Below are 57482 nucleotides of genomic sequence, written 5' to 3' on the forward strand. Positions count from 1 at the left end.
GAGAATATCCGTTTTGATTATTTTGGAGGATAATTAAAGAATTAATGCAATTTTCAAGAAACCGTTTCAATTTATTTTGAAACGGTTTTTTTTATGTTATTAAATTTCTTAAAGAGTTGTTAAATATATATTATGTGTTATTTTTGATACAATAAAATAAATTATTAAGCCCCAGAACATGAAAAATTTTACACTTTCGCTAGTATTCTTATTGACTCTAAATTTAGGATATGGCCAGTCTAATCAAAACCCTATTTTAAAAAAAGCAAATAATTCAAAAATACAAAGTACTTCTACTGGTCTTTTAGTTTTTGATGATGCCAATAAATACATTTCCCAAAATCCAGAAATGCTACTTCGGGAAGTTTACGGACTGCCACCAGCAATAACATTTCAGCTAATTGGAGAAGAGAGTGATGATTTAGGTTTTTTTCATCAGAAATATCAAGAATATTTCAATGGAATTAAAGTGGAATTTGGCATAGTGGTTCTTCATAGTCAACAAGGGAAAGTTGTTTCTTTAAGTCAGGAATATTATCCAGTTAAAGAAGTAAATGCTTCACCAGGTCTAACTAAAGCTTCGGCTTTTCAAAAAGCTGTTTCACATATTGGTGCCCAGCAGTATTTATGGGAAAATACTGGGATGGCGAAAGTGATGGACGACTATAAAAAGCCCGAAGGAGAATTGGTAATTCTTCCGGTTTTTTCAAATGAAATTACTTCTGAAAATAATGTGGAGAGCTACAGATTGGCATATAAATTTGATATTTATGCTACTCGACCAATAAGTCGTGGAAATATATATATAGATGCAAATACAGGTGAGGCACTTTTTTATGATGCAATTATAAAGCATGCTGACAATAAAGGTTTTGAAGGGATGGTTCACGCAACTGCCGAAACAGAGGAAATATTTTGTCAGCGAGTTGAAAATGAAGATTTCACCATGTTAGCAATCGGAACTGCAGCTACCCGATATAGTGGCAACCAAAGCATAACAACAAGAAGTATTTCAGGGTCATATAGGCTAAGAGACAATACCAGAGGTGATGGTATCAATACTTTCAATAGTACGAGACAGCCACTATATTACTATACAGATTTTACAGATTCAGATAATAATTGGACCGCTGGAGAATTTAATAACACAAATAAGGACAACGCAGCTCTTGATGCCCATTGGGGAGCAGAAGAAACTTATGATTATTGGTATAATGTCCACGGAAGAAATAGTTATGATAACGCTGGAGCATCTATAAATAGCTGGGTACATTTTGATGATGTTGCTGGAGGAGCTGGTTATAATAATGCTTTTTGGAATGGTAGTGTAATGACCTATGGTGATGGTTCTTGTGGGGCTACTGAGGGGTGTGGTGGTTTTGATGCATTAACATCCATTGATGTTGCAGCACACGAAATAGGCCATGCAGTAACAACACATACCGCTAATTTGGCATATCAAAGAGAGTCTGGTGCATTAAATGAAGCTTTTTCGGATATATGGGGTGCATCTGTAGAACATTACGCTAAAGGAAATGGAAGTGATACGAACCCAGCTGCGAAAATATGGTTGATTGGTGATGAAATAGACAGAAGAACAGGTTCTGCGGCACTGCGATCTATGAGCAATCCGAACTCACAAGGCCAACCAGACACATATGGTGGAACTTATTGGATAAACCCTAATTGTGGAACACCTACTAATGGCAATGACTATTGTGGAGTACATACAAATAGCGGAGTATTAAACTTCTGGTTTTATCTTACAGTTGTAGGTGGTAGTGGAACGAATGATAATGGGAATTCATACAATGTTACAGGCATTGGAATGAATAAAGCTCAATTAATTACTTATAGAACTATAAAAAATTATTTGTCAGCAAACTCAACTTTTGCCAATACTAGAACAGCTTCAATTCAAGCTGCTACAGATTTATATGGAGCTTGCTCCTTAGAGACTCAAGCAGTAACAAATGCTTGGCGTGCAGTTGGTGTGGGAGCCGCATTTGCAGGTTCTTGCACTCCATCTATTAGTTATTTAAGTGTAACTGATAGCACTTTAGAAGCAACCGATTGCGGTTATACAGATGTTTCAGTGCCATTAATCATTGGTTTGGCACCTTCACAAAACGCAACAGTTACCTTTTCAGTTGCAGGAGGAACGGCGATGAATAATGTAGATTATGAAATATTGACTCCTACAGTTACATTTCCTTCAGGCTCAACAACAAAGCAAAATTTAATATTAAGGATTTATAATGATGGATTTAATGAAACAAATGAAACTGCAATTATTGATTTTGCAGTAAATGCAAATGGAGGAAATGCAACAGCAAATCCTGCCGCAAATTCTTTAACTTTTACAATCATTAATGATGACAATGCTCCAGTACTTTCACAAAATATAACTTTACTTGATGAAGATTTTGAATTAGGTGGTTGGGGAGGTCTTTTAGATGGTGATGGTGATGGACATGTCTGGGTTGCTGGTATAAGTGGTCCGGTTTATACCGGTATTACTGGAAGCTATCCAGCTTCAGAAACAAATTTAACATTTTTAGGAAGTGGTAGTGGAAAAGCAAATGCAAATAATTATTTTATTAGCCCTAAAATAAGTATTCCAGCTGGGACTACAAATACTCAGTTTTCGTTTGGGATTGGGGGTTACAATACTATAGAACATTATGCTGTTTATTGGACAACCAATATAGATACCGCTGCAGATATTAATGCAGGAATAAATCTTGAAGACCGAAATACACTCTCTAATGCGGGACAAATTAGAACAATAAACAATACATCGCTTGCGGGTCAAACAGGTTATTTCGTTGTGAGACACTATAACTCTTCAGCAAACAATGGTTTGTTATTTTTTGACAATGTTTCAATTACGGCAACTGTTTCTACTTCAATTCAAACATCCGTAAACACGGGAACTACAAATGACCTAATTGATTTAGGCGGAGCGGGTACAGTTTATACATCAGATGCAACCACTGGAAATGTAATGCTTAATATAACTAACAATAATTCCTTTGATTATGGTTGTACGGACACATCTGTTTCACGTGCTGGAACGGGTGCTCAATCCTATAATGGCAGTACTGCACCGAATCTTGTTATGGATAAAAACTTCAGAATAGGGGTTGATAATGCAACAACTTCTGGAAGTACAACCATTAAATTTTATTTTACTCTTGCTGAAATAGCAGGTTGGGAATCTGCAACAGGTTTGTCAAGAACTGAGTTAGTAGCCTATAGAACAAATGGTGATGAGACATCGGTACTTACTATTGGTGCGTTTGGCACTAATATTACATTGACAGGAAATTTCACTGGCCTTGATGGCGATTACCTCTTTGGTCCCGTCGAAGCTTTTTCAGACTGCCCAGGTTCTACAATTTATTCATCCTCAGGATGGAGTAATGGCTTACCTTCTTCAAATATGATGGCAATTATTGATGAAGATTATAATACTTCAACAGCTAATATTGATGCTTGCAGTTTAATAGTAAATTCTGGAAAAACCCTTACCGTACCAGATGGAACATACATAAAAGTTGAAAGGGATATTACCGTTAATGGAACTCTTTTTGTAGCTAACGAAGGCAGCGTAGTTCAAGTAGATGACGCTGCGACAGTAACAAACAACGGAAGCATTACGGTACGTAAGATTACTCCATTCTTGGAACCCAAATACTTTATGGTGATGGGAAGCCCTATGACAGCCGAAAGCCGTACTGGTGTTTATGGAAATGCCATACAGGTGCGCCACCATTTAACCAACTTGTTTAATCCAGACCTAGACGTTGCTGCTTTTGATCCATTAGCTGAAAATTTTGCTGATGAAGAAGGGGATAATTGGGTGTTCCATACTGGAGTCGTAAATCCTGGAGAAGGTTATTTGGTACTTCCGCAGGCAACTTTAGCGGACAGCGGAAATTATACGCTTGATTATACCTTGGGAACATTGAATAATGGTGAAGTAGATTTTAATGTGCTTTACAATGGTGATCAGAACTCAAGTCCAAATATTGTTGGTAACCCATACGCTTCGGCAATTGATGCTGAGTTATTTATGGATGATGTTGATAATACTATGATTAATGCGGTTTATTTCTGGGAGCATCTTACGGCGGCTAGTTCAAGTTATCCGGGTTATAAGACTAAGAATTATGATATGGGGGATATTTCCATGTTTAATGGTTCTGGAGGTGTGCCTGCTGCCAATGACGGTCCAGGAGGAACAACCGAGCCTAATGGTTATATTTCTTCGGGGCAGGGATTTGGTTTTAAAGCTACAGCAGCTGGTACTGCAAAATTCAAAAACTATATGCGGGTTGTTGATAATAACAATACCTATAGAAGACCGGCAGCTCCAAAGGAACGTATGTGGCTAAATGTTTTCAATGAAACTTATGGGCTTAACAGCACAATGTTGATTTCTTTTTCTGAAGAATCCGTAGATGGATATGACGCCAAATTTGATGCAAAAAGATTGGCTACACCAGTAAGTTTGTATTCTAAATTAATTTCTGGCGAAGAACTTGCCATTCAAGGAAGAAGTGCTTTTAATGCTGATCAGGAAATTCCATTGGGCTTCGTTAGTCAAATAGAGGAAAATCAGGAATTCAAGATTTCCATAAGCAAACAAGACGGGACTATTTGGCCGGACGTTCAGGTTTATTTAGTTGATAAAGCTGAAAATGTAATTCACAACCTTACTAATTCCGATTATATTTTCAAAAGCAAGGAAGGTGCGCAGAATGAACGTTTCGTATTACTTTTCAAAAGCACCGTTTTGGGCGTTTCAGAAACCCAATTGCAAAACATCAGTCTAATACCAAACCCAACTACTGGAAATATTACAATTATTTCACCAAAAGTAGTTGTAAATTCTGTTGAGGTTTTTGACATTCGCGGAAGAAAATTGATGAGTGTTGATTATAATAGCAACCAGTATTCCTTAGATATATCCAGCTTGCAATCGGCTACTTATTTTGTTAAGATCCATACAGAGGAAGGGATTTTAACCAAACGAATTATTAAGAATTAATTGCTTTCAAAAGCTATTTTTAAAAACCGTCTTTGTTATTTCAAAGACGGTTTTTTTATGATTCTATAATTAAAAGAATAAATTCAAAAACCGTAATTTTGAAGTCAATTATGGGCGAAAAACTTACCAAACAAGAACTTCACAACCTTGCTATGAACATCGTTGGGAAACAGCTTGAAGCTGAAGGCTATGAATTTTTGGGTGTCAATTCAAAATTGAAAAGAGACCCGCAATTTGTGGCTTTGAAAGATAAAATCCTTCATTTTGTAATCGTTCGGGCAATTTCTTTTCCGCAGGATGCTAATGCTTACGATCCTCTTTTTATGCAAACCATTAAAGAGCATGCCGCAAAATTTGATGCAAAAACCTATTACGCAGGGGTAGGTCTTGGCCACGGAAGTGATTATGGACAACCGGTTTTAAAAGATGAGGATTATACCATGGTTTATAAAGGATTACAGGAAATATTATGAGGAAACTATTTTTAATACCCGTATTGCTGCTTTTCGTTTTTTGTGAAAAGAAAGAACCACGCCCCATTTTTTTACAGGGTGATGCTTTTGGAACAACCTATAACATTCAATTTTATTCCGAAAAAGATATAGATTTTAAAAAAGGGCTGGACTCTGTTATTGCTGCGGTAAACCATTCCGTGAGCACTTATATTCCCGATAGTGATATTTCAAAAGTAAACAAGGGCGATTCCACCGTTGTGGTTGATTCTATTTTCCGTGAGGTTTTTGAAATTTCTGATGAAGTGAACAAAAAAACAAACGGCTATTTTGACCCAACAATCGGTGTATTGCGCAATGCATACGGTTTTGGTGATGTAAAACCGCTAAAACAAATTGACAGTACAACTTTGGATTCCTTGATGGAATATGTAGGTTTTCAAAAAGTGAAAATCAAAAGTGACGGAACTATTTCCAAAGAATATCCGCAGATTTATTTCGATTTTAACGCGGTGGCAAAAGGCTTCGGAATTGATTGCCTTGGGCGTTATTTGGAGTCAAAAGGGGTAACCGATTATTTGATTGAACTTGGTGGAGAAATTCTTACGAAAGGGGAGAATATTGAAAAAAACCAAGAGTGGGTTGTGGGTATTGAAGCTGTAGATTCAGCGTTGGAAGATCGAACTTTTGAGGCGACTGTTAGGTTAAAAAATGTTGGGATGGCTTCCTCGGGCAATTACCGAAAATTCAGAATTGATTCCCTTAGTGGAAAAAAATTCGTCCATACATTGAATCCATTGACAGGCTCTGCAGAAATGAGCGATGTTACAAGTGCTACGGTTATTGCGCCCACCTGCGGTGTGGCAGATGCGTATGCAACTTCGTTTATGGCCTTGGGCTTGGAAAAATCAAAAGAATTGCTGAAAAATCTTCCAAATGTGGAAGCGTATCTAACCTTTAATGATTCATTGAATAACCATCAAGTTTTTATGACGGATGGCTTTAAAAACCGTTTAGGAAATTAGTTTTTTGCAAACAGGAATTAATTCCCCTTTTGGCAATCTGTATTTTTCAACTTCTTCCGAAGAAAGCACTTTTGTGTAATCTACAGCTTCCACTTTAAAACCGATACTTTCAAGTTTCGTGAAATAATCCATTCCGTAAACCCGAACGTGATCATATTGCCCAAATATTTTTGCACGTTCTTTCTGGTCGGTAATACTATTGTCTTCAAAAGTTTTTTCTAAATCAGCTTTATACGGAACTTGAAGAATCGCCGTGCCACCCGGTGCCAAAACGCGGTAAATTTCCTGCATCGCTTTGGTATCATTTGGAATATGCTCTAAAACGTGATTACAGATTACAAAATCGAATTCATTATTTTGAAATGGTAAATCGCAGATATCTGCTTTCACATCTGCAATTGGCGAATTCAGATCGGTTGTGGTATAATCCAGATTTTTCATTTTTCTAAATTTCTTATAAAACGCCTGCTCGGGTGCGAAATGGAGCACTTTTAAATTTTCAGTGAAGAAACCTGTTTCGTTTTTCAAATAAAGCCAAAACAATCTGTGCCGTTCCAACGAAAGCGTACCGGGCGAAAGCACATTTTCACGAACAATTTCATAGCCATAAGGAAGAAATTTTCGATACGATTTTCCATCAATCGGGTCAGTGTATTTATTTCCTTTCAGAAAAAAGGCAAGTATTGGCCGGCCTATAATACTCAGTCTAATGAGAAGCGGTCGAGGAATTGTATTTAGGATTTTTTTGAACAAATACGGAAGATTTTATAGTACGAATTCGTTTGCTCGGAATTCTTTTTCCTCATCGCTATCAATTCCCAACGCTTCATAAACATAAGCAAAGGTGGAAAGCAATTCGGGTTTTCCGTTAACCAAAGCAATGTTATGTTCAAAATGTGCGCTGGGTTGTGCGTCTTGCGTTACAATAGTCCAACCATCTTTTAACTGTTTTACTTTATGGGTTCCCATATTTATCATCGGTTCCAAAGCAATGGTCATACCTTCAATGAATTTCTTTCCGCGACCGCGACGACCGTAATTTGGCATTTCCGGCTCTTCGTGCATTTTTCGCCCCAAACCGTGGCCAACCAGTTCGCGAACCACCCCATAGCCATGTGCTTCACAATAATTTTGAATGGCGAAACCTACATCGCCCACGCGGTTGCCAGCTTTAAACTCGCGAATCCCTACGTAAAGGGATTCTTTGGTAATATTCAACAGTTTTTTTATTTCTGGAGCAACTTCGCCCACTTCAAAAGTATAAGCGTGGTCGCCATAAAACCCGTTTTTAATGGCGCCGCAATCTATGGCCACTATATCGCCTTCCTTCAAAGGAATATTTGTGGGAAGACCGTGGACAACTGCTTCATTTACACTTGTAAGAAGTGTTGAAGGACAGTCGTACAAACCCAAAAAACCCGGAATAGCGTCTTGGCTGCGAATATAATCTTCCGCCATTTTATTGAGCTTATTGGTTGTCATCCCTGGTTTTACTTCCTTTGCAAGCATTCCCAAAGTACGGGATACCACCAAAGCGCTTTCGCGCATCAATTCAATTTCTTCTTTTGTTTTTTGAATTATCATAGTACTATTTTAAAAAGGAAAACAATCCTTTTTTTTGTGTTTTAGGTTTTGCGGGCTTAGGTTCGCCAATAAGTTGCTGATAAATTTCACCCCAACTTTTTAATCCGCCAATATTGCGATCGTCAATAAAAATATCTGCGTGAATTTTTCTGCTGTATGAACTGTCAAATTCTTCTTCGGGAAAGCTTCTGTTTACAGCATAGAAAACGATTCCATTTTCTTCGCAGAATTTCACCGCATCTTCTAAAGCACGGCCTTTTCTGTAAGTCCATAAAATAAGTCTATGTCCTTCGTCCTGAAGTTTTTTAAGTGTTTCAAAAGCAAAAATAATGGGACGGCCAATGCTAGGGTATTCATCCTCAACGATGGTTCCATCAAAATCTACTGCAATTGTTAGGGTCTCTCTGATCATTTTCAAATTTCAAACCGCAAAATTACAAAGAATTATACCGATGCTAAAGTTTTATTCGGCGTAAGCGTGTTTGTATTCCTTTCCGCTTAAAATGGCGAACATATCCTTTTCAAGACTTTCAATGGGGTATTCCACGATTCGGCCCAATTCCTTATCGTTTTTGTAGAAAATTATGGTTGGAACATTCGTAATATTTTTCCCTTCCTCGAAACCTTGCGGGGTAGTTTTTTCCTCAGAAACGGTTACCAAAGTGAGTTTTGATTCGTCAAAACCTGTTTCGTCAATAATTTTATAGAAATGCGGCGTTTCGCGTTGGCTGTCTTCACACCAAGTTCCCATAAAAACAGTGATTGTTATATCTTTTAAAAGTGGTTTTAATTTTTCAACGGTTTCAGAATCTACTTCATAATTAGCATAGCCCGTATTAAACCAATCTTTAAAAGCGTCCATTTGAAAACCGTTTCGGTTGGCTTTTCCCAAAAGCATCACGGAATCTTCATAGGGAACGGTATCATTTACTTTTTCTTTGTTGTTTTCTGAAATCATTTCCTTCGAAGTGTTTTTATCTACTTTGCTTTTTTCTTTGGAAGAATTGCAGGCAATTACAAGTGTTGCCGAAAGTATTATAAATAGTTTTTTCATAGAGTTCAAATTAGGGAATGTTGGGTCATTATTTCGGGTTTTTCAATTCCCATAATATCGAGGATAGTCGGGGCTATATCACCCAAAATACCATTTTTAACTGCTTTTATGTCGTCGTCCACAATTATAATTGGAACTGGGTTAGTAGTATGTGCCGTGTTTGGCGAACCGTCGGGGTTTCGCATGGTTTCGCTGTTGCCATGGTCCGCGATTATTATTGTTGCGTAATGGCTTTCCAATGCTTTTTCAACAATTGCTTTTGCACATTTGTCAACCGTTTCGCAAGCTTTTACTGCAGCTTCAAATACGCCGGTGTGGCCAACCATATCTGGGTTTGCAAAATTTAAACAGATGAAATCTGCCGTTTCGTTTTCAATTTCCGGCAAAATCATATCGCGAAGATCGTAAGCGCTCATTTCGGGTTTCAGATCATATGTTGCAACTTTTGGCGAAGGACAAAGAATACGTTTTTCGCCTTCAAAAGGAATTTCCCTTCCTCCGGAAAAGAAGAAGGTTACGTGCGGATATTTCTCGGTTTCAGCGATTCTTATTTGCTTTTTTCCGTTCAGCTCCAATACTTCGCCTAAAGTATCGTGCAGATTTTCTTTATTGTAAACCACGTGAATATTCCCAAAGGAATCGTCATAATTGGTAAGCGTCACGAAATACAATGGAAGCGTTTTCATTCCAAAAGTTTCGTGATCTTTTTGGGTTAAAACTTCGGTAAGTTGCCTGCCGCGATCAGTTCTAAAGTTGAAGAAAATAACAACGTCATCCTTTTCAATCGTTGTAACGGGTTTTCCTTCGGAAGTTGTCATCACAATCGGTTCGATGAATTCGTCGGTAATTCCTTCGGCATAACTTTTTTCTATACTTTTTACAGCATCAATTGAAGCCGTCCCTTTTCCGAAGACCAACAAATCATAGGTTTTTTTAACACGTTCCCAACGTTTGTCACGGTCCATTGCATAATAACGCCCAATAATTGAAGCCAATTTTCCGCCTGTTTTTGCCAAATGATTTTCCAGTTCTTCAATAAAACTTTTTCCCGAATGTGGATCCACATCGCGGCCGTCGGTGAAAGCGTGTACAAAAACATTTTCTAAACCATAATTGTGGGTTGCCGTAAGCAAACCTTTTAAATGGTCAATGTGGGAATGTACGCCCCCGTTGGAAACAAGACCCAAAAAATGTAATTTTTTGTTGTGATTTTTGGCGTATTCAAATGCTTTTTTAAGTTCGGGTTCTTGGCTCAGCGTACCGTTTTCAACAGCCATATTTATTTTGGCGAGATCTTGATAAACAATTCTTCCCGCGCCAAGATTCATGTGGCCTACTTCGCTGTTGCCCATTTGGCCAACCGGAAGACCAACATTCATTCCGTCTGTAAGCAATTGGGCGTGTGGATATTTTTTATAAAGCGAATCTATAAAAGGTGTATCTGCTTGGGCGACGGCAGAAACGGAAGCGTTTTGCGTAACTCCCCAGCCATCGAGGATCATTAAAAGGACTTTTTTATTCATTGTGCAAAGATAAGTCGATAAGTTGATGAGTCGATGTGTTTATCGGTTTAGAGCATTTTTTTATCTTTAATTTAAGAAAGCAACTTCGGATTGATATCCAAAATATTCTCTTTCACATATTTTGAAACGAAGGCTTCGGAAAAATGTTCGTTGCCCAAAATCTTTTCTTCGGAAAGCATTTTTTTTACATCAATCTTTTCTTTGTAAGCTTTCAACATTGGGATGGAAACTGGGGCATAACTGAAATGCCACGGCTCATATTTAAAACCTTTACGGATGCCATTGTCTGTGTAAACTTCATAAAAATCAAATTTTGTAGCATTTTCATTAAGCCAAGTTTTCAATTTGCAGAATGGACCGGTTCCGTGAAAATTTTCTGGCATCAATACATTTGAAGGTCTCGGTGCGTTGGCGTCAATAATATCGATATCCGTTCCCCAATGGTGGCGCGAAGTCCCTGGAATGGTAGAATATTCTTTTATTTTTTGGATTGCTTTGTCGGGTGAAAGTCCTTCGGAAGTAAATTTTTTGTACTTCCCTTCAAAAATTTCTTTCTGCCGCTGAAAGCTTCTATAGGCAGAAACCACTTCAATATTTATGTTTTCCTTAGCGGCCGCGGCTTTCATTTTCAGGAATGCTTCCTTTGCGGTCTTGTGCATTTTGGAAGTGTAGCTATCGCCCACAATATCTGGGTTGCCTTTTCCAATCAATTGGTTTCGTGTAAATTCTTCTGAAAAATTATTGAAAGAAAATTGTGGAAAAATAGCCAAACTTATTCCTGCAAGGCCTGAAATTTTAATAAATTCGTTGCGCTTCATTGTATGAATTAGTGAAGTTTTAAAATTACCATTATTTTGAAAGATAACGCCATTTCCATAAGTATTATTGAAAAGAATGACATTTTCAGTATTGTTCCGCTTTTGCAAAAGCTGGGAAATTTTTCGGTTTCCGAACCATTAATAAAAGAACGTTTGCAGGAAATGGTGGAGCAGAACTATGAATGTCTCGGCGTTTTTGATGCTGGAAAATTAATTGGCGTTTGCGGACTTTGGTTCCAAACACGCCATTATGCCGGAAGAAGCATGGAGGTGGATCACGTTATTATTGACGATGCATACCGAAGCCACGGGATTGGTAAAATTTTAATGGAATACGTTTACGAATACGCCCGAAAAAAATCCTGCAACTGGGTTGAATTAAATACGTATGTCCATAATTTTCCGTCACATAAATTTTATTACAACCAAGGGTTTGTGGCGAAAGGGTATCATTTTGTGAAAGAGCTCATTTAATTCTGAATTCTGAATTCTGAATTTAGAATTGTGCCGCTTTCAACTTCATACGGTGCTTTTCCCTGCTCAAAAACGCGTGCTTTTAATTCGCCTTTTAAAATAATTTCTTCGTCTTTTACACGTAGCCAGCTGCCTTCACGTAAACCAATTACTGGAATATTGTTTTGCGTGTGAAATTCCGCAATACGGGTTTCGCGGGTTTCACCCATGTGTTTGCTGTTTGGTTCTGGATCCAGATAATGCGGGTTTAGGTTGAAGGGAATTACGCCCAAAGTTTTAAAAGAAGGCGGATAAACAATGGGCATGTCGTTTGTGGTCTGCATAGAAAGGCCACAAATATTGCTGCCGGCACTAGTTCCTAAATATGGCAATCCGTTAAAAATTGCCTCGCGAAGCGGTTGCATCAACTCTAAACGGTAGAGGGCACTTACCAAAACAAAAGTATTTCCGCCGCCCGTAAATGCGCCTTTTGCGTTTTTTAAAGCTTCAATAGGATTGTCAAAAGTGTGCAATCCAATTAGCTTTTTGCCAATTTTAGTAAATGTTTTTGCGGCCTTTTCGGTATATTCATCGTGGCTGATACCACCGGGACGGGCGTAGGGGATAAAGATTACTTCTTCAGTGTCTTTAAAAAGCTCAGTCATTTCGTCCGTAAGATAATCGAGATATTCACCGCCATAAACGGTGCTGGTGCTTGCTATGAGTAGGTTTTTCATTTTAAGTGTTTTTCAGAATTGTAAATTTAACTATTGATAACGTAAACTTTAAGTTTTCACTAACAAAACAAAGCCGTATTTTTAGTGAATGGCAAAAAGACTACTCTTCCTTTTATTTATTATTGCTTCCCCCACGATTTTTGCGCAGGATATTGAGCGCACCAAAGTGGCTGGAAAAATACATGTGCCAACGGGCGATGATGCCGAGGGCATTAATGTTTACAACGTTTCCTCACAAAAAGGAACTATCACGGATGCTGATGGTTCTTTCGAAATTGAGATAGCAGAAAACGACCGCGTTCAGATAACCGCGTTACAATATCAATCCTTTACCGTAATAATTGATAAGGGAATTGTGGAACGGAAAAAGATAAATATTTTTATGAATCCGTCCATCAATCAATTGGATGAAGTGGTGGTTCGGCCCTATGACCTTTCTGGCAACATAAATGTGGACGTAAAAAAAATTCAAACATTTACAGTTTCAAATGATTGGGATCTTGGGTACGAAAATCTTGAATACGGCTATCATTTTGAACAGGATCTTCAAACCGCGATTTCCGGTAATGCCGCTGAAGAAGCGCTTCACGGAAATAGTTTGAAAAATGGGGCAAATATTTTGGGGCTCTTGGCGGGTGCCGTCAGTTTGCTACTTCCCAAAAAAGACAAAACCACTCCAGCCGAAAAGTTGGAATCTGGAAATGCTTTAAACAATAATCTTCAACAACGTTTCAGCAGAAATTTTATAGCCTCCACTTTTGGGATTCCCGAGGAAAAAGCAATAGATTTTCTCTATTTTGCACAAGAAAATGGATGGGATCAACGCTTGCTAAAACCCCAAAACGAAATGGAATTGATGGAGTTTCTTTTCCAAAAAAGCAAAGAATACAAAGAGCGCAGTGAGTAATAAAACTTTTTATACCGTCCTGCTTTGCTTTTTTTCAACGTTGCAATTTCTGGCCCAGCAAAAATCATTGCAGGGCAAAATTACCAACAATACCGACATTGAAGGCATTCACGTACTGAATACTTTTTCTCGCTACAATACCATTACCAATGAAAATGGTCACTTTTCAATAGGGGTAAAACCACAGGACACGCTTCTTTTTTCCTCCATAAAATATATGCCCGAAAAAGTAGTGGTTACTGATGCTATTTTTGAAAAAGGAGTAATTACCGTAAAGCTTACTGAAATTGTAAACGAATTGGATGAAGTATTTTTGGAACCCAACCTTTCCGGCAATATTGCGGCAGATCTTAAAAAAATAAAGACGGAAAAACCCATCAATTTTGATGATGTAGGGATTCCAGGTTTTAAAGGCGAGCCCGAGGAAAAGATTGTGCCGCTATATTTTGTGGTCACCCCTGTAAGTGTAGATATTGAGGCACTTTATAAATATATTTCAGGATATTACAAAGAGCTAAAAATACGCCGCCGTTGGGAGATTGAAAACAATGCCGTTGCCCAAATGCTTAATTATTACACGCTTTCCTTTTTTACTACAACCTATGGCATTCCCGAAAATAGAGTATATGATTTTCTATTATTTTGTGCAGAAACCACCCAAATTGAAAGTGATTTCAAAAAAGAAAAATATGGAAATGTGCTTTTGGTTTTAGATGAAAAAGCAAAAATTTATGCCGAACGACTTTCCGAAGAAAATAAAAAGTAATATTTGTAACATAATAAAACAGTAAACGTCTAATGTTCCATTAGCCTCTTTTTTAAAAATGAAGATTTTCCGAATTTTTGCTTTATTTATGGTCTTTCCTTTGATCTCGGCCACTCCTGCCCATAAATTTTATGTTAGTATCACTAAGATAGAATACGTTAAAGAAAAAAGTTCACTTCAAATTATCACCAAAATTTTTATTGACGATATTGAAGATGCGCTACAACAGCGGTATAATCCATCAATTTCATTGGACACAAAAAAAGAAACAGCAGCGGCAGATGAAGATTTAAAAAAATACATCCTTCAAAAAATAAATATTAAAGTGAACGGCAAAGCTGTGTCCTTAAATTATATAGGCAAAGAATACGATACAGATATGGTCGTTGCTTATATGGAGGTCACGGATGTAAAGGAATTGAAAACGATTACAATTGAAAATAAAATCTTGTTGGATGTTTTCTCTGAACAGCAAAACATAATACACCTTAAAACCCCAAATAGCCGCAAAAGTTTGATACTTGACAAAGATGAACCCAGCGGCCAACTAAATTTCTAAACCCATAAATTTTATAATGAAAATAGCAAACTCCCTATTTCTTGCAGTACTTTTCCTTTTTTCCGGAATCGTTGCGGCGCAGGAAGAAACAGACGCACAAACACGCGAACCCGGCCATTATAACACCAACCGTTTTAAGCAACTTTACGAAGAATTTTCAACACCAAATATGTTTCGAACTGCTAGCGGTGCGCCAGGGCCAAATTATTATCAGCAACAAGCGGACTATGTGATGGACATAGAACTTGACGATAAAAACAAAAAACTTACGGGGACTGAAACCATTACCTATTCAAATAATTCTCCCGATAAATTGGAATTTCTGTGGGTTCAGTTAGACCAAAATAAAAGGGCAAAAGATTCAAAATCGCCTTTAATTGAACCTTCCGATGCACAGCCAGCAAATATGGCGGGTAGCTTTATTCAAAATTATATGGGGAATGAATTTGATGGCGGTTTCAATATTTTGGAAGTGAAAGACGCCAAAGGCAATCCGCTTAAATACACCATAAACCAAACGATGATGCGCGTGGATATGCCGAAGAATTTAATGCCCGGTGAAAAATTCGTCTTTTCAATCAAATGGTGGTATAATATTAACGACCACGTTGTAGATCGCGCCCGAAGTGGTTACGAAACCTTTGAGGACGGAAACCGAGGTTATGTAATTGCACAGTTTTACCCACGAATGGCGGTTTATAACGATGTGGAAGGATGGCAGAACAGCCAGTTTTGGGGAAGGGATGAGTTTGCTTTGCCTTTCGGAAATTTTGAAGTGAACATTACTGTTCCAGCAGACCACATTTTAGACGGCACCGGAGAGCTTCAAAATAGAAAGGAAATTTTCACCAAAGAAATGATGAGCCGTTATGAAGCCGCGCAAAAATCATTTGACAAACCTGTTTTAATTGTAACCCAAGCCGAAGCGGAAGCCGCTTCTAAAAACTTTTCGACCGCAAAAAGAACATGGAAATTTAAAGCCGAAAATGTACGCGATTATGCTTTCGCAACTTCCCGAAAATATATTTGGGATATGATGGCCGTGAAAATGGGAAGCGGTCACGTTATGGCTGTTTCATTATATCCTCCAGAATCAAATCCTCTTTGGGAAGATTGGTCCACTAAAGCAGTTGCTAGTACTTTGACTTCCTATTCGCGAATGACTTTTGATTATCCGTACTCCAAAGCGATCTCAGTAAGCGCTAAAAATCAAGGAATGGAATATCCAATGATTTGCTGGAACCACGGTCGTCCAGACAAGGATGGAACTGTTAGTGAACGCACAAAATTCGGAATGATCAGTGTGATTATTCACGAAGTGGGCCACAACTATTTCCCGATGATTGTAAACAGCGACGAACGCCAATGGACGTGGATGGACGAGGGGCTAAACACCTTTGTGCAGTATGTGGCTGAACAGGATTTTGGCGAAACCCATCCAGATGCAATCGCGCCAAACAAGCAGTATCCATCCCGTCGTGGGCCTGCAAGAAATATTGTGGATTATATGGCCGGTGACCAAAGTCAATTGGCGCCAATTATGACCAAAGGTTTAAATACCTATAATTTTGGTGCCAATGCCTATTCAAAACCAGCAACAGCATTGAATATTCTTCGTGAAACCATAATGGGCCGTGAACTTTTTGATTTTTCTTTTAAAACCTATGCAAATCGCTGGATGTTCAAACACCCAACGCCTGAGGATTTTTTCAGAACAATGGAAGATGCTTCTGCGGTTGATTTGGATTGGTATTGGAGAGAGTGGTTTTACACTACGGACTATGTTGATATTGGTGTGAAGGACGTTAAAAAATTCTATATTACTTCAAAAATGAATAATGAAGTGAAACAAATGATGGCCGCACGTGGCATTTCAGAAAGCGATTTACCGCCTATGGTCTATTTGGTGGAAGAAGACAGCGAAGATTTTGAAGAAAGTATGCGAAACTCAAAACTGGAAGATGTGACCACCTTGAATGAATATATAATGGACAATATTCCTGTTGAAGAAAGAGCGAAGTTGAAGCATCCAAAATATTTTTACAAAGTAACTTTTGAAAAGCCGGGAGGCATTCCAATGCCGATTATTACGCAATATACTTACAGCGACGGCACGACCGAAAGAATTACATATCCTGCTGAAATATGGCGAAAAAATGATGAATCGGTGGGAAAGGTTATCGCTTCAGAAAAGGAAATTACCAAAATAGAAGTAGATCCAGATGAGGAAACCGCAGATATTGACACTTCCAACAATAGTTGGCCGAAACGAAAAAAACTTGGGGCTTTTGATAAATTCAAAAACAAAACGAACCCAGATTAATTTATAATTATTTCAGAAGAGCCCTTCCTCAAATTTTATTGAAGAAGGGTTTTTTCGTTAAACCTAGATTTCAGAAAAACTCATAACTCATACCCCAAAACTCATAACTCGTTAGTATATTTGCAGCATGATTTCACAGGCAATTTTTTTATTCATCAGCGGTGCCGAAATAGGTTTTATCCTTTTTATCGTGCTTTTGGTTTTTGGCGCAGACAAAGTGCCCGAAATTGCACGCGGAATGGGGAAAGCAATGCGACAAATTAAAGATGCCACAAACGACATTAAATCTGAAATTACAAAAGGCGCCGAAAAACAAGGGATTGATATAGACATCACCAAAGATGTTCAAAAACAAATTGACCAAGTAAAGGACGAGGTTGATGAGGTTACGGGCCCTATAAAAAGGAAATTCTAAATCACTCTTGAAATAGTTAACCCATCCCGAATGGGCAGCAGCACAGTTTCCAGTTTTGGGTTTTCATTCAACAATTTGTTATACTGCAGCAATGCTTTGGTATCTTCGTCATCGTCTTTCAAATCTTCAACCACTTTTCCGCTCCATAAAACGTTATCACTTAAAATTACCGAACCTTTTTTTAGCTTCGGAAGAATGATTTCGAGATAATTTGGATAGTTATTTTTATCGGCATCAATAAAAACCAAATCGAAGGTTTTTTCCAACTTCGGAATAATTTCCAAAGCATTTCCCAAATGCTGAAAAATCTGTTTCCCGAAAGGAGATTCATCAAAATATTTTCTTTGGAAATCGAAGAGTTCTTCATTGATGTCTATTGTGTGAATTTCCCCATTTTGCTGCATTCCTTCCGCCAAACAAAGAGCAGAATAGCCTGTATAAGTTCCGATTTCAAGAATATTTTTCGGCTGAATTAATTTTGAAAGCATACTCAAAACGCGGCCTTGCAAATGCCCACTTAACATGCGTGGCGCAATCACTTTCTGCCAGGTTTCGCGATTTAACTTTTGAAGCAATTCCGGTTCGGGTTGTGAATGTTTTTCAACGTAATCATTTAACTTTTCAGGAAGAAAATCCATTTTGAAATTTTTAGTGAATGCCGCCCATCATTTTCTTAATAATTGGCGAAATGAGTATTGCAAATATACCTACAATCACGCTAATTACCCCAAAACTTGCATACACGGATACATAAGAAAACAACTGTTGAAATGAATCGCTGTTTTGCGAAGCAATCTGTGGCGTTAATCCAGTGATGTATTCTGTAATATTTCCGAAGAATCCTTCGGAAAAAATATTGGTGCTTCCGTCAGAAACTGTAGTTAGTTTTGCAATTTTTCCTGCAAAAAAATGTCCGTAAAAATTCGCTGAAAACCAAACGCCCATTATGAAAGCCACATATTTTAAAGGCGAAAGCTCCGTCATTTTTGAAAGTCCGATGGGAGAGAGGAACAGTTCCCCAACCGTCAAAACCATATAACCGATTACCAAATAAATCATCGAGGTTTTTGCAAAATCATCAACACTGTGTGCCGAAAGGGCAAAAACGATAAAACCGAGACCGAGAAATAATAATCCAAGCCCGAACTTTACGGCAGAATTAGGATTTATTTTTCTTCGGCTTAAAAAAGTCCAAAGCATTGAAAATGGGATAGCAAAAAGAATTATAAAGCCCGCATTAATACTGTTGGTGCCAGCGGCGTCCATTCCCACTAAGTTCACATTTCTATCTGCAAAAAGTGTCAGCGAACTTCCGGCCTGTTCAAAAATGGCGGCAAAAAGAGTGTATAAAATGGTGAAGTAAACCGCCACGAGCAATCGTTTTCTTTCCTTTGAAGTCACTTTTGTAAGAATATACCCAATGTAAAAAACCAAAAATGCGGAAACAATCCACACCAAATACCCTTCAAATTCATTAAAACGGACAAGCGTCGCAAAAATCCCAACCGAAGCGATGGAAGCCAAAACAATCCATTTCCCGCGATTTAATCCGAATTTTTTCCGCTCGTAAAGCTGTTGATTTGGCACATGGCCCTTATTTCCGAAGACATTATTTTTCAACCCGCTTTTAAAAACCAGAAGTCCGGTAACCATTCCAATTCCCGCCAAAACAAAGCCGTAATGCCAACCGTATGTAATGGCAAACCAAGCACACAAAAGAGGCGCGATTGCTGCGCCCAAATTTATTCCGAGATAAAAAATAGTAAAACCTGAATCGCGACGCGCATCGCCTTGGGCGTATAATTCTCCCACAAAGGAAGAAATATTAGGTTTAAAAAAACCATTTCCAACGATTATCAATCCCAGCGAACCATAAAAGAAAATGGGCATTTCAATGGAAAGAAAAAAGTGTCCAAAAATCATCAAGATCCCACCGAGGATAATTGCTTTTCGGTAACCCAAAATTTTATCGGCCAAAATCCCGCCAATCATCGGTGTTACGTAAACCAAAGACATATAAGCCGCATAAACCCCGAAAGCCATATCGTCATCATACAACAAATGTTTTGTCATATAAAGAACAAGCAAAGCGCGCATTCCGTAAAAGGAAAAGCGCTCCCACAATTCTGCGAAAAATAGATAAAGAAGACCTTTTGGATGGCCGAAAAGTTGTGGTTGTTCTGTTTCGGAGATTACATTGCCCATAACTGAAAATTTAAGTTTGGACGAATGTAGAACGGATTGTAAATGGAAACGTTCGCGGTTTCAAATTATACCAAAAAATAGTGGAATGTGATTAATTGTGAATGCGGTTACAATGAGTTACAAAAACGCCTTATAGTCTTTGTTTTCGGCGCTTTCAGAGAATTCCTCTAGCAGTCTTTTGTCGATGGAAATGTTGTTCGGAACAATCCGCAAACGGTATTTGCTTTCGCCAATAAAGGTAAAAAGGTCGCGACGGTCGAGTTTTTGCGAATCGTCCAATTGAAGAATATCGTTGATATTTTCAATGATTCGGGTGAGGTAGGTTTGGTTTTTTATCTCGCCGCCCAGATTTACGGGAATGGTTTGCGAATCGCCTTCAGCAAATTTTCTTCTAATAGCAAATTTCAGAAGATTTTTATATTGAGTCGTTTTTGAACCAAAATCGATGGTTTGGTCGTAAATGTTTTTTGTTGGAATGTTCAATTTTACCAAACTCCAATCCAAAAAATGGATTGTAATTTCATTCGGTTTTGGTGTGCTTGCAAGCCGAATTACCCAAGTTGTCGCCAACACCAAAAAGATAGAAATCAAAGAAGTTTTCGCAATTATTTTGATGAAATTATTGCTGAAATCATTTCCGAAGGTTAGGAAAACTTCAGAAATCTGGGAAACGAAAATCAAAACTATCACCAAAATCGAAATGACGCCAATCACTTTCAAACCTCTATAAGCAAAGGTTCTATAGAACGAAACTCCCAATAAATAACACAAAAAAGCGGAGAGCAATAAATCTGGAATTCCACTAATTCTTATATTTCTGACAACATTTCCTTCCCCTAAAACAAAAGGCAGAATGAAGGTGAGAATCGAGGTTAAAACAATAACCGCAATAATTTTTTTGATGTTTTTTTTGTTGTGATAAATAAAACCAGGCGCATAATAAAAGTAAAAAAGCGCGAGCAACAAAAACATATTGTTTACGATGGAAAATAGGTTTACGGCAATATTGTAACCCTGGGTTTGTGTGTAGTTGAAAACGGTTCCGCCATAAATCCAGCAGCCGGAAAGCACCCAAACAAACATGGCGCAACTTAAATAAAGCAAACCTTTATCAACCCTTTTTTGGGAATCGTCTTCTTCCAAAAGTTGGCTGAATCTGTTGCGTATATTATACCAAAGCGCAAGCAACAAAACCCCGCCAAGAAAGGCGATACAAATGTGTGAAAGAATATAGAATTTAGCTACTTCCGTCATCTTCGCCGAGAATTCTGTTCACTAATTTTTCTTTTGCTTTTTCGTCATCACCGCACAGCCATTGGATTACGTTTTCGTCCCAAATGGCATCGCATTGTTCTGGAGTCAATATGTGACGGTCAACCGCCAAATCCAGAATTTTTCCAGGATAGGAAGATTGCACAGCGCTTTCCATTTCTCCCAATGGATATGGATCATCCAAGCCCATAAGCACTTGTTTGTAGCCTTGATTTTTTACCAATAATTCCAAACCTCCTGTATCGTGAAGTAGAGTATCGAAGAAAATATTTTTGTGCCCAACCGATTTCCGTGGATGCGTTTTTCCTTTAAAAAGATCGGGACGGCCGTCAAAACCTTGTATCCTTCGCCCCAGATTTATTTGTGCCAACTGGCCGCCGTGCGCAAAGCAGGTTCGCATTCCGGGATATTTATCTGCGTAACCGTTCAAAGTCAAGAAATGGTATGCATCTGCACATTGGGCAAGCATCCAAATAAGGTGAAAACGCCACGAAGTATTTTCAAGTTTTATGAATTTTTCACCGTCGTAAGGATGGATTTCAACTGCAAGATTATATTTTGAAGCGAGTTCAAAAATAGGTTCGTTTTCTTCGTCAAAAATGCAACGCCAAGTTCCAATTGTATCCATATAATGCGTGGGCAAACACAAAAGCTGAAGCCCTAAAGTTTCCACACAACGTTCAATTTCCCAAAGTGCGCCACGAACAAAACCGGGATGTACCACAAAACCGCAGGTAAATTTTGAAGGATGGTTATGTTGAATTTTTGCGTTGAAATCATTCTGAAAACGCAATGCCTGCTTCATTTCTTCCACACGTAAACCGTTTCCGTAGAGTTGGGAAAGATTTAAAACCACGGCGTGATCTATTTTGAAACGCTCCATCCATTCCAGTTTTTCATTCAGAAAAAAACTGGAATCGGTAACCGGACGGCTCCAATCTTTTTGAAGCATAAATTTTCGGTCCTTATCTACCCAAAAAATTCCCTTATCCTGCATAAACTGTGGAATTTCCTCGGGATAAGGAAGCAAATGTGAATGGCCGTTAATGCGAAGTTTTCGTCTCATATGAAAATTTAAGGAATGCTAAAGTTACAAACTTTTGGTGCGTCCGCCATCTACGGGAAGATTTATTCCGTTGATGTAGCTGGCGGCTTCACTGGCGAGGAAAGCCACGGCATTTGCAATTTCACCTGGTTGTGCAAAACGTCTTGCGGGAACAAGACTTTTCATAAACTCGCTGGCTTCTTTTTCGGTTTTATTCATGCGTTTTGCAGCATTTCCAACAATGTCATCCAATCTGTCTGTAGCTGTAAAACCTGGCAAAACATTGTTCACCGTTATCCCGAATTGGCCCAACTCATTCGCCAAAGTTTTACTCCAACTAGCAACGGCACCACGAATTGTATTACTCACGCCCAGCCCATCGATAGGTTGTTTTACCGAAGTGGAAATTATATTGATAATCCTTCCATAATCGGCTTCTTTCATTCCGGGAACAACGGCTTGGGCCAAAATCTGGTTACAAACCACGTGCATTGAAAAGGCTTTTTCAAATTCGTCAGTTCCTGCGGAAAAGATTGGACCGCCTTTTGGACCACCCGTATTATTAACTAAAATGTGAAATATTTTGTTGGAAACAGCAACTTCCACTTTGTCTTTCAATTGTTGCGGATTCGTAAAATCTGCTACAAAATAGTTGTGCTTTTGGCCTTTTTCAAAAGGAAGTTCTATCAATGTTTCTTTCAATTTTGCTTCATCACGTGCAACCAAAGTTACGGTCGCCCCAAGTTTTGCCAATTGAATAGCGGTTGCTTTTCCAATGCCAGCGGTGCTTCCGCACACTAGGGCGTTTTTATCTGTTAAGTCTAAATTCATAGTCAATATTCAATGTTCAATTCTTAATTCTCAATTCTCAATTTTTTTATTCCTCATCCCTCATACCTAATACAAACATTCTTCGCCTCCGTAAAAAATCGAAGTGCTTCAAAACCGCCTTCGCGACCCACGCCACTGTCTTTCATTCCGCCGAAAGGCGTACGTAAATCACGGTTTAGCCAAGTGTTTACCCAAACAATGCCCGCTTCAATTTCTTTTGAAATGCGCATCGTGCGGTTCAAATCTGAAGTCCAAAGTGTTGATGACAAACCGTATTTCACGGAGTTAGCCATTTGTAAAGCTTCTTCCTCAGTTTCAAAAGGCATTAATGTAACCACGGGACCGAAGATTTCTTCTTGGTTTACGCGGCATTGGTCATCAAATACCTCGATAACTGTTGGTTCTAAATAATAGCCGTTTTCAAAACCTTTTACGCTTACTCTGTTTCCACCGCAAAGAATTTTTCCACCTTCTTTTTCAGCGATTTTTATATACGATTCCACTTTTTCCAAATGTGGTTTGGAAACCAAAGCGCCCAAATTGGTTTCGGCATCAAAGGGATTCCCGATTTTGAGTTGTTTTACTTTTTCAACAAAATCCTTTTTGAATTTTTCGTAAATCGGTTTTTCAACAAAAATCCTGCTTCCGCAAAGGCAAATTTGGCCTTGGTTTGCGAAGGAGGAACGCACTGTTACTTCCAGCATTTTTTCATAATTGCAATCGGCAAAGATGAGGTTTGGGTTTTTTCCACCGAGTTCCAAAGAAAGTTTTTTGAACATTGGCGCTGCGGTTCGGGCAATGTGTTCACCGGTTTTGGTTCCACCTGTAAACGAAATTGCTTTGATATTTTTATGCTCTACAATCGCTTGCCCTGCGGAAGGTCCCGTGCCGTGAACAATATTTAAAACTCCTTTTGGCAAACCAGCTTCTGTGCAAATTTCGCCTAAAAGAAAAGCCGTCATTGGTGTAACCTCGCTGGGTTTTGCGACTAGTGTATTTCCCGCGGCAATTGCGGGCGCAATTTTCCAAGTGAATAAGTAAAGCGGAAGGTTCCACGGCGAAATACAGCCCACAACGCCAAGCGGCTGGCGCAAAGTAAAATTCATCGTATTTAACCCTACACTCTCGTGGGCTTCACTTGAAAATTGGGTGATTGCATTTCCAAAAAATCGAAAGTTTGCAGAGGCTCTGGGAATATCAACTGCCAAAGCCAAACTCAATGGTTTCCCGTTATCCTTTGCCTCGGCTTCCGCCAATTCAACTAGTTTTTCTTCAATTAAATCGGCGATTTTTAGAAGAATTTTGCTGCGCTCGTCAATGGTTGTGTTGCTCCATTTTGGAAATGCTGCTTTTGCGGCTTGATATGCGTTTTCAATATCTTCCGAATTTGAATTGGCGATTTGGGAATACACTTCGCCATTGGAAGGATTGTAATTATCCAACCATTTTTTGGAAAGCGGTTCTACGTATTCGCCGTTTATGTAGTTTAGGATTTTCAATATTTCTATTCTTAATTCATAATTAGAGGCGTCAATTCGGTCTTCAATTTTTCATATTCTGCTAAAGTTATTACTTCTAAATCCAATAATTCTTTAGCCTCTTTCAATTTTGCAATCGCTTGTTCTCTAGTTATCTTAATGTTCGTATTTTTAATTTCGCCAAGTTCCAGAGCAATATCATAATCTATTAAAACAGGCAACAAACCATATCCTTTGAAATGCGCATAGAGTTTATATCCACTACTCTTATTTCCATATGTTTTTAATTTATCCACTATCACTTTTTTATCAGACAAAGTGTTTGATACTCTTTGGCCGCCTTGTGAAATATAAGTGAAGCCTAAATCAGAAGTTGGAATTCCAACAGTCAATGTATCTCCAACTTTTAAAGTATCTCCTGTTCTTGTTAGATAGATTTTGTATTCGGATTTTTTAGTCAATTTTCCATATTCAGCCGTTTGGGAATAACCGAGTGAAGTGCTGAAAATTAATAAAAATGTAAGTATTCTCATTTTTATAGTGGTTTATAAGCCATCGCCTTAATCTCAACAACTAAATAAGGATGCGGCAATTGATGCACAGCAACGGTAGTACGAGTTGGTCCCGTTTCCTTATTAAAATATTCAGCGTACACTTGATTATAACCCGCAAAGTCATTCATATTTACCAAAAAGCTTGTTACATCCACAACATCTGCCATAGTTGCCCCTTCCGTGGCTAAATAATCTTTTATGTTTTCAAGTACGGCGCGGGTTTGTTCTTTTATATCAAAATGCATCGTGCCCATTTCGTCAATTTTATGAACGCCGGCAAAGGTATTGTCCGGCAGACGCGAACTTGTTCCGCTTATAAATATAAAATCGCCCACGCGTTTTACATGTGGATATGCGCCGCGCGGCGTTGCTTTTCCTTCTACTAATCTGCTTTTGTTACTCATTCTATTACTTTTTTGTCACACTGAGCGCAGTCGAAGTGTTTTTAAGTTACAATTTCAATCGGGCTTCGACTGCGCTCAGCCTGACATTTTGTTTATTTTAAATTTCCGGCCACTTCATCATCGTGAAGAATGGCTTCGGTTTCTTTTTTTACCAGTTCCAGTTTTTCTTTTAGCGACATTTCGTCTTTTATTTTTCCGTCGTCCAAAAGATTTAAAATCGCTTTGTCCTGAGCTCTCCCGCGTTTTAATGCTTCGGAATAGGTAATTGATTCCTTAAAGGTAACCAAAGAATATTTGCTGTAATATTCTTCGGGGAATTCGGCTTCAAAAGCGGTTTCCAGCTTTCTTTTTCTTTGGAAAATTTCCATTGCGGTATGTTCTTTCATTTCGTGGAAATTATCCACCGCCAAATCTGCAATTGCGTCCGTGTCTTTTTTCCGAAGCGCTTCGTATTCTTTAAAAAAGTTATTCCAATTTATATTTTCTTCGAAAGTATATTTCTCAAGAATTTCATCAAAAACCACAACATCTTCAAACGAAGCGTTCATTCCCTGTCCGTAAAATGGAACGATTGCGTGTGCGGCATCGCCTAGCAAAAGTACCTTTCCAAAACTATTCCAAGGCGAACATTTTACGGTTCCCAAAGGCCCGGTTGGGTTTCCGAAAAACTCTTCGGAAAGGTTTGGAATCATTTCCACCACATCGGGAAATTCTTTGTTGAAATATTCGTGCACCATTTCTGGCGAAGTCAAATTTGCGAAACAGTAATCGCTGTTTTCATACGGCAGAAATAACGTAACGGTAAAGCTTCCATCGAGATTTGGAAGCGCAATCAGCATATCTTCGCCACGCGGCCAAATGTGCAAGGCGTTTTTATAGGTTCTATATCCGTTATTTTCGGCAGCTGGAATTTCAAGCTCTTTGTAGCCGTGGCTAAGCCATTGCTGCGAAAAACTGAACAGAAATTTATGACTGTCAAACATATTTTTTCTGACTGCGGAACCTGCGCCATCAGTACCGAAAATAGCATCGGCTGAAATAGTGATTTCTTCTTTTGAATTATAATTCCTGAAAGTAGCCGAAGCATTTTCCAAATCAACATCTTCACACGCGTGGTTGAAAATGAGTTGCACATTCGGCATTTTTTCGGCTTCGTCGAGTAAAAGCATATTCAATCCGGGACGCGAAATAGAGTTGATGTATTCATCTTTTCTACCGCTATAAGGACTCAAAAAAGTGTTTCCCGCTTTATCGTGGATCATCCGCCCGTTCATTGGGATGCAGAGTTTTTTGGCTTCTTCCTCAACACCTGCAAGACGCAAACCACGTAACCCACGATCACTCAAAGCTAAGTTTATGGAACGTCCGGCATCTTGGGTTACTTTGCGCAAATCGGGACGTTTTTCTACTAAGGTTACTTCAAAACCACGCTGAGCCATTCGCAGTGCGAGAAGGCTTCCGCAGAGGCCGGCGCCGATGATTAATATATTTTGTTTACTCATTTTCATTTGTCCGGTCGAGCCTTTCGTCTGCGCTCAAGGCAGGCTAAAGCCGATACTTTTTTATTAATGATTTTTTAATAGACCCCTCGACTGCGCTCGGGGGGACATAACAATTACTTTAAAACTTCCTTTAATTTTTCCGAGAACTTAAAAACATCCTCAAAACTATTATAAAGTGGGGCAGGGGCAACGCGGATTACATCCGGCTCGCGCCAATCACTTATCACGCCGGCTTCGGTCAATTTTGTGTGTAAATTTTTATCTGCATTTTTCACTTGAATTGAAAGTTGGCATCCGCGTTCTTCGGGATTTCTTGGAGTGATTACATTGATGGATTCGTTTTTCATTTCATCCAATAGAAACTCTAAAAAGCCAGTAAGTTTTTCAGATTTTTTGCGAATATTTTCAAAACCTGCTTCCGCGAAAGTGTCCAAAGACGCACGAATGGCCGCCATCGATAAAATTGGAGGATTGCTTAGTTGCCAACCTTCTGCGCCGGGCAAGGCGTCAAATTCGTGCCGCATATTGAAACGCGTTTTTTTGTTGTGACCCCACCAACCCGCAAAACGGTTTAGGTTTTCATTGTTTGCGTGGCGTTCGTGCACAAAGCAGCCCCCGAGACTTCCCGGGCCACTGTTTAAATATTTATAGGTACACCACACAGCGAAATCGGCTCCCGTTTCGTGCAAACTTGGTTGAATGTTTCCAGCGCCGTGCGCCAAATCGAAACCAACCAAGCAGTTGTATTTGTGTCCGAGTTCTGTAATTTTTTTCAAGGGAAAAGATTGCCCCGTGTAATAATTGGTGCTACCAATCATCAGCAAAGCGATTTCGTTTCCTTGATTTTTCATAATTTCCTCTAAATCCTCAAAACGGCAAAGTTCCTCGCCTTTTCTGGGTTTCCAAAGAATTAAACCATCTTTTGGATCAATTCCGTGAAACTTGAGTTGACTTTCAACCGCATATTTATCGCTTGGAAAAGCATCGCTTTCTACTACTATTTTATATTTTGTCTCGGTGGGTTGGAAAAATGAAACCATCATCAAGTGAAGATTGGTTGTCAATGTATTCATTACAACCACTTCCGAAGGTTTTGCGCCAACGATTTTTGCCATGTTTTCGGTCAAAAATTCGTGATAGGGCAGCCAAGGGTGTTTGCCTTCCACGTGACCTTCAACGCCAAGATTTGCCCAATCTGTCAATTCTTCTTTTATATATTCTGAAGTGATTTTTGGCTGCAAACCAAGGGAATTTCCGCAGAGATAGATCAGTTCTTCGCCATTATCATTTTTTGGAATGTGAAATTTATTTCTGAAAGAAGCCAAAGAATCTTCGGCATCTTGCTGTTTTGCGTATTCTAATGAGTTTTGGAACATTCGGGTGAGTTAAATTTTTTCGCCTTTTCACAAAAATAGGAATTAATATTCGTTTAATTTGTAGCATAATATCCAAACTTCTATCCTTCGGCAGTCTCAAAATGACAAAACCGAAGTTTATAATTTTTTTATCGATGTTTCGAAAGCTACTTTTAATGTTTTTCTTATTACTGTCCGGGGCAATATTTTCGCAATCTATTGCGCGCCAATGGAATGAAGAAGTGTTGAACGGAATTAGAAACGATTATGCACGTCCAACAATTCACGCTAGAAACCTGTTTCATTCCTCAGTAATTATTTATGATATGTGGGCGGCTTTTAATGATCAGGCTGACACTTATTTCCTCGGGAAAACAGTAGATAGTTTTACTTGTGAATTTGATGGATTTGAAACCGAAGAATCTATTGCGGAAGCACAGCGAAAAGCAATAAGTTATGGGGTTTATAGATTGATGCAGGAACGTTTTTCCAATTCCCCTGAAGCTCTGGAGATTATGGAATCTATTGATAATTTAATGGATAATCTGGGCTTTGATAAGAATTATACTGATACCAATTACCATAACGGAAACCCTGCCGCTTTGGGAAATTATATGGCTCAAAAAATCATTGAATTTGGATTACAGGATGGTTCCAATGAGGCCAATAATTACGCCAACCAGTTTTACGAACCTTTGAATGAGCCACTGAATATGGATATTTCGGGAAACCCTGATTTGCAATTTCCAAATAATTGGCAGCCATTAAAAATTGAGGCCTACGTGGATCAAAGTGGGCATAACATCCCCGGCGGGCAGCCGCCTTTTTTAAGCCCGGAGTGGGGAAGGGTTGCTCCTTTTTCTTTAAAAGAGGAAGATAGGACTATTTTTAGTGTTCCGGGTTATGATTTTTGGGTGTACCACGACCCAGGACCACCTTGCTATATTCAAGATGGTTTGGGGGAAGAAGATGCCTATAAGTGGAATTTTTCTTTAGTTTCTGCTTGGGGTGCCCACCTTAGTCCTGCAGATAGTGTGAAAGTTGATATTTCTCCTAGAAGCAAGGGCAATTTGAGTATGGATTTATACCCACAAACACTTCAGGAGTATAAAGATTTTTACAATTTTGAAGAGGGTGGCGATCCAAGTCAGGGCAGAGAAATGAATGCTGTTACGGGACAACCTTACCAACCCCAGATTGTTTATAGAGGCGATTATACAAGAGCCTTGGCTGAATTTTGGGCAGATGGTCCCAACAGCGAAACTCCTCCCGGACATTGGTTTGTTCTTTTAAATTATGTTAGCGACAATCCAGCAACAGTAAAAAAGTTTAAAGGTTCTGGCCGAATTTTATCAGATTTGGAATGGGACGCTAAAAGCTATTTTATTTTGGGTGGCACTATGCACGATGTGGCTGTGAGTGCATGGGGAATTAAGGGTTATTATGATTTTATAAGACCCGTGAGTGCCATCCGATATATGGGTGAAAAAGGGCAGTCCAGCGACCCCAATCAACCAAGTTATGATCCACATGGATTGCCAATCATTCCAGGTAGAATTGAATTGATAAAAGAAGGAGATTCATTAGCGGGAGCTTTCAACGAAAATTTGGGCAAAATGAAACTTTACACTTGGCGAGGGCCTGAAAATATAGTGAATCCAAATATTGACGAAGCAGGAGTGGGGTGGATACTTTCTTCGGAATGGTGGCCATATCAACGACCGTCTTTTGTAACGCCGCCTTTTGCAGGCTATGTTTCTGGGCATTCTACATTTTCGCGTGCTGCGGCCGAAGTTATGACGATGCTCACCGGAAGTGAATATTTCCCCGGGGGAATGGGAACTTTTGATATTGAAAAAAATGAATTTTTAGTCTTTGAAGAAGGGCCCAGCAAAAGTTTTCAATTGCAGTGGGCTACTTATAGAGATGCTTCGGACCAATGCAGTCTTTCGCGGATTTGGGGAGGAATACACGTTCCTGTGGATGATATTCCCGGTAGAATTATTGGAAAAGAAATAGGGCTGGAAGCATTTTCTTTTGCTGAAAAATATTTCACGGGCGAAATTGCCAATAATGGAGTGGTTTTTCCAAATCCTGCAAACGAAACTATTACTGTGCTTTACAGAACCGATAAAAATTACGAAGCTGTTATTTTTGACGTTTTGGGGAGAAAAGTACTTTCTTCCTTCACAAATTTCAATTCAAATACTGAGTTTGAGATGAACGTTTCAAATTTAAAGCCTGGTTTGTATTTCTTCAGTTTGCGGGATGGAAAGAAAAAAATCTGGACGCAAAAATTGCTGAAAAATTAGTTGCCCAATTAATTTTTCACAGAAATATTCGTGAAATATAACTTGAAATTTCCTGTGCTATCCTTGTGTGTTTTTGCAATTTCAAGCCCGTTGAAATTTTCGTAATCCTCCCAAGTTGTACTCATGGAAACAGCTTCAGAATTGCCTTGTCTGAAATTCCATTCTTTGATTTTATAATTCTTATCGTAGAAAAAATCATATGCATCGCCCGGAGTATATCCACCTACATTACCATAAACAATGGTCAATTGATTTAAAGTGTCTTTTGAAATTGGCGCCAAAACCTTTTCCTTTTCGGAAAAAGTGGTTCCTTCATCCCACGCAATTTGGAAAGGGGCCAAAAGCCAGTATTTATCGTTAATAAATTTAGCGTCAGTTTGCATGGTTAGGCTGTCCATGGATGAGCGGTTGTGATTTATTGTGATGCCTTCTGAAGAAATTAAGGAAACGTCATCTGTTTTTGGTTTCCAAATCCACGAACGCTCAAAATGGTTTTCACCGCGATCTGCATTAAAAGTGAAGGCAATTTCACTCACGTCCTTCCAGTTTTTAAAGCCGTTTGCATCTGCTATCTTTTCGGCGGTGCTTAAATTTTCTTCTGAAATAACCTGCTTTTCTTCGTTTTTCCCCGAGGAATTTTTAGTGTTGTTGCAGGAAATTAGGGCAAATGAAATGAAAACTAGAGAGATGGACTTTTTCATAATAAAATTAGTTTGTGTAAAAATAGGCAAACCCTGGTTGCTTTCATATTTTTCGTAAATTTAAAGTATGGGAAAGACAAAAGAATATAGCAATGGCGAAGTCACGGTTGTTTGGAAACCGGAGCTTTGCATACATTCTGCGAAATGTGTACACAGTTTGCCAGAAGTTTTTAAACCGAAAGAAAGACCTTGGATCCAAACTGAAAATTCGCAAACCCAGAATATAATTGATGCGGTAAGCAATTGCCCCAGCGGAGCGTTAAGCTATTTTATGAACAATGCTGAAACCAAAAATAGTGATTCCGAAAAAATTTCTAAAAGTATAAAAGTAGAAGTTGTTGAAAACGGACCATTAATGGTTCACGGCTTAATAAATTTATCCCATCCAGATGGGCGAACGGAAGAAAAATCAAAGATTACTGCCTTTTGCCGTTGTGGTGAAAGCGTTAACAAGCCTTTCTGTGATGGATCACACAAACAACATATATGGAAGTAAAAATTAAAGAAAATAAAGAAAAAAAGCGCTTTGAAGCTGAAGTTGAAAACAAATTGGCTTTAATAGAATATATCCGCGCAGAAGATAAAATGTATTTAACACATACGGAAGTTCCTTCTGAATTGGAGGGTAAAGGAATTGCGTCATCTATGGCAAAGCAAGTTTTGCAACAAATAAAAGACGAGAATTTAAAATTAGTTCCGCTTTGTCCGTTTATAGCCAGTTATGTAAAAAGACATCCCGAGTGGAAGGAAATTTTGGCGGAAGGTTATAAAGTATAAAAGCCCTTTAAAATTTTAAAGGGCTTTTAATTAATGGAATGAAGAATCATAATCTTCGACCGGTGGCCAAACGCCAAAGTATTCCGATAATTGCGAGTACTAATAAAATATGGATAAAGGCTCCCAATGAAAAATAAAAATATCCAAAAAGCCATCCTATTATTAAGATTACTACGATTAACCAAATTAAATCTCTCATAATTGTTTGTTTTTTGTTAGTGATTTAAAACTACAATAAAATTTACGTTGTGGTAAATATTTAACCGATGTTTAACTGAAACCATAAAAAATATCACAAAAAATTATTTTATTATCTTTTAAAACTATATTTCATAAATATTTCTTTAATGAGTATTAATAAAGCATTTGAAACAAATAGAAATACCTGGAATCAAAAAGTTACAGTACACGCGGAAAGTGATTTTTATGGAGTAGCTGAATTTAAAAAAGGAAAATGCTCTTTAAATAAATATGAAATCACGGCGCTGAAAAATGTTTCTGAAAAAAGTGTTCTGCATTTGCAGTGTCATTTTGGTCAAGACACATTGAGTTTGGCGAGAATGGGAGCTAAATGTACGGGAATCGATATTTCTGATGAAGGAATTAAACTTGCAGAAAAATTGAACACTGAGTTGAACCTCGATGCAAATTTTGTTTGCTGCAATGTTTTGGACACTTCAAAACATATATCAGAAAAGTTTGATATAGTCTTTACAAGCTATGGCACCATAGGTTGGCTGCCAGATTTAAAACCTTGGGCGAAAATGATTTCGGAGAGGCTGAAGCCGGGTGGGTTCTTTTATATTGTAGAATTCCATCCCATTTGCTGGATGTTTGATTATACAGTTTCACCGCCTGTGATGAAGTATGGATATCATCAAAAAGGAACAATTTATGAGGAATATGAAGGAACCTATGCCGATAAAAATTCAAAGATGATAAGCAAGGAATACGGATGGAACCACAGTTTGGGTGAAGTGATTACTTCACTTTCAAAAGCTGGACTTCAAATAGAATATTTAAATGAACACGATGCTTCCCCTTATGATATTTTTCCGGGGTTGACTAAAAATGATGAAGGGATGTTCGAGCTTGCAACTAAAATGTATCCATTAATTTTTGAAGTAAAGGCAACAAAAAAAGCCTAACAGGTTTCGGAAACTTATTAGGCTATTCTAAAAGAAAATCTTTTAATTAATGACTTTCCGATTTTTTTAAAAGCTCAGGGAATTTCTCCTTAAACTTATTTATGCGAGGAATGGAAACATTTTGGATGTAAGGATTTTCAGGGTGATTTCTTTCATAATTTTGATGATAATTTTCTGCATCCCAAAATTTTTGAAAAGGCAAAACCTGTGCTGCAACTTTATCGCCATTCAGTTGCTTGTTCAGCGCAGCTATTTTTTCATCAATTATTTTCTTTTCTTCCTCATTTTGATAAAACACAATAGAGCGATAGGAACCGCCGTGATCTGGGCCTTGGCCATTTACTTGTGTTATGTTTTGGGAACCAAAATATACATCCACCAATTGACTGAAGCTTACAACTTCGGGGTCATAAATAACTTCAACCGCTTCTGCGTGGTTGCCGTGGTTTTCGTAAGTGGGATTTTTTAATGTTCCGCCGCTATAGCCTGAAATTGCTTCTTTCACGCCGTTTACACTTTCATAAACAGCTTCAACACACCAAAAGCATCCGCTTGCAAAATACGCCCGTTTTAAGCCATTTTCTGACTCCGTTTGAATTGGAGCCTGCTCTTTTTGGGCCAAGGTCTCAGCCTTTTTGTTATTCTCATTTGAAGGTTTGCAAGCGCCTTGCATAGTGAATAGAAAAAGGCTTGCAACTAAAACTGTGAATTTTTTCATATTGAAATGTTTTATGCAATAGGTCTTACTTTATTTTAAAACCTTTCATTCAAAGTACAAAAAAAGCCCTCACTATATGTGAAGGCTTTGTTATAATTGACGTTGGTTGCTTATTTAAGTTTGGTGAACATTGCCTCCATCTTTTCTTTTTCCTCATTGGCAAGATCTGGATCTACCAGAATACGGCCACTGTGCTCATCAGTAATTATTTTTTTACGACCGGCAATTTCCATTTGCACCTGTGGTGGAATGGTAAAGAATGATCCACCCGATGCACCACGTTCAACAGCAACAACGGCTAAACCGTTTTTTACATTACTGCGAATTCTTTTATATGCTTTTATAAGGCGCGCTTCAATTTGACCCTCAAAATTTTCAGATTCCTTTATTAAGGTTTGCTCTTCTTTTTCAGTTTCTTTCAGAATTTCGTCAAGCTCACTTTGTTTGTGTTTCAAATGCTCTGAACGCTCATTAAAACGTGCTTTGGTTTCTTCAATAACCTGCGTTTTTTGCTCTATTTGTGCACGGAATTCTTTAATGTTTTTTTCAGCAAGTTGGATTTCAAGTTCCTGAAATTCAACTTCCTTGCTTAAGGAGTTGTATTCACGGTTATTGCGAACATTGTCCTGTTGTGCAGAATATTTTTTTATGAGTGTTTTAGACTCTTCAATATTATTCTTTTTTTCCTTGATTTGGTCTTCAATTACTTCAAGATCGGCTTTCAGTTTTTCCAAACGGGTGTTCATTCCAGCCACTTCGTCTTCAAGATCTTCAACTTCTAGTGGAAGTTCACCACGAACACTTCTTATTTCATCAATTCTGGAATCAATAAGCTGTAGGTCATACAAGGCTCTTAACTTCTCTTCAACAGTAACTTCGGTTTTTGTTGCCATAAATTATAAATAGCTAATAGGATTGGTATTTGTTTGTGATAAAAGGACTGCAAAATTAGTAATTTTTTTCTTAAGGAAAGAATGTAAAAGGTCTTTTGTGTACTGTTCGCTTTCATAATGACCAATATCTGCCAAAAGTATAGTGTTTTCGGCCTTAAAGAAGTCGTGATATTTAAAATCTGCTGAGATAAAAGCATCGGCGCCAGCTTTTTTTGCTGCATCAATGGCAAAACTTCCGCTTCCGCCGAGTAAAGCAACTTTTTTAATTTGTTTTTTTAGCAATGTTGAATGGCGAACGCAATCTGTATTCATTGTTTTTTTCAGAAATTTTAAAAATTCCTTTTCATCCATCGCTTTTTCAAATTCACCAACCATTCCCATGCCCAAATGTTGATTTTGGTTTTCAAGTGTGGTTATTTCATAAGCAATTTCTTCGTACGGATGTGATTCAAAAAGTGCTTTTAAAATCCTGTTTTGAAGGTGTTTCGCAAACGTGATTCCAATTTGTATTTCCTCTTCAAAATGAATTTCTCCTTTTGTGCCAATCGTAGGATTTGAAGCTTCATTTCCTTTAAAACTTCCTTTACCTTCAATGTTGAAACTGCAATTTTCGTAATTGCCGATGTTTCCAGCGCCAACTGAGAATAAAGCATTTCTAACTATTTCAGCATCTTTTGAAGGAACAAAAGTGATCAGTTTTTTTATGCTTTCATTTTGGGGAATCAATACCGAACGGTTTTTCAATCCAAGTTTTTCACAAATCATTGCATTTACTCCATTCCAGGAATTATCGAGTGCCGTGTGGTTTGAAAAAATAGCTATATCGTGTTTTATTGCTTTTTGAACCACCCGTTCCACATAGGTTTTTCCGGTAATTTTTTTCAATCCCGAAAAAATTATTGGGTGAAAACTCACTATAAGGTTGCATTTTTTTTCAATTGCTTCGTCTACCACACTTTCCAAAGTATCCAGCGTAACCAAAATTCCTGAAACGTTCGTATTTGCATCACCAACAAGTAATCCCGTGTTGTCAAAATTTTCGGAATAGGAGAGTGGTGCGAGCTCTTCCAGCAATGAAATGACTTCTTTGACCTTCATTTTTTACATTTTCAGTAAAGATAACAGTTTGTGGAATTTTTACGGACTTCTATTTTTATTTTAAAGTAATCGCAGTTTTCTGCGGAATTAGTACTTTCGTTAAATGAATTTTCTACGGAAGTTATTATTTCCTTTTTCACTGTTGTACGGTGGCATTACTGCACTTCGGAATTTTCTTTACAACAAAGGATTGCTTAAAAGTAAATCGTATAATTTGCCTATAATATGCGTTGGAAACCTTTCCACGGGCGGAACCGGAAAATCGCCAATGATTGAATTTTTGGTTTCTTTTTTGAAAAACAATCACAAAATTGCTGTTTTAAGTCGAGGCTATAAACGTAAAACAACGGGTTTTCGTGAAGTTTTAAAAACGAGTATGGTGGAAGAAGTGGGCGATGAGCCGCTTCAGTTTAAGCAGAAATTCCCCGAAGTTACAGTAGCCGTTTGCGAAGACCGACAAACGGGTATTGAAAAACTTCAAAAAACGGCAGAAGTGATTTTGCTCGATGATGCTTTTCAACATAGAAAAGTAAAGGCTTCGCTGAATATTTTACTGACTTCTTTTGATAAATTGTACAGTAACGATTGCATGCTTCCCGCAGGAAATCTTCGCGAGCCAAAGTTTGGTGCAAAACGGGCAGATATAATTGTAGTTACGAAATGCCCTGAAAATATTGAAAATTCAAAAATGCAAGCAATAAAACGAAGACTGAAGCCAAAACCGCATCAAGAAATTTATTTTTCGAAAATTGGGTACAGTGCCAACATTAAAAATGCTTCTGAACTGAAGCCACTTGATTATTTAAAAGACAGAGAATTCCTTTTGGTTACTGGTATTGCAAACCCACAACCGTTTGTTGATTTTTTAAAAAGTAAAGGTTTGAAATTTCAAGAAAAATCTTTTTCAGACCACCATAATTTTACAATCTCTGAAATTGCAGAACTTAAAAAACATCCTTTGATACTTACCACGGAAAAGGATTTTATGCGATTGCAAGGGCTTGCAAAGGAAACGGAAATCTACTTTTTACCCATCCAAACAATAATTTTGAATGATGCGGAAGTTGCCTTCAAAAAGAGGATTGAAATGGAAATGGTGAAATAATTATTTTACCAAGTAATCGTTGCTGCGAAGAACCCTGTTTATCTTTTCGAAGAAATCTTCAGCATTGAAGGGTTTGGGTATAAATTCATTGAAGCCAGCTTTGTAAAAATCTTCTAAATTTTCCTCAATAGTTATAGCCGTTAGCGCAATAATTGGAACTGTTTTGTTGAACTCACGAATCTTTTTGGTGGCCTCAATTCCGCTTATACCGGGCATATGAATATCCATTAGCACTACATCAAATTCTCCTTCTTTCGCAAATTTTATGGCATCCATTCCATTGTCTACAACGGTACACACCATTTTCTTTTTCTCAAGAATCTTTTTGGTAATCATCTGGTTAATCTTGTTGTCCTCAACAATCATTACCGATTTGTTCTCAAAAATATCGTTTTCAAAAACTACTTCAAGGTCGTTTACAGGCGTTACATTATTTTCCGTTTCGGAAATATCATAACCTATATTAAACCAAAATTTGGAGCCTTCACCTAGTTTACTTTCCAAAAATATTTTACTTCCCATCAATTCCAAAAGGTTTTTAACGATGGAAAGACCCAGCCCAGTACCACCGTATTTTCGGTTGATTTGAAGTGAACCTTGCGAGAAAGATTCAAAAATTGTATTTTGTTTTTTCTTTGAAATACCATCTCCAGTATCTTCAACCTCAAAATGGACAACAACCTTTTTTGCGTTTTTTTCAGCATTATGTACACGCACCCAAATATCACCGTTTTCAGTAAATTTTATTGAATTACTAATTAAGTTAATAAGAATCTGTGAAATTTTAAGGGAGTCGCCCAATACTTCATTGGGCAACGTGGGGTCATAGTCGTAATGTATATTGTTGTTCTTTGCTTCTGCGGATTTTTTTAGTGCAATCAAAACCCCATCAATTCGTTTTTTCAAATTAAACGGTGCCTTTTCAATTTCCACTTTATTGGCTTCCAATTTATTGAGATCCAATATATTGTTGATTAGTGAAAGTAAATATTCCCCAGAAAATTTAAGCGAGTTGAGATGTTCTTTTTGTTCAGGTTTTGGGTCTTCTTCCAATAGCAAATGGGTTAGCCCAGTAACCGTGTACATTGGCGTTCGAAGCTCGTGCGTAATTGTTGAAAGAAATTGGGCCTTGGCCTGCGAAGCTTTTTCAGCATTTTCCTTTGCTTCCTGCAGTTCTGTGTTTTTGTCCTGCAATAGCTCATTGGCCTTCGCTCTTAAATTATTGTTTTTATAAAGCGAAAGTGTCAATAATGAAAGAATAAGAATTAGCGCAATGCTAAGCCATCCCGTAAGTTTTCCAAAAAAGAGCGATTTCTCCTGTTTGCTCAAATCGTCCTGCTGGCTTGCTATAATTTCGTTTAGATCGCCAATAGCAGATTCTGCCTGGATTCCTTTCTCAATAGCTCTTAAGTGAATTTGCTTAAGCGAATCTTTCTGACCCAAATAATATTTAAGCTCTTCTTCTGCTTGCGTTCCCTTTTTTTGTGCAATTAAAATTTGGGAATTGATTCTATGGTTTTCAACCAAAAGCTTTGAAAATCCCTGAGAATGAGCAATTCCAGACACATTGTTTAAAATTTCCGTAGCTTCTTTAAGTGGGTTTGCATACGTTGCAGGGTCAACAAGTGAAAGTGCATCTGCCAAATTGCTGTAAGCGTTAGCTTCCTGATAAATAAGCCCCTGATCCTTAAAACTTTGAGCGGCAGGTTTTAAATTTTCAATAGCTTTAGTGTAATTGCCAAGCTGAAGTTGTAATAAACCTCTTGCGTAAAGCACATTTGCTTTACTTTTTTCCTCATTAAGTTTGGTGTAAATGGAATCAGCTTTGTTCAAATAAATTTCGGCATCAGCGGATTGCCCTTTTGAAATTTGGATTATTGCATATACGTTATAGGCTTTCGCCAGTTTGTAGTCGTTTTTGTAAATCTCTCCATTTGCAATAGCCTTTTTTGCCTCTTCGGAAGCTTTTTCAAAATATTCAAGATTGTAATAAAGTTCTGCTACACTTAAGTCAACATCGGGTTTGTAGCTTCGGTATTTGGGGAGCATTGCCAGTTTGTTGGCATCGTTAAGGTTTTTAACGGCTTCCATAAAATCTTCAGTTTCCAACGCTTTTGAAGCGTTATACTGCAATTGTTTTATGGTAACAATTGTATCCTTTATTTGTATTGAGAATGATTTAACTGAAACCAGCAAACACAAAATCAGGGGCAAGAAAATCTTGTATTTTAATATAGGTAGGTGCATCGGTTAGTTTAAAAGGGCAATAAATATAGTTATTTCACGGAAATTCTGTCAATTAAATCAATAATTCTGGACGAATAACCAATTTCATTGTCATACCATCCAATAATTTTCACCATTTTTCCTATTACTGAAGTCATGCCGGCGTCAAAAATACAAGAGTGCGTATTGCCCACAATATCTATGGAAACGATGGGGTCTTCTGTATATTCCAGTATTCCTTTTAACGAATTTTCAGATGCTTTTTTGAATGCGTCATTAATTTCTTGGATTGAAACTTCCTTTGTAACATTTACTGTTATATCTGTTAGAGAGCCATCCGGCACGGGTACACGAATTCCACAACCCCCAATGGCATCAGCCAAATCTGGAAAGATCTTTGTCAAAGCTTTTGCAGCTCCAGTAGTTGTTGGTACAATAGATTGTCCAGCAGCACGCGCCCGCCGAAGGTCTCTGTGCGGCTGATCGTGCAAACTTTGGTCTGTTGTGTATGAATGTACTGTTGTGATATAAGCCTGTTCAATCCCGCAAAGCTCATTTATTATTTTCAGCATGGGCGCTGCATTATTCGTTGTGCAGGAAGCGTTGGAAATAATGTTGTCTTCAGGTTTTATAATTGAATCATTCACCCCAAGAACCACAGTTTTTATATCATCATCAAGCGGGGGAACTGAAAGAATAACTTTGCCAGCTCCATTCTTCAAATGGTTTTCGAGCTGTTTTCGACTTTTAAATTTGCCGGTACTTTCAACAACCACATCTACTTTTCCCCAACGGATGTCTTCAATATTTTTTTCCGAAGAAAATTTCACACTTTTTCCACCAACTGTAATTTCGTTTTTGGAATGCGAAATTTCTTCCTTTAATACACCGTGAATACTGTCGTATTTAAGAAGATGGCATAACGTTTTCGTGTCGGCCAAATCATTTACAATTACTACTTCAATGGAAGGATGGTTGAGCAATAACCTGAAAAAATTTCGGCCAATACGGCCAAAACCATTAATGCCGACAGTTATCTTTTTTCCCATTTCTGAAATAATTTTTAGGTAAGATGTTTTTGTGCTTTGTATGATGAACGCACCAAAGCGCCACTTTCCACATGACGGAAACCCATTTCCAAGCCTACGGTTTTATATTTTTTGAACTGTTCTGGAGTAATGAATTCCTTAACGGGAAGATGTTTTTTGGAGGGTTGCAGATATTGGCCAATGGTCAAAATATCCAAGCCAACGCTTCTTAAATCTTCCATCGTTTGCAAAACTTCTTCTTCTTTTTCGCCCAAACCGAGCATTATTCCACTTTTGGTTCGTGGCATTTCTGATTGTTTCAAATAATTCAAAACCTCAAGACTGCGTTCGTATTTTGCTTGTATGCGCACTTCGCGCGTCAACCGTTTCACGGTTTCCATATTGTGCGAAATAACTTCGGGTTTTACGGCAATAATTCTATCAATATTCCGTGTGTTTCCCTGAAAATCTGGAATTAAGGTTTCCAAAGTAGTTTCAGGATTCATCCTGCGAATTGCCTTTACGGTTTCGGCCCAAATGATGGAACCCATATCCTTTAAATCATCACGGTCCACAGAAGTTACAACCGCGTGTTTAATGTTCATTATTTTTATGGAGCGCGCTACTTTTTCGGGCTCGTCCCAATCCACGGTTTCTGGCCGACCGGTTTTTACGCCGCAAAAGCCGCAGGAACGGGTGCAGATGTTTCCCAAAATCATAAATGTTGCCGTACCTTCACCCCAACATTCGCCCATATTGGGGCAACTGCCAGAGGTACAGATTGTGTTCAGTTTGTATTTTTCAACCAAGCCGCGCAGTTCGGTATATTTTTTCCCGGTGGGAAGTTTAACGCGAATCCATTTCGGCTTTGGTTCGGGCTTGTGGAGTTCCAAGGTTTCTGTGCTCATAAGGGAAACAAAAGTACGAAAAAAAGCCCCCTAACCCCCAAAGGGGAAACTCCATTTTTTTTAAAATTTGGGATTTGGAATTTGATTTTTTGGAATTTGTATTCTCTACTCTTTCTGCGTTATTATTTCAGCCAATAGTTTTCTGGCGCGCAACAGCCGCACTTTTACATTGTTCAAAGGTTCCTCTAGCGTCTCGGAAATTTCATTATAGCTCATTTCCTGAAAATAACGAAGGTTTATCACTTCCTGGTAATGAGGCTTTAACTGTTTAATATATTGTAGCAATTCTGAAAGATTTTGCTCTGTTATCAGCTTGTCCTCGGGTGTGGGCGAGTGGTCTATTATTTTTTGAACTTGTTCGTTGGTAGCATCTGTAGTATTAGAATAGATGGAAGCGTTCTTTTTTCGGGTTTTGTCTATTTGAATGTTTTTTGAAATGGCAACGAGCCAAGTGGAAAAAGTGTAGTTTTCATCAAAGGTTTCAATTTTATCAAATGCCTTTGCAAAGGCTTCAATTGTGATGTCTTCCGCTTCAAGTTCGTTTCGGACTCTTTTTAATTGAAATCCGTAAACCTCATTCCAATAATAATCCAGCAAAAACTTAAAAGCGTCCTGCTTTCCTTTTTTTGCCTTTTGAATCTGTTGCGCTATTTCTTCCGAAGTTATTTCCATCGCGAGTTTTTTTCGCTGCTGTTGGAAATAAAGATACTTAATTGTGTGAAGATTAAAAACAATTCATAAAAAGGAATAAACGGCAACAAATCTGCTTCCTTCAGTTTTTTTGCGGCATTTCCAATAATTATATACTGAAATAGAATTCTTATAAAAATGATACCGAATCCGAAAATCCAGAAATCTGTAAATAAAATTATTGGGGCGAGCAGCCAAAATAGAAAATTGAATATAAAATAAGCCCCTAAAAGTATGCGGTGTTTGGGCTTATAAAGCTTGGCGGTGGAATAATGTCTCTTTTTTTGAATGAGCCATTTTTTTTTCTTTTTCTTCGGAAGTGAATATGTAAATGCTTCCGGTTCCACACAAATGGCAACGTTTTCTGAAGTTGCGGCTTCATTCACAAAAAGATCGTCATCGCCCGAAGGAATTTTTATATGGCTCATAAAGCCATTGTTTTCATAATAAAGATTGCTGGTGTAAGCCAAATTGCGACCTACCCCCATATAGGGATTCCCGCTTTTTGCGTATGAAAAATACTGGAGGGCCGTCATCAAAGTTTCGAAACGGATGATTTTATTTAGGAATCCCGGCTGTTTTTCATAGGCACCATACCCTAAGACCAATTGTTTTTTATCGGAAAAATTTGAGGCCATCGTGGCCAGCCAATCCTCTGAAGCTGGGTAACAATCGGCATCTGTAAAGATTAGTCGGGTGTTTTTGGCGCGCTTAATTCCCAGTGTGAGCGCGTATTTTTTGTTTGCCCAAAAGGCTTCGTTGTTTTTTACGTTCACAATCTGTATGCGCGGGTCGTTCGCTGCAAACGTTTCCATTACTTCCAAGGTTTCATCAACAGAAGCGTCATTAATAAGAATAATTTCAAAGTTATGATAACGCTGTTTTTGCCAAAGCGGAATGTGATTCTGAAGGTTTTCAGCTTCATTTTTTGCACAGACAATCAGGGAAACGGGATATTTTTCCGAAGTTCTTTTTTCCGAAGGTTTTAAAAAGGAAAATTTAGAAAAGAGAATGTAATAAGCACAGTTAATCAACGCGACCGCGCCGAAAACGTAAAGTAGCACCATAAGCAATTACGATTGTTAAGTGAAGATTTTAGGTTTGCTATTTGGAATTTGGAGCTTCCGAATTGGAAATTTCACCGCTACAGGTATCAAACTGGTCTGGAGTTTTTCCGCAGAAACCGCAAGCTTGGCCTTCTTTATTAAGAAAAGGACTTTGGCTAGCGCAGGTTCCAGCAAATTTTCCATCTTTTTTTGCCCAAAGTTTTATGGCGATTCCAGCTACGGCAAGTAATAGTAAAGCCAGTGTTATCAGTAAAAGTTTCATCTGTATAATTTAAAGTGCAAAAATACAATCTTTCTTGCGGTTGTGCTCAGATTTTAAGTATTTTTAGCCCCTATTTTAAAATTTTTTATGATGCAAAAACCATTCACTTTTTTAATGATTTCAATCTTCGCAATAATGGCCGTTTCCTGTAAAAATGAAACACAGAATTCCAAAATAATGGAAACAGAAAGCGCTGTTGTTGATACTGTTCAGAAACCACCTGTGCAGCGAGCTCCGAAAAAGGAATTGACGCCTGAGGATAAGGCAATGTTGAAAAGTGTAATGGCCCGCGTTATGAACGAGCCGAATTTGAAGAAATATGCCAGTTATTTGGTAACGGCTGAAATGGCTACAATGCTTTCAGAAGATAAAGGCCCATTTACAATTTTTGGGCCTTCAACCGCCGCTTTGGAATCTTTTTCCGCCGAGAAAAAAAAGTTTTATTCTATGCCGGATAATAAACCGAAATTGGAGGAATTGTTGAAATCATACATAGTTGAAGGAAAGATGGATAAAGAAACTTTGCTGCAGACCATCAATAAAAATGGGAAAGCGAAATTGAAAACCCTTGCCGGGACTACTTTAACCGCAACAAAATCTGGCGAAGAAATTATCATTTCCGATGGAAAAGGAGCAAATGCAAAAGTGGTAAAAGGAAGCATTGAAAGCTCAAACGGAGCGGTTTATGTACTTGACGGCTTGCTGAAAAGCTAATTAAAAGACATTTACTTCCGGTTCAATATAAATTCCGGTCATTTCTTTTACTTTTTTTTGGATATCCATTGCGAGTTGCCAGATTTCCTTTCCGGTGGCGTTTCCGTAATTTACCAACACCAAGGCTTGATTTTTGTGAACGCCTGCGTCTCCAAAACGTTGGCCTTTAAAACCTGCTTTTTCAATTAGCCAGCCTGCGGGAATTTTAAATTCCGTAGGGGAAACTTCGTAGAAAGGAGCTTCGGGAAAATTTCTTCTGAATTCCTGAAAAGTTTCCGAACCCACAACAGGATTTTTAAAAAAACTGCCACTGTTTCCCAATACTTTCGGGTCGGGCAGTTTGGATTGGCGAATGGCGATCACTGCTTCGGAAATGTCTTTAATTGTTGGGATTTCAATATTTCTTTCAGATAAATTCTTTTGGATATCGCCGTAGGAAACACTTGTTTTATGATTCTTTTTTGTCAATTTAAAGGTTACACTTGTAATGATGTATTTTCCTTTCGCCTCATTTTTGAAGATGGAATTTCGGTACTCAAAAACGCATTCTTCTTTTGTGAATTCCCGTTCTTTGAATGTTTCAATTTCAACCGTATTGCAGCTTTCAAAAGTATCTTTCAGCTCTACGCCATAAGCACCAATGTTTTGGATGGGTGCCGTACCAACGTTTCCGGGAATTAGAGAAAGGTTTTCCAAACCTCCAAAATCCTTTTCGATACAATATTTAACAAACTCGTGCCAGTTTTCGCCAGCCATTGCTTTTACAAAAACTTCGGTTTCGGTTTCTTTCAGGATTTCAATTCCCTTTAAATTTATGTGAAGTACAAAAGCGTCCAAATCGCCCGTCAACAGCATATTACTGCCTCCACCAAGAATAAAAAGTTCTTCGGAAGGTTTTTTGGAAAGAGCCTGTTTCAGTTCATCAATAGTTTCAACCGAAACAAAAAAGCGTGCATTGCTGGCTATGCCAAAAGTATTGTAGTTTCTAAGCGATTTGTTTTCTTCAATCCGCATCAATCCTTATATTTTTGAAGCGCAAGTTTCAAGATTTCTACTGCGCGAACAAGGCTGTCTTTTTTCAAAACGTAAGCAATGCGTACTTGGTTCAACCCAACGCCGGGACTTGAATAAAAACCTGCAGCGGGAGCCACCATAATGGTTTCGCCATTGTCGTCAAATTCTTCCAAAAGCCATTGTGCAAAGGCATCACTATTTTTAACGGGAAGTTGCACGATACAATAAAAAGCTCCTTTTGGTTCACCCACTTGTACGCCGGGAATGGCTTTTAATGCTGTGACCAAAGTGTTTCTTCTATCCTGATATTCCGTGATTACTTCATCAAAATAACTTTGGGGGGTTTGTAGCGCAGCTTCACTCGCAATCTGAGCAAACGTTGGAGGGCTCAAACGTGCTTGGGCAAACTTTAAAGCGGTGGCGATAACCTGTTTGTTTTTTGAAACCAAACAACCAATGCGTGCACCACACATGCTGTATCTTTTTGAAACCGAATCGATAATGATTCCGTTTTCGGCCATGCTTGGTTCCTCGAGAATTGAATAATGTTTGTAGCCGTCATAGGTAAATTCACGGTACACTTCATCAGAAACCAAAAACAAATCGTGCTTCTTTACAATTTCCGCCAACGTTTGGATTTCTTCTTTTGAATAAAGATAACCCGTTGGATTTCCGGGGTTGCAGATAAGTATTGCTTTGGTTTTTGGAGTAATTAGTTTTTCAAATTCTGAAATTGGCGGCAATGCAAAATTGTCTTCAATTTTTGAAATAACGGGAACAATCTTAACACCGGAAGCCGTTGCAAAACCATTGTAGTTTGCATAAAATGGTTCTGGAATAATTATTTCATCATCAACATCAGCAATACTTCCCATTGCAAAAAGTAACGCCTCGCTTCCGCCGGTGGTTACTATAATATCATTCGCCTCCGCGGGAATGTTGTTTTTTTTGTAGTAACCTGCAATTTTTTCACGGTATTCCTGTGAACCCTCAGAACGAGTGTATGCAAGTATTTCCAAGTGGTGGTGCGCCACGGCATCCATTGCAATTTCTGGAGATTTGATATCGGGCTGACCAATGTTTAAGTGATAAACGGTTTTGTTTGCTTTATAGGCTTTTTCGGCGTAGGGAACTAGTTTACGGATGGGTGATTCCGGCATGTTTTTCCCTTTGTGTGAAACTGAAGGCATAATGAATTTGTTTGTGGCAAAGTTGCAAAATATATTTTATAATTCCACTTTGATGATAACAACATTCAGCTTTTTTTTATACCTTCAATTCAATTCAAAATAATTCCAAAAACTTTGCGAAAACAACTGTTTTTTTGTTTGCTTTTTTGTTTTTCGGTTTCCCTAATTGCTCAGTCTGGTTTTTTATTACAGAATACTAAAAAAAGGGATCGAATACCTTTTCGGTTAGTGAACAATTTACCAATAGTTGAAGTGGAAATCAACGGCACACCACTTTCTTTTATTTTGGATACTGGCGTGAAATCTACCATTCTTTTTAGCTTGGAAGAGGCAGATAGCCTTCAGCTTCGCAACACTTCGCCTGTGTTGCTTCAAGGATTGGGTTCTGGAGGTTCTGTGGAAGCCTTGAAGAGCTTGGATAATAGAATTAAAATTGGAGATGCTGTAGATAGAGATCATACAATTTTTATAATTTTTGATAGCACCCTTAACTTTTCACCAAGAATGGGCATTCCGGTCCATGGAATTTTGGGGAATGAATTTTTTCAGAATTTTATAGTCAAGATTAATTACACTTCAAAAGTTATAACCATTTACGATCCTGTAAAATATCCTTTAAAGGAATGTAAAAAATGTGAGGATTTACCTTTGAATTTTGTAGGCAGCAAGCCTTATATTTCTTTACAGGTTGCTTCAGAAAATACTCAAGACGAAGTAAAACTATTAGTAGATTCAGGCTCCAGTGATGTAATGTGGCTTTTTGGCGACAGGGATTTTATATCAGAATCTCCAAAAAATTACTTTGAAGATTTCTTAGGTCTTGGTCTTAGTGGGAATATTTATGGAAAACGGGCAAGAATTCCGGAGCTTATTATTGGTGATTTTCATTTAAAGGAAGTGAATACCTCCTTCCCAGAAGAAGATGCAATAATGAAGGCACGATATTATGAAGATCGGGATGGTAGCATTGGTGGTGGTTTTTTAAGCAGGTTCACCGTTACGTTTGATTATAGAAACAAAAAAATTCGGCTTAAAAAAAACCATAATTTTAATAATCCATTTAACTATAATATGAGTGGTCTGACCCTTGAGCACGAGGGGGTGGAGCTTGTAAAGGAGGAAAGACGGGCAAATGTAAATTCAAACCGTGGAAATCAGAATGAAAGCTTGACCATGAATAGCATTTCCATAACCACCGAACTTCATTTTTCATTGGTTCCAAAATTTGTGGTGGCTGATGTGCGCGAAGGTTCTCCAGCTGCATTGGCTGGAGTTGAAAAAGGGGATGAAGTAATTTCCATCAATGGGAAACCTTGTTATGAATACAAACTTTATGAATTGATTGAAATGTTTTCAACGGATGAGGGAAAAAGAATTTCAATGGAATTAAAACGTGGCCCCTATTTCAATAAGGTGAAATTTTTTCTGAAAAGTGTATTTTAAAAAAAAACGGCTGAAAGCATTTGCCTTCAGCCGTTTTTTGTAATTGTAAAGTTGTTAGCTTTTTTCTAACACGCTACTAGTGTCGCTCATCACTTCACCTTTTATTTTTAAAGCCACCATTGGTTCGCTGGCATTTGAATAAACGGTAACAGTTTTTCTGATTGGTCCAACACGGTTTGTGTCATACTTAACTTGGATAGTGCTACTTGCTCCAGGAGCAATAGGGCCATCTGGTTTTTTCGGGACAGTACAACCGCAACTGGATTTTACATCACTAATAATAAGCGGGGCATCCCCGGTATTAGTGAATTCAAATACCCTAACGCCGTCACTACCTTTTGCAATAGTGCCGTAATCAACGGTGTCTTCCTTGAAACTGATTTTTGCTTGTTGTGCCTGTGCGGCAAAACCGATAAAGGCAACAAGAGCCATAATAGCTAATTTTTTCATGATTTTGTTTTTTTAATGTATGCTAAAGTATATAACTTTTAAACATTCTGCAAAATAACTTATTCACTTTTATTATCCTGCAGATATATTTACTTTTGCAACTCATTACTCAAATACCAGACCAAAGTATGGCTCTAGAAGCAAAATATAATGCAAAGCAGATTGAAAATAAGTGGTATAGCTACTGGATGGAGAATAAATACTTCCATTCTGAAGTGGATGAAAGAACGCCTTATACCATAGTTATTCCTCCGCCGAATGTTACCGGAGTACTGCACATGGGCCATATGCTCAACAATACTTTGCAGGATGTTTTGATACGCCGTGCACGTTTGCAGGGTTTTAACGCTTGTTGGGTACCTGGAACAGACCATGCCTCCATAGCAACTGAAGCAAAAGTGGTTGCAAAATTGAAAGCCGAAGGGATTGACAAAGCAAACCTTTCCCGCGAAGAATTTTTAGAACACGCTTGGGAATGGACCCACAAACACGGTGGAATAATTCTGGAGCAGTTGAAAAAATTGGGCGCCTCCTGCGATTGGGACCGAACCAAGTTCACCATGGATGAAGATATGTCTGCCTCCGTGATAAAAGTATTTGTGGATTTGTACAGAAAAGGAAACATTTACCGTGGCTACAGAATGGTTAATTGGGATCCGCAGGCTAAAACCACGCTTTCGGACGAAGAAGTTATTTACGAAGAAAAACAAGGCAATCTCTATTACCTAAACTATAAAATTGAAGGCAGTGATGAAACCTTAACCATCGCTACCACGCGCCCCGAAACAATTTTGGGTGATACTGCTATTTGCATCAACCCGAATGATGAGCGTTTTGCACACCTTCGAGGAAAAAAGGCAATCGTTCCAGTTTGTAATCGTGTGATTCCGATTATAGAAGATGAATATGTAGATATTGAATTCGGAACAGGTTGTCTAAAGGTAACTCCCGCCCACGATGAGAATGATAAAATGTTGGGCGATAAACACAAGCTTGAAATTATAGATATTCTAAATGATGACGCGACTTTAAACAGTTTCGGCCTTCATTATCAAGGAAAGGATCGTTTTGTAGTTCGCAAGGAAATTGTAAAGGAACTTGAAGAAATGGGCGTGGTTTCAAAAATAGAAACACATACTCACAAAGTAGGAACCAGTGAAAGAACCGGCGCAGTGATAGAACCAAAACTGAGCGATCAATGGTTCCTAAAAATGAAGGAACTTGCGCAACCTGCTTTAGATGCCGTATTGGAAAAAGATGTAAATCTAGTTCCCGAAAAATTTGTAAATACCTATCGCCATTGGATGGAAAACGTTCGGGACTGGAACATTTCCCGCCAACTTTGGTGGGGACAGCAAATTCCCGCATATTTTTATGGCGATGGGAAGGAAGATTTTGTGGTTGCAGAAAATATTGAAGAAGCGTTAAAACTCGCACAAGAAAAAACTACAAACTATAAACTACAGACTACAGACTTAACCCAAGATCCAGATGCCCTCGACACTTGGTTTTCATCTTGGCTTTGGCCCATCAGCGTTTTCAATGGAATTTTGAAGCCGGACAATAAAGAAATAAACTATTATTACCCAACCAACGACCTCGTGACAGCTCCCGAAATTCTTTTCTTTTGGGTGGCGCGAATGATTATTGCAGGTTACGAATACAGAAACGAAAAGCCTTTCACAAATGTTTATTTAACTGGAATCGTGCGAGATAAACAGCGTAGAAAGATGAGTAAATCTTTAGGAAATTCACCAGATCCGATTGATTTGATGGATACTTACGGTGCCGACGGAGTGCGTGTCGGGATGCTTTTGAGTTCACCTGCTGGTAATGATTTAATGTTTGATGAAGACCTTTGCAAGCAGGGGAGTGGTTTCGTAAATAAAATTTGGAATGCTTACCGTTTGATTGACGGTTGGGAAGTTGATACCGAAAAAAACCAATCTCAAAGTGATGTTATTGCATTAAAATGGTACCGTAGCAAATTTCAGAAAACGCTTGCTGAAATTGAAGACCATTACAGCAAATACCGTATCAGTGACGCTTTAATGTCAACCTATAAATTGGTTTGGGATGATTTCTGTTCTTGGTTGCTAGAAATGGTAAAACCGCCTTTCGGCGAAAAGATTTCAGAAAAGACTTATTTGGAAGTAATTTCTGTTTTGGAAGATAATCTGAAAGTGCTTCATCCTTTTGTACCTTTTATTTCTGAAGAAATCTGGCAGCACATCACCCAGCGCGACATTTCCGAAGCCTTGATAATTTCAGAATGGCCAAAACCAGAAGTTTTTGATGAAAGAATAGTAAAAAACTTCGATTTTGCTGCTGAAGTAATTTCTGGAATTAGAACAATTCGCAAAGAGAAAAACATTTCTTTTAAAGATACAATAGCGCTTTCCGTGCTTAATAATGAAAATGCATCAACGGAATTTGATGCAGTAATCTCAAAACTCGGCAATGTTTCGGAATTGAATTATATTTCTGAAAAACTGGATGGAGCACTGACATTTCGTGTAAAAAGCAACGAATATTTCATTCCAATAGCAGGTGCAATAAACGTTGAAGAAGAAATAGCAAAGCTTTCTGAAGAATTGAAATACACCGAAGGGTTCTTAAAAAGCGTCCAAGGAAAACTGAAAAATGAACGCTTCGTAAGCGGAGCACCGGAACAGGTTGTGGCTTTGGAAAAACAAAAAGAAGTAGATGCGCTGGCTAAGATTGAAACTTTGAAGGCGAGTTTGGCAGGTCTGAAATAATTTTTTAACGCGTTAAAATCTCTTAATTTGTTTTAAAATGAGGTTAATTGCTTCATTTTAAAATGCATTTGCCCGTAACTTGTTCAAAAATTAAACAATTATGGACCAAGCAAAGTACCAAGAAATGGAGAAGATGCTTCACAAATTGGAAGACATCAAAAACAGTCAGAAAAGTATCATTGACAAAATTAACCACGTAATTACAGATCTTTTTCAGCATCCGGATAAAGATTTGGAGAAAGCGATGGAAGCGGCTCATGAAAAAGCTTCAGACAATGTGGAAAAAATTCGAGAAGCGATTGAGGATTACGAAATAAAATTCAACAAGGCACAGCAGTCCTAGCTATTTTCGATACAAAAAATAATGGTTTACAGCTTCAACATAAAGTTGCTTGGCTTCATCAGAAGAAAGGTCTTTTGTTTGGAAAAGGGCGTTTGTTTTAAAAGCACTTATAAGAGGATTATTGCTGCTGGGTAAATCCTGATCGTCAGTAGCTCTTTTGTAGTATGCATACAAACGCAACAAGAAATCTGCCGGAAACGGTTCCGTGTGCTCGTTGATACTCTCTACGGCCGCTCTAAAAGCAATATCCAGTTCTTCTGAAGTCATTATTTTTCAGCAATTATAGAGATACCTCCTTTTACCTTTTGGTTAATAGCCACTTTTATTTTTGCGTCCAGCGGAAGAAAAACATCCACACGCGACCCAAATTTAATAAATCCGCTATCACTCGCTTGTGCTACTTCATCATTTATTTCGGCATAATTCACAATTCTTTTTGCCATTGCCCCAGCAATTTGGCGGTATAGCACATCACCGAAAGCTTCATTTTTTACAACAACGGTAGTGCGTTCGTTTTCTTCGGAAGATTTTGGGTGCCACGCTACCAAATATTTTCCAGGATGGTATTTGCTATAAACCACTTTTCCGCCAACGGGATAGCGTGTTACGTGCACATTTATTGGGCTCATAAAAACGGAAACCTGCAATCTCTTATCGTTGAAATATTCCTTTTCAAAAACTTCTTCAATTACCACCACTTTTCCGTCAACGGGAGAAATAACATATTCTGGGTGCACCAAAAAGTTACGTTTAGGGTTTCTAAAAAACTGTAATACCAATAGTAGGATTATTACCAAAGAAATTATAACGCCACCGCGAATGGTTGGGTCGCCCACAAAAACATTTGCCAATAAACTAAGCCCGATAACGATTACCAGCGCTATAAAAATAATTTTGAAACCTTCTTTATGAAACATTGTCAACAATTAATAAAAATGCATAAACAAACGGACTAGCGTAAATAATACTGTCCAGCCTGTCATATAATCCACCGTGGCCCGGCATAATGATTCCGCTGTCTTTCACCCCGGCCTGTCTTTTAAATTTAGATTGGATCAAATCGCCAATGGTACCAAAAATTGCGACGATCATTGCCATTACCATCCAAACCCAAAGGGGATACTTTTCAGCATCCATTGGGCTGTAGTTTTCCAACACTTTAAAGATAACAAATCCTGCCAAAAGAGCGCCCAAAATACCTCCCACAAACCCTTCAATGGTTTTTTTGGGTGAAATACGCTCCAAGAGTTTATGTTTGCCTAAATTTTTCCCCACGAGATAGGCGAAGGTGTCATTGCTCCAAACGAGTATAAACACCGCTACAATTATTTCTGGCATAAACCTGCCATCAATGTTCATAACTGGAATTAGGGTTAGAAATACAAAACCGCTTATAATATAAAGTATTACGGTAACGTATTTTTTCTTTTCAAACATAGGAATTTTGCTTGTCCAGAGTACATCCTTTAATAGAAAAAGATTGACAAAACCGCTCAAAATCAAAAGGAGATAAACTGCATTTTCGTCGAAAACGTTGTAGCTTAAAAAGTAAAAAGCTGCGGCTAGAAGGAAGTAGGCAAGATAGCTGGTTAAATGAACTAGCTTTAAATATTCGCTTAAAGTGATAACTGCAAGCACAAAGAAAAGTCCCATAAACCATTCACGCGAAGTGAACATTGCAAAAATGATGATCGAAATGTATAATACGCCCGAGAGGGTCCGTACGAGAATTTCCTTCATATTATAAGTCTTCCAGTAGCAACAAATATAGGTTTTTTGTGCTACTTCCATAACTCATAAAATCCTTTTCTTTTTCGGTTTCAAAGTCTTGAATAGTAGTAATATTACTTGGAATGTAACTTGAACTTTGGTTTTTTATATTGCGCAAACCCTCGCTGATGGTATCAACAATTTGGCTTGTTGTTGCAAAAATGATGAAGTTTGAAGGCAATTCCTTAAGCTTTTTTTCCTTGATTTGGTTTGAGGAAAGTAAGATAGAACCGTTATTTGAAACCAATGATTCACAAGCGGAAAGAAAAAATTTTGAATCGGTATTTTTTGTGAAGTTGAGGTTGAAGCCGTCAAATTTTTTGGAAAGCATTTCATTCACACAAAACACGTCCTGCTCATACCAATCATTCTCAAGCAAAATATTATCAAAACCCTCCAGAATTTCTTCCCAGTTTTCGCAGTAAATGAATTTTCCGCCGTTATTTTTGAAATTATAGGTGAATTTTTCGTCTATAGGAAGTTTTTGCTCTGGGTAATAACTGCTATGGTCGGCTTTGTCGGCACGTTTGGCCTTCTCTTCCGACTTATAATTAGGGTTTAAAAGCCTTTTGAATAGACTCATTAATAATTCATTGAGGAGTTCATAATTACGTTCAACTTCAAATATATAAAATCTATATTGAAGTTTTGTTACCTAAAAAACAAAGTTTCAGTATAAACCACAAAAGTGGCAACGTTATGTAGTTGCCACTCTTGGTACTTCTTCAGGAATTTCAAATGGACGATCTCCAAATATTTTCTGAAGATTATCCTTGAAAATTACTTCTTTTTCAAGAAGCACATTCGCCAATTCGGTCAATTTGTCCTTGTTCTCTTCCAAAAGTTTTACTGCACGCTGATACTGGCTTTCAATAAGTAAAGAAATTTCTTTATCTATTAATTCTGCAGTCTTCTCACTGTAAGGCTTAGAGAAGTTGTACTCAGACTGTCCGCTGCTATCGTAATAAGTAAGGTTTCCTATTTTTTCATTGAGGCCATAAATAGTAACCATTGCGCGGGCCTGTTTTGTAACTTTTTCAAGATCGCTTAACGCGCCTGTGGAAATACGGTCAAACATAACTTTTTCCGCAGCACGGCCACCTAGGGCAGCACACATTTCATCAAGCATCTGTTCTGGATGAACAATCAATCTTTCTTCTGGTAAATACCAAGCGGCACCCAAGGATTGTCCACGGGGAACGATGGTAACTTTTACCAACGGAGCAGCGTGTTCAAGCATCCAGCTTACGGTTGCATGACCAGCTTCGTGAAAAGCAATGGCGCGTTTTTCTGCCACTGTCATTATCTTGTTTTTCTTTTCAAGACCACCCACAATTCTATCAACTGCATCTAAGAAATCTTGTTTTCCAACAGATTTTTTTCCGTTTCTCGCAGCGATCAACGCAGCTTCATTACAAACGTTTGCAATGTCAGCTCCAGAAAACCCTGGGGTTTGTTTTGAAAGAAAATCTGTGTCTAAATTTTCATCCTTTTTAATAGGGCGCAAGTGAACTTCAAATATTTCTTTACGTTCGCGAACGTCCGGGAGGTCAACATATATTTGTCTGTCAAAACGGCCAGCACGCATCAAAGCCTTGTCCAGAACGTCTGCGCGGTTTGTTGCGGCCAAAACAATAACGTTAGTGTTTGTTCCGAAACCGTCCATTTCGGTTAATAACTGGTTCAATGTATTTTCACGCTCGTCATTGCTACCAGAGAAGTTGTTTTTTCCTCGGGCACGACCAATGGCATCAATTTCATCAATAAATATAATTGCTGGCGATTTATCCTTTGCCTGTTTAAAAAGGTCGCGCACTCGGGAAGCTCCCACTCCCACAAACATTTCAACAAAATCTGAACCTGAAAGGGAGAAGAAAGGAACCTTCGCTTCGCCGGCAACAGCTTTTGCTAAAAGGGTCTTACCAGTTCCCGGAGGGCCTACAAGTAAAGCTCCTTTAGGAATTTTCCCTCCCAAAGAAGTGTATTTTTCTGGGTTTTTAAGGAAATCCACAATTTCCTGTACTTCCTCTTTCGCACCTTCCAAACCTGCAACATCTTTAAAGGAAGTTTTTACATCTGTCTTTTCATCAAAAAGTTTTGCTTTGGATTTTCCAATATTGAAAAGTTGCCCACCAGCACCTCCTCCGGCACCCGAAGACATTCTTCGCATAATAAAAATCCAGATACCGATGATGATTACAAATGGCAGTATCCCCATCAAAATATCGCCCCAAACGTTGGAATCTGTGTGCCATTCCATTTTGGTGGCAAGCTGATTTTCTGCTTTAATGGTTTTAAATGAATTCTCGAAATTTTGAAGATCTCCAAATTCAAATTGATAATCCGGATCATTTGGGCCTGGGGCCAAAAAAGCCGGTGTGTTCTCTTTTTTTGAATGTACCTCTTTTTCTTTTGCAGTAGGGGTGAGGTAAACTTTTGCAATTTTTTTATTGATTACATCAACTTTATCAACGTCACCATCTTTCAAAAACTCTTCAAATTGTGCTTGATTGGTTTTCTCGGGTTGGGACCAACTACCGCCGCCAAAAAATTGAATTCCCAGGAACAATAATATTATGGCAACATAGATCCAATAATAATTGGGCCTCGGTTTTTTGGATTCGCTTTTCTTATTTTTATTTTCTTCAGCCATATGGCAAATTTCTTTTTAGTGTGTTGTTTCTATTTTAACCGATTTTGCATCGCCCCAAAGCCCTTCAATGTCATAAAACTCGCGAATATGCTTTTGAAAAACATGTACAACAACGTGCACGTAGTCCATAAGTATCCATTCCGCGTTGTCGCTTCCTTCAACGTGCCACGGTTTTTCCTTAAGTGCTTTGCTTACTGATTTTTGAACGGAGTTCACAATGGCGTTCACCTGGGTATTGGACGTACCATTACAAATTATAAAATAGTCACAAACGGTATTTTCTATTTCTCTAAGGTCAAGGATTTCTATATCGTTTCCTTTTACTTCTTCAATCCCTCGTATAATTTGGGTAATAAGTTGATCTGTTCCTGCTTGTTTTTTCTGCATTAATTATTTTTCTTTTCTTTTTCGCAAAGTTATTACTTTTTTGTTTCTTGAAGCGCCTTAAAAGCGTAATACTAAACATAATTATCGTTTTGAAGATAATCAAACTTAATGCCATCGATTCCACCAATTCCTACTTAAAGCAATTGGCAAAAGAAACATTCTTGCAGGAAGAAACGGTTGTGCTTACAAACCGTCAACTTTCCGGTCGTGGGCAAATGGGCAACAAATGGCTTTCAAGAGAAGGGCAAAGCCTTACATTCAGTATGTTCAAGGCTTTTGAAAAGCTCCAGATAGAGCAACAATTTATGATTTCTATGGTTGTTTCCTTGGCTATCGTGAAAGCACTTAAAAGTCTGAATGTTCCCAAAGTTACTATTAAATGGCCAAACGACATATTGTCAGCTAACACGAAAATTGGCGGAATTTTGATTGAAAATGTGTTGGAAAGCAGTTTTGTAAAGTATTCAATAATAGGAATTGGGCTCAATGTGAACGAAACTGACTTCCCGAATCTGCCGCAGGCAAGCTCAATGAAACTTGAAACTGGAAAAACCTTTCAGTTGGAAGAAGTGCTTGACACAATTCTGAAAAATGTTTTCAAAAACTTAAAAAATATTTCAGAAAAGGATTTTTCAGAAATGAAACAACTTTATGAAAACAATTTATTTCGAAAAGAAAGGATTTCAGTTTTTGAAACCTCGGAAGGTTCACAAATCAACGGAATTATAAAAGGTGTTTCTGACATTGGCGAACTTTTGGTGGAAACGGAAAATAATCCGTTGCAAAAATTCCAACTGAAAGAAGTGAAACTTATTTACTGAAATATTTGGTTTGTCCGGTCAAGCGCAGTCGAGACCTCAGTGTAAATTCGAAACGTATAGTTCTCGACTGCGCTCGTACTGACATAAATTTAAACCTGCTCTAAATTTGAGGCAAGTGTATCAATAAATTTTGAAATCGGTCCTTTTACCATCATCGCCATCATCGCGTTGAATTCGCCCTCAAAAAGCAATTCCACGGTTGAACTTTTTTCAGAAACTTCTTCAATATTTCCCGTTAGCGTGAACGGAATTTTATCGCTGATTGCGCCCAACACTACTTTGTTTGGCTTTTCAACTTCCTTTACTTCCAGCGCTATTTCGGGCATTCCCTTTAGTGCAAACACAAAAGATTTTTCGCTTAAAACCTCAAATTTGCTGATATTTTCGGGCATCAATGTTTCAAAATTCTTTACATCGGCCAAAAAATCACAAAGTTCGGCTGCGGATTTTTGGGTGGTTACTTTTTTGCTGTTTAGTTTCATTGGAAATATTTTTTATTCTTTATTGCTATATTTATTAAAAAAATTTTCGGGAAATCAATTCTCGAAACTATTTTCTGTTTGACATACATCCTTATAATACTCAATAAAATTTGGTAAATCAAATATATTAACTTGGTTATTTTGCAAATCTTTTAAAATAATCGGGCAGTTATTAATTATTTCTTCAGCATTTTTTATAAAACGT

At 38.1% G+C, this 57482-nt stretch carries 58 protein-coding genes (1 of these 58 running past the window's edge); 19 read left to right on the plus strand and 39 right to left on the minus strand.

The genetic code is table 11. The features are described 5' to 3' along the window. Positions 1–178: 178 nt before the first annotated feature. From A7A78_RS03140 to A7A78_RS03150, 3 genes are all read left to right on the plus strand, one after another. Positions 179–5056 (plus strand): M4 family metallopeptidase, encoded by a 4878-nt coding sequence (locus A7A78_RS03140; protein ID WP_068760994.1) that lies wholly within the window; start codon positions 179–181, stop codon positions 5054–5056. 110 nt (positions 5057–5166) lie between these two features. Further along, on the plus strand, positions 5167–5529 hold the full coding sequence (locus A7A78_RS03145) for a Na(+)-translocating NADH-quinone reductase subunit F (protein WP_068760995.1): 363 nt from the start codon (positions 5167–5169) through the stop codon (positions 5527–5529). Then, positions 5526–6533, plus strand: coding sequence for an FAD:protein FMN transferase (locus A7A78_RS03150; RefSeq protein WP_068760996.1), 1008 nt, complete (start codon positions 5526–5528; stop codon positions 6531–6533). The genes A7A78_RS03145 and A7A78_RS03150 overlap by 4 nt, the downstream gene beginning before the upstream one ends. Here A7A78_RS03150 and A7A78_RS03155 read toward each other — a convergent pair. From A7A78_RS03155 to A7A78_RS03180, 6 genes are all read right to left on the minus strand, one after another. Continuing rightward, positions 6522–7286 carry a class I SAM-dependent methyltransferase gene (locus A7A78_RS03155; RefSeq protein ID WP_068760997.1) on the minus strand — a complete coding sequence of 255 codons (765 nt, stop codon included), beginning with the start codon at positions 7284–7286 and terminating at the stop codon, positions 6522–6524. The genes A7A78_RS03150 and A7A78_RS03155 overlap by 12 nt on opposite strands. A 12-nt stretch (positions 7287–7298) precedes the next feature. Continuing rightward, entirely contained in the window at positions 7299–8117 is an 819-nt protein-coding gene (map, locus tag A7A78_RS03160) for a type I methionyl aminopeptidase (RefSeq protein ID WP_068760998.1), read from the minus strand. Between the two features lie 4 nt (positions 8118–8121). After that, complete coding sequence (locus A7A78_RS03165) at positions 8122–8529, minus strand: BT0820 family HAD-type phosphatase (RefSeq protein WP_068760999.1); 408 nt, start codon at positions 8527–8529, stop codon at positions 8122–8124. A gap of 51 nt (positions 8530–8580) precedes the next feature. Next, positions 8581–9171: a thioredoxin family protein gene (locus A7A78_RS03170; RefSeq protein ID WP_068761000.1), complete on the minus strand. Its 591-nt coding sequence runs from the start codon at positions 9169–9171 to the stop codon at positions 8581–8583. Between the two features lie 5 nt (positions 9172–9176). After that, complete coding sequence (gene gpmI, locus A7A78_RS03175) at positions 9177–10694, minus strand: 2,3-bisphosphoglycerate-independent phosphoglycerate mutase (RefSeq protein WP_068761001.1); 1518 nt, start codon at positions 10692–10694, stop codon at positions 9177–9179. 71 nt (positions 10695–10765) lie between these two features. Continuing rightward, positions 10766–11512 carry a M15 family metallopeptidase gene (locus tag A7A78_RS03180; protein WP_068761002.1) on the minus strand — a complete coding sequence of 249 codons (747 nt, stop codon included), beginning with the start codon at positions 11510–11512 and terminating at the stop codon, positions 10766–10768. A gap of 36 nt (positions 11513–11548) precedes the next feature. Here A7A78_RS03180 and A7A78_RS03185 point away from each other — a divergent pair, with 36 nt between their 5' ends. Next, the gene (locus tag A7A78_RS03185; RefSeq protein WP_341271712.1) at positions 11549–11986 is read left to right on the plus strand and encodes a GNAT family N-acetyltransferase; all 438 of its coding nucleotides are present in this window, start codon (positions 11549–11551) and stop codon (positions 11984–11986) included. On the opposite strand, the gene pepE is transcribed toward A7A78_RS03185, so the two are convergent. Next, positions 11983–12702, minus strand: coding sequence for a dipeptidase PepE (gene pepE, locus A7A78_RS03190; protein WP_068761004.1), 720 nt, complete (start codon positions 12700–12702; stop codon positions 11983–11985). The genes A7A78_RS03185 and pepE overlap by 4 nt on opposite strands. Before the next feature lie 88 nt (positions 12703–12790). On the opposite strand from pepE, the gene A7A78_RS03195 reads away from it, so the two are divergent. From A7A78_RS03195 to A7A78_RS03215, 5 genes are all read left to right on the plus strand, one after another. Next, on the plus strand, positions 12791–13609 hold the full coding sequence (locus tag A7A78_RS03195; protein WP_068761005.1) for a carboxypeptidase-like regulatory domain-containing protein: 819 nt from the start codon (positions 12791–12793) through the stop codon (positions 13607–13609). Between the two features lie 40 nt (positions 13610–13649). Further along, on the plus strand, positions 13650–14375 hold the full coding sequence (locus A7A78_RS03200) for a hypothetical protein (RefSeq protein ID WP_131811100.1): 726 nt from the start codon (positions 13650–13652) through the stop codon (positions 14373–14375). 58 nt (positions 14376–14433) lie between these two features. Further along, positions 14434–14934 (plus strand): DUF6702 family protein, encoded by a 501-nt coding sequence (locus A7A78_RS03205; protein WP_068761007.1) that lies wholly within the window; start codon positions 14434–14436, stop codon positions 14932–14934. 16 nt (positions 14935–14950) lie between these two features. After that, on the plus strand, positions 14951–17257 hold the full coding sequence (locus A7A78_RS03210; RefSeq protein WP_068761008.1) for a M1 family metallopeptidase: 2307 nt from the start codon (positions 14951–14953) through the stop codon (positions 17255–17257). 127 nt (positions 17258–17384) lie between these two features. After that, a complete protein-coding gene (locus tag A7A78_RS03215) occupies positions 17385–17672 on the plus strand; it encodes a twin-arginine translocase TatA/TatE family subunit (RefSeq protein WP_068761009.1) in 288 nt (95 codons plus the stop codon). On the opposite strand, the gene A7A78_RS03220 is transcribed toward A7A78_RS03215, so the two are convergent. The 10 genes from A7A78_RS03220 to kynU form a co-directional block, all read right to left on the minus strand. After that, complete coding sequence (locus A7A78_RS03220) at positions 17669–18310, minus strand: O-methyltransferase (RefSeq protein ID WP_068761010.1); 642 nt, start codon at positions 18308–18310, stop codon at positions 17669–17671. The two genes, A7A78_RS03215 and A7A78_RS03220, sit on opposite strands and share 4 nt — an antisense overlap. A 10-nt stretch (positions 18311–18320) precedes the next feature. Further along, positions 18321–19877, minus strand: a complete 1557-nt coding sequence (locus tag A7A78_RS03225; RefSeq protein WP_068761011.1) for a peptide MFS transporter — start codon at positions 19875–19877, stop codon at positions 18321–18323. 117 nt (positions 19878–19994) lie between these two features. Then, entirely contained in the window at positions 19995–21131 is a 1137-nt protein-coding gene (locus A7A78_RS03230; protein WP_068761012.1) for a hypothetical protein, read from the minus strand. Next, positions 21115–22215, minus strand: coding sequence for an amidohydrolase family protein (locus A7A78_RS03235; RefSeq protein ID WP_068761013.1), 1101 nt, complete (start codon positions 22213–22215; stop codon positions 21115–21117). Before A7A78_RS03235 ends, A7A78_RS03230 begins: the two co-directional genes overlap by 17 nt. 24 nt (positions 22216–22239) lie before the next feature. Continuing rightward, positions 22240–23025 (minus strand): SDR family oxidoreductase, encoded by a 786-nt coding sequence (locus tag A7A78_RS03240; RefSeq protein WP_068761014.1) that lies wholly within the window; start codon positions 23023–23025, stop codon positions 22240–22242. A 53-nt stretch (positions 23026–23078) separates the two neighbouring features. After that, complete coding sequence (locus A7A78_RS03245; protein WP_068761015.1) at positions 23079–24524, minus strand: aldehyde dehydrogenase; 1446 nt, start codon at positions 24522–24524, stop codon at positions 23079–23081. Positions 24525–24535: 11 nt separating this feature from the next. Then, positions 24536–25036: a hypothetical protein gene (locus tag A7A78_RS03250; protein ID WP_068761016.1), complete on the minus strand. Its 501-nt coding sequence runs from the start codon at positions 25034–25036 to the stop codon at positions 24536–24538. Positions 25037–25038: 2 nt separating this feature from the next. Next, positions 25039–25461, minus strand: a complete 423-nt coding sequence (locus tag A7A78_RS03255; RefSeq protein WP_068761017.1) for a RidA family protein — start codon at positions 25459–25461, stop codon at positions 25039–25041. 92 nt (positions 25462–25553) lie between these two features. Continuing rightward, a complete protein-coding gene (locus A7A78_RS03260; protein WP_068761048.1) occupies positions 25554–26963 on the minus strand; it encodes an FAD-dependent oxidoreductase in 1410 nt (469 codons plus the stop codon). A gap of 113 nt (positions 26964–27076) precedes the next feature. After that, entirely contained in the window at positions 27077–28339 is a 1263-nt protein-coding gene (gene kynU / locus A7A78_RS03265; protein ID WP_068761018.1) for a kynureninase, read from the minus strand. A 155-nt stretch (positions 28340–28494) separates the two neighbouring features. Between kynU and A7A78_RS03270 the strand changes: the two genes are divergently transcribed. Continuing rightward, complete coding sequence (locus tag A7A78_RS03270; protein ID WP_242649245.1) at positions 28495–30630, plus strand: T9SS type A sorting domain-containing protein; 2136 nt, start codon at positions 28495–28497, stop codon at positions 30628–30630. 8 nt (positions 30631–30638) lie between these two features. Here A7A78_RS03270 and A7A78_RS03275 read toward each other — a convergent pair whose 3' ends face one another. Continuing rightward, a complete protein-coding gene (locus A7A78_RS03275; protein ID WP_068761020.1) occupies positions 30639–31331 on the minus strand; it encodes a hypothetical protein in 693 nt (230 codons plus the stop codon). Positions 31332–31398: 67 nt separating this feature from the next. Here A7A78_RS03275 and A7A78_RS03280 point away from each other — a divergent pair, with 67 nt between their 5' ends. Together A7A78_RS03280 and A7A78_RS03285 are read left to right on the plus strand one after the other, a co-directional pair. Then, positions 31399–31827, plus strand: a complete 429-nt coding sequence (locus A7A78_RS03280; protein ID WP_068761021.1) for a (4Fe-4S)-binding protein — start codon at positions 31399–31401, stop codon at positions 31825–31827. Continuing rightward, the gene (locus A7A78_RS03285) at positions 31818–32108 is read left to right on the plus strand and encodes a GNAT family N-acetyltransferase (protein WP_068761022.1); all 291 of its coding nucleotides are present in this window, start codon (positions 31818–31820) and stop codon (positions 32106–32108) included. Before A7A78_RS03280 ends, A7A78_RS03285 begins: the two co-directional genes overlap by 10 nt. Positions 32109–32154: 46 nt before the next feature. Here A7A78_RS03285 and A7A78_RS14960 read toward each other — a convergent pair whose 3' ends face one another. Next, positions 32155–32307: a lmo0937 family membrane protein gene (locus tag A7A78_RS14960; protein WP_117624750.1), complete on the minus strand. Its 153-nt coding sequence runs from the start codon at positions 32305–32307 to the stop codon at positions 32155–32157. Positions 32308–32455: 148 nt separating this feature from the next. Here A7A78_RS14960 and A7A78_RS03290 point away from each other — a divergent pair, with 148 nt between their 5' ends. Then, positions 32456–33256 (plus strand): class I SAM-dependent methyltransferase, encoded by an 801-nt coding sequence (locus A7A78_RS03290; protein ID WP_068761023.1) that lies wholly within the window; start codon positions 32456–32458, stop codon positions 33254–33256. Between the two features lie 46 nt (positions 33257–33302). On the opposite strand, the gene msrA is transcribed toward A7A78_RS03290, so the two are convergent. The 3 genes from msrA to A7A78_RS03305 all read right to left on the minus strand — a co-directional run bounded on the left by msrA (position 33303) and on the right by A7A78_RS03305 (position 35965). After that, on the minus strand, positions 33303–33974 hold the full coding sequence (msrA, locus tag A7A78_RS03295) for a peptide-methionine (S)-S-oxide reductase MsrA (protein ID WP_068761024.1): 672 nt from the start codon (positions 33972–33974) through the stop codon (positions 33303–33305). Between the two features lie 110 nt (positions 33975–34084). After that, positions 34085–34867: a zinc ribbon domain-containing protein gene (locus A7A78_RS03300; protein ID WP_068761025.1), complete on the minus strand. Its 783-nt coding sequence runs from the start codon at positions 34865–34867 to the stop codon at positions 34085–34087. Positions 34868–34870: 3 nt separating this feature from the next. Next, the gene (locus A7A78_RS03305; RefSeq protein WP_068761026.1) at positions 34871–35965 is read right to left on the minus strand and encodes a Nif3-like dinuclear metal center hexameric protein; all 1095 of its coding nucleotides are present in this window, start codon (positions 35963–35965) and stop codon (positions 34871–34873) included. A gap of 103 nt (positions 35966–36068) precedes the next feature. Between A7A78_RS03305 and lpxK the strand changes: the two genes are divergently transcribed. Continuing rightward, complete coding sequence (gene lpxK / locus A7A78_RS03310) at positions 36069–37070, plus strand: tetraacyldisaccharide 4'-kinase (protein ID WP_068761027.1); 1002 nt, start codon at positions 36069–36071, stop codon at positions 37068–37070. Here the strand turns inward: lpxK and A7A78_RS03315 are convergent, their stop codons facing one another. The 6 genes from A7A78_RS03315 to A7A78_RS03340 all read right to left on the minus strand — a co-directional run bounded on the left by A7A78_RS03315 (position 37071) and on the right by A7A78_RS03340 (position 43251). Continuing rightward, the gene (locus A7A78_RS03315) at positions 37071–39203 is read right to left on the minus strand and encodes a tetratricopeptide repeat-containing hybrid sensor histidine kinase/response regulator (protein WP_165593542.1); all 2133 of its coding nucleotides are present in this window, start codon (positions 39201–39203) and stop codon (positions 37071–37073) included. A 143-nt stretch (positions 39204–39346) separates the two neighbouring features. Further along, positions 39347–40345 (minus strand): type I glyceraldehyde-3-phosphate dehydrogenase, encoded by a 999-nt coding sequence (gene gap, locus A7A78_RS03320; RefSeq protein WP_068761029.1) that lies wholly within the window; start codon positions 40343–40345, stop codon positions 39347–39349. A 14-nt stretch (positions 40346–40359) separates the two neighbouring features. Then, positions 40360–41232, minus strand: coding sequence for a lipoyl synthase (gene lipA / locus A7A78_RS03325; RefSeq protein WP_068761030.1), 873 nt, complete (start codon positions 41230–41232; stop codon positions 40360–40362). A gap of 105 nt (positions 41233–41337) precedes the next feature. Then, positions 41338–41904 carry an RNA polymerase sigma factor gene (locus A7A78_RS03330; protein WP_068761031.1) on the minus strand — a complete coding sequence of 189 codons (567 nt, stop codon included), beginning with the start codon at positions 41902–41904 and terminating at the stop codon, positions 41338–41340. Further along, positions 41895–42989 (minus strand): glycosyltransferase, encoded by a 1095-nt coding sequence (locus A7A78_RS03335; RefSeq protein ID WP_068761032.1) that lies wholly within the window; start codon positions 42987–42989, stop codon positions 41895–41897. The genes A7A78_RS03330 and A7A78_RS03335 overlap by 10 nt, the downstream gene beginning before the upstream one ends. A 37-nt stretch (positions 42990–43026) precedes the next feature. Continuing rightward, on the minus strand, positions 43027–43251 hold the full coding sequence (locus A7A78_RS03340) for a membrane or secreted protein (protein ID WP_068761033.1): 225 nt from the start codon (positions 43249–43251) through the stop codon (positions 43027–43029). A gap of 114 nt (positions 43252–43365) precedes the next feature. Here A7A78_RS03340 and A7A78_RS03345 point away from each other — a divergent pair, with 114 nt between their 5' ends. Next, entirely contained in the window at positions 43366–43965 is a 600-nt protein-coding gene (locus tag A7A78_RS03345; protein ID WP_165593543.1) for a fasciclin domain-containing protein, read from the plus strand. On the opposite strand, the gene murB is transcribed toward A7A78_RS03345, so the two are convergent. Next, positions 43966–44979, minus strand: coding sequence for a UDP-N-acetylmuramate dehydrogenase (gene murB, locus A7A78_RS03350; RefSeq protein ID WP_068761035.1), 1014 nt, complete (start codon positions 44977–44979; stop codon positions 43966–43968). After that, positions 44979–46169 carry a pyridoxal phosphate-dependent aminotransferase gene (locus tag A7A78_RS03355; protein ID WP_068761036.1) on the minus strand — a complete coding sequence of 397 codons (1191 nt, stop codon included), beginning with the start codon at positions 46167–46169 and terminating at the stop codon, positions 44979–44981. Before A7A78_RS03355 ends, murB begins: the two co-directional genes overlap by 1 nt. A gap of 228 nt (positions 46170–46397) precedes the next feature. Here A7A78_RS03355 and A7A78_RS03360 point away from each other — a divergent pair, with 228 nt between their 5' ends. Beyond that, positions 46398–47612, plus strand: coding sequence for an aspartyl protease family protein (locus tag A7A78_RS03360; protein ID WP_131811101.1), 1215 nt, complete (start codon positions 46398–46400; stop codon positions 47610–47612). A gap of 54 nt (positions 47613–47666) precedes the next feature. Here the strand turns inward: A7A78_RS03360 and A7A78_RS03365 are convergent, their stop codons facing one another. Next, the gene (locus tag A7A78_RS03365) at positions 47667–48062 is read right to left on the minus strand and encodes a DUF1573 domain-containing protein (RefSeq protein WP_068761037.1); all 396 of its coding nucleotides are present in this window, start codon (positions 48060–48062) and stop codon (positions 47667–47669) included. Positions 48063–48190: 128 nt separating this feature from the next. On the opposite strand from A7A78_RS03365, the gene A7A78_RS03370 reads away from it, so the two are divergent. Both A7A78_RS03370 and A7A78_RS03375 read left to right on the plus strand, forming a co-directional pair. Continuing rightward, positions 48191–50821: a valine--tRNA ligase gene (locus A7A78_RS03370; protein WP_068761038.1), complete on the plus strand. Its 2631-nt coding sequence runs from the start codon at positions 48191–48193 to the stop codon at positions 50819–50821. Between the two features lie 100 nt (positions 50822–50921). Further along, positions 50922–51164, plus strand: coding sequence for a hypothetical protein (locus A7A78_RS03375; RefSeq protein WP_068761039.1), 243 nt, complete (start codon positions 50922–50924; stop codon positions 51162–51164). Here A7A78_RS03375 and A7A78_RS03380 read toward each other — a convergent pair whose 3' ends face one another. From A7A78_RS03380 to rsfS, 6 genes are all read right to left on the minus strand, one after another. Continuing rightward, positions 51165–51431: an acyl-CoA-binding protein gene (locus A7A78_RS03380; RefSeq protein ID WP_068761040.1), complete on the minus strand. Its 267-nt coding sequence runs from the start codon at positions 51429–51431 to the stop codon at positions 51165–51167. Then, the gene (locus A7A78_RS03385; RefSeq protein WP_068761041.1) at positions 51431–52081 is read right to left on the minus strand and encodes a phosphatidylserine decarboxylase family protein; all 651 of its coding nucleotides are present in this window, start codon (positions 52079–52081) and stop codon (positions 51431–51433) included. The genes A7A78_RS03380 and A7A78_RS03385 overlap by 1 nt, the downstream gene beginning before the upstream one ends. Further along, positions 52071–52904, minus strand: coding sequence for a phosphatidate cytidylyltransferase (locus A7A78_RS03390; RefSeq protein ID WP_068761042.1), 834 nt, complete (start codon positions 52902–52904; stop codon positions 52071–52073). Before A7A78_RS03390 ends, A7A78_RS03385 begins: the two co-directional genes overlap by 11 nt. A gap of 1 nt (position 52905) precedes the next feature. Beyond that, positions 52906–53517 (minus strand): LUD domain-containing protein, encoded by a 612-nt coding sequence (locus A7A78_RS03395; RefSeq protein WP_068761043.1) that lies wholly within the window; start codon positions 53515–53517, stop codon positions 52906–52908. Positions 53518–53631: 114 nt separating this feature from the next. Further along, positions 53632–55587 carry an ATP-dependent zinc metalloprotease FtsH gene (gene ftsH / locus A7A78_RS03400; RefSeq protein ID WP_068761044.1) on the minus strand — a complete coding sequence of 652 codons (1956 nt, stop codon included), beginning with the start codon at positions 55585–55587 and terminating at the stop codon, positions 53632–53634. Between the two features lie 15 nt (positions 55588–55602). Next, positions 55603–55974 (minus strand): ribosome silencing factor, encoded by a 372-nt coding sequence (gene rsfS, locus A7A78_RS03405; RefSeq protein WP_068761045.1) that lies wholly within the window; start codon positions 55972–55974, stop codon positions 55603–55605. An 89-nt stretch (positions 55975–56063) separates the two neighbouring features. Here rsfS and A7A78_RS03410 point away from each other — a divergent pair, with 89 nt between their 5' ends. Then, positions 56064–56795 (plus strand): biotin--[acetyl-CoA-carboxylase] ligase, encoded by a 732-nt coding sequence (locus tag A7A78_RS03410; protein WP_068761050.1) that lies wholly within the window; start codon positions 56064–56066, stop codon positions 56793–56795. An 89-nt stretch (positions 56796–56884) separates the two neighbouring features. On the opposite strand, the gene A7A78_RS03415 is transcribed toward A7A78_RS03410, so the two are convergent. Both A7A78_RS03415 and A7A78_RS15190 read right to left on the minus strand, forming a co-directional pair. After that, complete coding sequence (locus tag A7A78_RS03415) at positions 56885–57277, minus strand: orotate phosphoribosyltransferase (RefSeq protein WP_068761046.1); 393 nt, start codon at positions 57275–57277, stop codon at positions 56885–56887. 54 nt (positions 57278–57331) lie between these two features. Beyond that, positions 57332–57482, minus strand: part of the annotated coding region (locus A7A78_RS15190) for a hypothetical protein (protein WP_207489323.1) (this coding region is incomplete at its 5' end). Its footprint extends 486 nt past the window's final position; 151 of its 637 annotated nt are in view.

It is taken from the genome of Aequorivita soesokkakensis (assembly GCF_001641085.1).
In the GTDB taxonomy this organism is placed as follows: domain Bacteria; phylum Bacteroidota; class Bacteroidia; order Flavobacteriales; family Flavobacteriaceae; genus Aequorivita; species Aequorivita soesokkakensis.

Coding starts and splice junctions, on each gene's coding strand:
- A7A78_RS03355 (WP_068761036.1), bottom strand. CDS start 46,169: ATGCCTTCAGTTTCACACAAAGGGAAAAACATGCCGGAATCACCCATC.
- A7A78_RS03255 (WP_068761017.1), bottom strand. CDS start 25,461: ATGAGTAACAAAAGCAGATTAGTAGAAGGAAAAGCAACGCCGCGCGGC.
- A7A78_RS03165 (WP_068760999.1), bottom strand. CDS start 8,529: ATGATCAGAGAGACCCTAACAATTGCAGTAGATTTTGATGGAACCATC.
- lipA (WP_068761030.1), bottom strand. CDS start 41,232: ATGAGCACAGAAACCTTGGAACTCCACAAGCCCGAACCAAAGCCGAAA.
- A7A78_RS03205 (WP_068761007.1), top strand. CDS start 14,434: ATGAAGATTTTCCGAATTTTTGCTTTATTTATGGTCTTTCCTTTGATC.
- A7A78_RS03195 (WP_068761005.1), top strand. CDS start 12,791: ATGGCAAAAAGACTACTCTTCCTTTTATTTATTATTGCTTCCCCCACG.
- A7A78_RS03270 (WP_242649245.1), top strand. CDS start 28,495: ATGTTTTTCTTATTACTGTCCGGGGCAATATTTTCGCAATCTATTGCG.
- A7A78_RS03235 (WP_068761013.1), bottom strand. CDS start 22,215: ATGAGACGAAAACTTCGCATTAACGGCCATTCACATTTGCTTCCTTAT.
- gap (WP_068761029.1), bottom strand. CDS start 40,345: ATGGGAAAAAAGATAACTGTCGGCATTAATGGTTTTGGCCGTATTGGC.
- A7A78_RS03140 (WP_068760994.1), top strand. CDS start 179: ATGAAAAATTTTACACTTTCGCTAGTATTCTTATTGACTCTAAATTTA.
- lpxK (WP_068761027.1), top strand. CDS start 36,069: ATGAATTTTCTACGGAAGTTATTATTTCCTTTTTCACTGTTGTACGGT.
- A7A78_RS03380 (WP_068761040.1), bottom strand. CDS start 51,431: ATGACTTCAGAAGAACTGGATATTGCTTTTAGAGCGGCCGTAGAGAGT.
- gpmI (WP_068761001.1), bottom strand. CDS start 10,694: ATGAATAAAAAAGTCCTTTTAATGATCCTCGATGGCTGGGGAGTTACG.
- A7A78_RS03180 (WP_068761002.1), bottom strand. CDS start 11,512: ATGAAGCGCAACGAATTTATTAAAATTTCAGGCCTTGCAGGAATAAGT.
- A7A78_RS03220 (WP_068761010.1), bottom strand. CDS start 18,310: ATGGATTTTCTTCCTGAAAAGTTAAATGATTACGTTGAAAAACATTCA.
- A7A78_RS03290 (WP_068761023.1), top strand. CDS start 32,456: ATGAGTATTAATAAAGCATTTGAAACAAATAGAAATACCTGGAATCAA.
- map (WP_068760998.1), bottom strand. CDS start 8,117: ATGATAATTCAAAAAACAAAAGAAGAAATTGAATTGATGCGCGAAAGC.
- A7A78_RS03330 (WP_068761031.1), bottom strand. CDS start 41,904: ATGGAAATAACTTCGGAAGAAATAGCGCAACAGATTCAAAAGGCAAAA.
- A7A78_RS03145 (WP_068760995.1), top strand. CDS start 5,167: ATGGGCGAAAAACTTACCAAACAAGAACTTCACAACCTTGCTATGAAC.
- A7A78_RS03250 (WP_068761016.1), bottom strand. CDS start 25,036: ATGAGAATACTTACATTTTTATTAATTTTCAGCACTTCACTCGGTTAT.
- A7A78_RS03390 (WP_068761042.1), bottom strand. CDS start 52,904: ATGAAGGAAATTCTCGTACGGACCCTCTCGGGCGTATTATACATTTCG.
- A7A78_RS03280 (WP_068761021.1), top strand. CDS start 31,399: ATGGGAAAGACAAAAGAATATAGCAATGGCGAAGTCACGGTTGTTTGG.
- A7A78_RS03305 (WP_068761026.1), bottom strand. CDS start 35,965: ATGAAGGTCAAAGAAGTCATTTCATTGCTGGAAGAGCTCGCACCACTC.
- A7A78_RS03225 (WP_068761011.1), bottom strand. CDS start 19,877: ATGGGCAATGTAATCTCCGAAACAGAACAACCACAACTTTTCGGCCAT.
- A7A78_RS03170 (WP_068761000.1), bottom strand. CDS start 9,171: ATGAAAAAACTATTTATAATACTTTCGGCAACACTTGTAATTGCCTGC.
- A7A78_RS03150 (WP_068760996.1), top strand. CDS start 5,526: ATGAGGAAACTATTTTTAATACCCGTATTGCTGCTTTTCGTTTTTTGT.
- kynU (WP_068761018.1), bottom strand. CDS start 28,339: ATGTTCCAAAACTCATTAGAATACGCAAAACAGCAAGATGCCGAAGAT.
- A7A78_RS03230 (WP_068761012.1), bottom strand. CDS start 21,131: ATGACGGAAGTAGCTAAATTCTATATTCTTTCACACATTTGTATCGCC.
- A7A78_RS03260 (WP_068761048.1), bottom strand. CDS start 26,963: ATGAGTAAACAAAATATATTAATCATCGGCGCCGGCCTCTGCGGAAGC.
- A7A78_RS03415 (WP_068761046.1), bottom strand. CDS start 57,277: ATGAAACTAAACAGCAAAAAAGTAACCACCCAAAAATCCGCAGCCGAA.
- A7A78_RS03365 (WP_068761037.1), bottom strand. CDS start 48,062: ATGAAAAAATTAGCTATTATGGCTCTTGTTGCCTTTATCGGTTTTGCC.
- A7A78_RS03240 (WP_068761014.1), bottom strand. CDS start 23,025: ATGAATTTAGACTTAACAGATAAAAACGCCCTAGTGTGCGGAAGCACC.
- A7A78_RS14960 (WP_117624750.1), bottom strand. CDS start 32,307: ATGAGAGATTTAATTTGGTTAATCGTAGTAATCTTAATAATAGGATGG.
- A7A78_RS03375 (WP_068761039.1), top strand. CDS start 50,922: ATGGACCAAGCAAAGTACCAAGAAATGGAGAAGATGCTTCACAAATTG.
- rsfS (WP_068761045.1), bottom strand. CDS start 55,974: ATGCAGAAAAAACAAGCAGGAACAGATCAACTTATTACCCAAATTATA.
- A7A78_RS03215 (WP_068761009.1), top strand. CDS start 17,385: ATGATTTCACAGGCAATTTTTTTATTCATCAGCGGTGCCGAAATAGGT.
- pepE (WP_068761004.1), bottom strand. CDS start 12,702: ATGAAAAACCTACTCATAGCAAGCACCAGCACCGTTTATGGCGGTGAA.
- A7A78_RS03395 (WP_068761043.1), bottom strand. CDS start 53,517: ATGAGTCTATTCAAAAGGCTTTTAAACCCTAATTATAAGTCGGAAGAG.
- A7A78_RS03340 (WP_068761033.1), bottom strand. CDS start 43,251: ATGAAACTTTTACTGATAACACTGGCTTTACTATTACTTGCCGTAGCT.
- A7A78_RS03345 (WP_165593543.1), top strand. CDS start 43,366: ATGATTTCAATCTTCGCAATAATGGCCGTTTCCTGTAAAAATGAAACA.
- murB (WP_068761035.1), bottom strand. CDS start 44,979: ATGCGGATTGAAGAAAACAAATCGCTTAGAAACTACAATACTTTTGGC.
- msrA (WP_068761024.1), bottom strand. CDS start 33,974: ATGAAAAAATTCACAGTTTTAGTTGCAAGCCTTTTTCTATTCACTATG.
- A7A78_RS03275 (WP_068761020.1), bottom strand. CDS start 31,331: ATGAAAAAGTCCATCTCTCTAGTTTTCATTTCATTTGCCCTAATTTCC.
- A7A78_RS03335 (WP_068761032.1), bottom strand. CDS start 42,989: ATGGTGCTACTTTACGTTTTCGGCGCGGTCGCGTTGATTAACTGTGCT.
- A7A78_RS03210 (WP_068761008.1), top strand. CDS start 14,951: ATGAAAATAGCAAACTCCCTATTTCTTGCAGTACTTTTCCTTTTTTCC.
- ftsH (WP_068761044.1), bottom strand. CDS start 55,587: ATGGCTGAAGAAAATAAAAATAAGAAAAGCGAATCCAAAAAACCGAGG.
- A7A78_RS03300 (WP_068761025.1), bottom strand. CDS start 34,867: ATGGCAACAAAAACCGAAGTTACTGTTGAAGAGAAGTTAAGAGCCTTG.
- A7A78_RS03385 (WP_068761041.1), bottom strand. CDS start 52,081: ATGTTTCATAAAGAAGGTTTCAAAATTATTTTTATAGCGCTGGTAATC.
- A7A78_RS03285 (WP_068761022.1), top strand. CDS start 31,818: ATGGAAGTAAAAATTAAAGAAAATAAAGAAAAAAAGCGCTTTGAAGCT.
- A7A78_RS03370 (WP_068761038.1), top strand. CDS start 48,191: ATGGCTCTAGAAGCAAAATATAATGCAAAGCAGATTGAAAATAAGTGG.